39 protein-coding genes and 1 pseudogene (1 of these 40 running past the window's edge) are annotated in these 57,671 nt (G+C 65.2%); 29 read left to right on the top strand and 11 right to left on the bottom strand.

Annotation, left to right across the window (positions count from 1 at the left end; genetic code table 11):
- Nucleotides 1-197, bottom strand: a pseudogene (locus tag ACFU5V_RS04505) (hypothetical protein); the annotation flags it as partial.
- A gap of 725 nt (nt 198-922) precedes the next feature.
- On the opposite strand from ACFU5V_RS04505, the gene ACFU5V_RS04510 reads away from it, so the two are divergent.
- The 15 genes from ACFU5V_RS04510 (at nt 923) to ACFU5V_RS04580 (ending at nt 16,991) form a co-directional block, all read left to right on the top strand.
- Complete coding sequence (locus tag ACFU5V_RS04510; protein ID WP_378697199.1) at nt 923-2,443, top strand: sugar transferase; 1,521 nt, start codon at nt 923-925, stop codon at nt 2,441-2,443.
- A 251-nt stretch (nt 2,444-2,694) separates the two neighbouring features.
- Nucleotides 2,695-3,087, top strand: coding sequence for an acyltransferase (locus ACFU5V_RS04515; protein ID WP_378697586.1), 393 nt, complete (start codon nt 2,695-2,697; stop codon nt 3,085-3,087).
- A complete protein-coding gene (locus ACFU5V_RS04520) occupies nt 3,080-4,189 on the top strand; it encodes an acyltransferase family protein (RefSeq protein WP_378697201.1) in 1,110 nt (369 codons plus the stop codon). The genes ACFU5V_RS04515 and ACFU5V_RS04520 overlap by 8 nt, the downstream gene beginning before the upstream one ends.
- A gap of 57 nt (nt 4,190-4,246) precedes the next feature.
- Complete coding sequence (locus ACFU5V_RS04525) at nt 4,247-5,842, top strand: O-antigen ligase family protein (RefSeq protein ID WP_378697203.1); 1,596 nt, start codon at nt 4,247-4,249, stop codon at nt 5,840-5,842.
- A 161-nt stretch (nt 5,843-6,003) separates the two neighbouring features.
- Complete coding sequence (locus ACFU5V_RS04530) at nt 6,004-6,921, top strand: polysaccharide pyruvyl transferase family protein (protein ID WP_378697205.1); 918 nt, start codon at nt 6,004-6,006, stop codon at nt 6,919-6,921.
- A 92-nt stretch (nt 6,922-7,013) separates the two neighbouring features.
- Complete coding sequence (locus tag ACFU5V_RS04535; RefSeq protein WP_378697588.1) at nt 7,014-8,141, top strand: Coenzyme F420 hydrogenase/dehydrogenase, beta subunit C-terminal domain; 1,128 nt, start codon at nt 7,014-7,016, stop codon at nt 8,139-8,141.
- Between the two features lie 575 nt (nt 8,142-8,716).
- Complete coding sequence (locus tag ACFU5V_RS04540) at nt 8,717-9,154, top strand: glycosyltransferase (protein ID WP_378697207.1); 438 nt, start codon at nt 8,717-8,719, stop codon at nt 9,152-9,154.
- A 107-nt stretch (nt 9,155-9,261) separates the two neighbouring features.
- Nucleotides 9,262-10,170: a glycosyltransferase gene (locus ACFU5V_RS04545; protein ID WP_378697209.1), complete on the top strand. Its 909-nt coding sequence runs from the start codon at nt 9,262-9,264 to the stop codon at nt 10,168-10,170.
- 43 nt (nt 10,171-10,213) lie between these two features.
- Complete coding sequence (locus tag ACFU5V_RS04550; protein ID WP_378697211.1) at nt 10,214-11,464, top strand: lipopolysaccharide biosynthesis protein; 1,251 nt, start codon at nt 10,214-10,216, stop codon at nt 11,462-11,464.
- 97 nt (nt 11,465-11,561) lie between these two features.
- Nucleotides 11,562-12,443: a glycosyltransferase family 2 protein gene (locus ACFU5V_RS04555; RefSeq protein ID WP_378697213.1), complete on the top strand. Its 882-nt coding sequence runs from the start codon at nt 11,562-11,564 to the stop codon at nt 12,441-12,443.
- Nucleotides 12,444-12,574: 131 nt separating this feature from the next.
- On the top strand, nt 12,575-13,900 hold the full coding sequence (locus tag ACFU5V_RS04560) for a UDP-glucose dehydrogenase family protein (protein ID WP_378697215.1): 1,326 nt from the start codon (nt 12,575-12,577) through the stop codon (nt 13,898-13,900).
- The gene (gene rfbB / locus ACFU5V_RS04565) at nt 13,900-14,895 is read left to right on the top strand and encodes a dTDP-glucose 4,6-dehydratase (RefSeq protein ID WP_378697217.1); all 996 of its coding nucleotides are present in this window, start codon (nt 13,900-13,902) and stop codon (nt 14,893-14,895) included. Before ACFU5V_RS04560 ends, rfbB begins: the two co-directional genes overlap by 1 nt.
- Nucleotides 14,892-15,512: a dTDP-4-dehydrorhamnose 3,5-epimerase family protein gene (locus tag ACFU5V_RS04570; RefSeq protein WP_378697219.1), complete on the top strand. Its 621-nt coding sequence runs from the start codon at nt 14,892-14,894 to the stop codon at nt 15,510-15,512. Before rfbB ends, ACFU5V_RS04570 begins: the two co-directional genes overlap by 4 nt.
- A 24-nt stretch (nt 15,513-15,536) precedes the next feature.
- Entirely contained in the window at nt 15,537-16,415 is an 879-nt protein-coding gene (gene rfbA, locus ACFU5V_RS04575) for a glucose-1-phosphate thymidylyltransferase RfbA (protein ID WP_378697221.1), read from the top strand.
- A gap of 42 nt (nt 16,416-16,457) precedes the next feature.
- Nucleotides 16,458-16,991, top strand: coding sequence for a YdcF family protein (locus ACFU5V_RS04580; RefSeq protein ID WP_378697590.1), 534 nt, complete (start codon nt 16,458-16,460; stop codon nt 16,989-16,991).
- Nucleotides 16,992-17,029: 38 nt separating this feature from the next.
- On the opposite strand, the gene ACFU5V_RS04585 is transcribed toward ACFU5V_RS04580, so the two are convergent.
- Nucleotides 17,030-17,608 (bottom strand): cold-shock protein, encoded by a 579-nt coding sequence (locus ACFU5V_RS04585; protein WP_378697223.1) that lies wholly within the window; start codon nt 17,606-17,608, stop codon nt 17,030-17,032.
- An 87-nt stretch (nt 17,609-17,695) separates the two neighbouring features.
- Between ACFU5V_RS04585 and ACFU5V_RS04590 the strand changes: the two genes are divergently transcribed.
- Entirely contained in the window at nt 17,696-19,012 is a 1,317-nt protein-coding gene (locus ACFU5V_RS04590; RefSeq protein ID WP_378697225.1) for a DUF222 domain-containing protein, read from the top strand.
- 451 nt (nt 19,013-19,463) lie between these two features.
- On the opposite strand, the gene ACFU5V_RS04595 is transcribed toward ACFU5V_RS04590, so the two are convergent.
- On the bottom strand, nt 19,464-22,310 hold the full coding sequence (locus ACFU5V_RS04595; RefSeq protein WP_378697227.1) for a LuxR C-terminal-related transcriptional regulator: 2,847 nt from the start codon (nt 22,308-22,310) through the stop codon (nt 19,464-19,466).
- A 292-nt stretch (nt 22,311-22,602) separates the two neighbouring features.
- Between ACFU5V_RS04595 and ACFU5V_RS04600 the strand changes: the two genes are divergently transcribed.
- From ACFU5V_RS04600 to ACFU5V_RS04610, 3 genes are all read left to right on the top strand, one after another.
- Nucleotides 22,603-23,034, top strand: a complete 432-nt coding sequence (locus ACFU5V_RS04600; RefSeq protein WP_378697229.1) for a hypothetical protein — start codon at nt 22,603-22,605, stop codon at nt 23,032-23,034.
- 137 nt (nt 23,035-23,171) lie between these two features.
- Nucleotides 23,172-24,425, top strand: coding sequence for a S8 family serine peptidase (locus ACFU5V_RS04605; RefSeq protein WP_378697231.1), 1,254 nt, complete (start codon nt 23,172-23,174; stop codon nt 24,423-24,425).
- The gene (locus tag ACFU5V_RS04610) at nt 24,422-24,655 is read left to right on the top strand and encodes a hypothetical protein (RefSeq protein WP_378697232.1); all 234 of its coding nucleotides are present in this window, start codon (nt 24,422-24,424) and stop codon (nt 24,653-24,655) included. The genes ACFU5V_RS04605 and ACFU5V_RS04610 overlap by 4 nt, the downstream gene beginning before the upstream one ends.
- A gap of 17 nt (nt 24,656-24,672) precedes the next feature.
- On the opposite strand, the gene ACFU5V_RS04615 is transcribed toward ACFU5V_RS04610, so the two are convergent.
- On the bottom strand, nt 24,673-26,565 hold the full coding sequence (locus ACFU5V_RS04615; RefSeq protein WP_378697234.1) for a DUF4012 domain-containing protein: 1,893 nt from the start codon (nt 26,563-26,565) through the stop codon (nt 24,673-24,675).
- Nucleotides 26,566-26,794: 229 nt separating this feature from the next.
- Here ACFU5V_RS04615 and ACFU5V_RS04620 point away from each other — a divergent pair, with 229 nt between their 5' ends.
- Both ACFU5V_RS04620 and ACFU5V_RS04625 read left to right on the top strand, forming a co-directional pair.
- The gene (locus ACFU5V_RS04620; protein ID WP_378697236.1) at nt 26,795-39,466 is read left to right on the top strand and encodes an amino acid adenylation domain-containing protein; all 12,672 of its coding nucleotides are present in this window, start codon (nt 26,795-26,797) and stop codon (nt 39,464-39,466) included.
- Nucleotides 39,467-39,587: 121 nt separating this feature from the next.
- Nucleotides 39,588-41,315, top strand: a complete 1,728-nt coding sequence (locus ACFU5V_RS04625; protein WP_378433479.1) for a polysaccharide biosynthesis tyrosine autokinase — start codon at nt 39,588-39,590, stop codon at nt 41,313-41,315.
- On the opposite strand, the gene ACFU5V_RS04630 is transcribed toward ACFU5V_RS04625, so the two are convergent.
- Complete coding sequence (locus ACFU5V_RS04630) at nt 41,280-41,798, bottom strand: protein tyrosine phosphatase (RefSeq protein ID WP_378433480.1); 519 nt, start codon at nt 41,796-41,798, stop codon at nt 41,280-41,282. The two genes, ACFU5V_RS04625 and ACFU5V_RS04630, sit on opposite strands and share 36 nt — an antisense overlap.
- Nucleotides 41,799-41,903: 105 nt before the next feature.
- Between ACFU5V_RS04630 and ACFU5V_RS04635 the strand changes: the two genes are divergently transcribed.
- From ACFU5V_RS04635 to ACFU5V_RS04650, 4 genes are all read left to right on the top strand, one after another.
- On the top strand, nt 41,904-43,226 hold the full coding sequence (locus tag ACFU5V_RS04635) for a UDP-glucose dehydrogenase family protein (RefSeq protein ID WP_378433481.1): 1,323 nt from the start codon (nt 41,904-41,906) through the stop codon (nt 43,224-43,226).
- A 106-nt stretch (nt 43,227-43,332) separates the two neighbouring features.
- Entirely contained in the window at nt 43,333-44,292 is a 960-nt protein-coding gene (locus ACFU5V_RS04640; RefSeq protein WP_378697238.1) for an esterase/lipase family protein, read from the top strand.
- A gap of 115 nt (nt 44,293-44,407) precedes the next feature.
- Nucleotides 44,408-45,820 (top strand): Hsp70 family protein, encoded by a 1,413-nt coding sequence (locus ACFU5V_RS04645; protein ID WP_378697240.1) that lies wholly within the window; start codon nt 44,408-44,410, stop codon nt 45,818-45,820.
- Nucleotides 45,821-45,904: 84 nt separating this feature from the next.
- Nucleotides 45,905-46,138 (top strand): hypothetical protein, encoded by a 234-nt coding sequence (locus ACFU5V_RS04650; protein ID WP_378697242.1) that lies wholly within the window; start codon nt 45,905-45,907, stop codon nt 46,136-46,138.
- Between the two features lie 11 nt (nt 46,139-46,149).
- On the opposite strand, the gene ACFU5V_RS04655 is transcribed toward ACFU5V_RS04650, so the two are convergent.
- Nucleotides 46,150-47,445, bottom strand: coding sequence for a YibE/F family protein (locus tag ACFU5V_RS04655; protein WP_378697244.1), 1,296 nt, complete (start codon nt 47,443-47,445; stop codon nt 46,150-46,152).
- 560 nt (nt 47,446-48,005) lie between these two features.
- Here ACFU5V_RS04655 and ACFU5V_RS04660 point away from each other — a divergent pair.
- Together ACFU5V_RS04660 and ACFU5V_RS04665 are read left to right on the top strand one after the other, a co-directional pair.
- Entirely contained in the window at nt 48,006-48,467 is a 462-nt protein-coding gene (locus ACFU5V_RS04660; protein ID WP_378433485.1) for a hypothetical protein, read from the top strand.
- 4 nt (nt 48,468-48,471) lie between these two features.
- Entirely contained in the window at nt 48,472-49,653 is a 1,182-nt protein-coding gene (locus ACFU5V_RS04665; RefSeq protein ID WP_378697246.1) for an MAB_1171c family putative transporter, read from the top strand.
- Here the strand turns inward: ACFU5V_RS04665 and ACFU5V_RS04670 are convergent.
- The 3 genes from ACFU5V_RS04670 to ACFU5V_RS04680 are packed head-to-tail and all read right to left on the bottom strand — an operon-like array spanning nt 49,644 to nt 52,119.
- On the bottom strand, nt 49,644-50,084 hold the full coding sequence (locus tag ACFU5V_RS04670; protein ID WP_378697248.1) for a hypothetical protein: 441 nt from the start codon (nt 50,082-50,084) through the stop codon (nt 49,644-49,646). The two genes, ACFU5V_RS04665 and ACFU5V_RS04670, sit on opposite strands and share 10 nt — an antisense overlap.
- Nucleotides 50,081-50,800: an XRE family transcriptional regulator gene (locus ACFU5V_RS04675; RefSeq protein WP_378697250.1), complete on the bottom strand. Its 720-nt coding sequence runs from the start codon at nt 50,798-50,800 to the stop codon at nt 50,081-50,083. The genes ACFU5V_RS04670 and ACFU5V_RS04675 overlap by 4 nt, the downstream gene beginning before the upstream one ends.
- Nucleotides 50,801-50,856: 56 nt before the next feature.
- Nucleotides 50,857-52,119 (bottom strand): pyridoxal phosphate-dependent aminotransferase, encoded by a 1,263-nt coding sequence (locus ACFU5V_RS04680; protein ID WP_005253480.1) that lies wholly within the window; start codon nt 52,117-52,119, stop codon nt 50,857-50,859.
- Nucleotides 52,120-52,258: 139 nt separating this feature from the next.
- On the opposite strand from ACFU5V_RS04680, the gene ACFU5V_RS04685 reads away from it, so the two are divergent.
- Nucleotides 52,259-53,659: a carotenoid oxygenase family protein gene (locus ACFU5V_RS04685; protein ID WP_378697252.1), complete on the top strand. Its 1,401-nt coding sequence runs from the start codon at nt 52,259-52,261 to the stop codon at nt 53,657-53,659.
- Nucleotides 53,660-53,683: 24 nt separating this feature from the next.
- Nucleotides 53,684-55,630 (top strand): prolyl oligopeptidase family serine peptidase, encoded by a 1,947-nt coding sequence (locus tag ACFU5V_RS04690; RefSeq protein ID WP_378697254.1) that lies wholly within the window; start codon nt 53,684-53,686, stop codon nt 55,628-55,630.
- 5 nt (nt 55,631-55,635) lie between these two features.
- Here the strand turns inward: ACFU5V_RS04690 and ACFU5V_RS04695 are convergent, their stop codons facing one another.
- Nucleotides 55,636-57,084, bottom strand: coding sequence for a dynamin family protein (locus tag ACFU5V_RS04695; protein WP_378697256.1), 1,449 nt, complete (start codon nt 57,082-57,084; stop codon nt 55,636-55,638).
- Nucleotides 57,081-57,671, bottom strand: the 3' end of a protein-coding gene (locus ACFU5V_RS04700; protein ID WP_378697258.1) for an Isoniazid-inducible protein iniA. 1,155 nt of this gene lie beyond the right edge of the window; 591 of the gene's 1,746 nt are visible here — the last part of the coding sequence; the start codon falls outside the window, past its right edge — the gene reads right to left on this strand; it ends in the stop codon at nt 57,081-57,083. The genes ACFU5V_RS04695 and ACFU5V_RS04700 overlap by 4 nt, the downstream gene beginning before the upstream one ends.

Here is a 57,671-nt window from a genome sequence, read left to right on the forward strand (position 1 = left end):
CTCAACCCACCGCCCGTCGGCCCGTGCCCGCGCCTGATCCAGTGCGTCAACGCCCGCACCCCCGCGAACGTCGCCGTGAACGCCGCCCACGACACCACCGCCGACTGCTCACTCGGATCCAGCTTCCTCCGCCACGCCGCGCGCAGACGGCGCAGGCGGCTGCGGTGGAGAGCATCCTCGAGCGGGCGGTTGGTCACGGCGTCAATCGTGCCACTGGCTCGGGTCGTCTATCTGGAATTCGGTCACAGAGCGACGGATTGGCCCAATACGGCAACCGGGAGGAATACAGACCTCGTCAAACGTTTCTCGCTGTGCCCGCCCTCCACGTCGGAGGGCGGGCATTTCTCAGTTACGCATTGACGCTGCCGAAATTCAGTGCGTGCACCAGTTCCGAGCCGAACGAGAAAAGCATTCCCCAAGGGGTATTCCAAATACTGTCTCTGTCCACGTGAACACTCTCCCTTTGATCGTGATGGTTCAGCGCCGATCGTAGAGCGGCCAATCCGATCGCCTATGCGGCGGTCCCGCAGGGTCATTCACGCAAATGACAGCGGACCGCCAACGGTAGGCGTCTGAAGGCAGCGCGCAGAGCGCCATCCTGATCTGACCCTCGAGTAGGATTCGCGGGAAAATACCGGAACCTTTCTCGATACGCCAGGACTTAAGACCCTATCTGCGGCGCCCAGTGTGGTGTACGCAGTGTCATTCAATCGGTGTACAGGGCCGTGACCTGCACAGGAACCTGTTCTCGCGGTTGGGATCTCGCGACTGTGACTCTCACCACTCCAGTTGTAACGAAGAAGGTTGAAGGTGCGATCATCATCCCGGCAGCAATACAGGGGGGCGGTCGTCATTCACCGCCAACAGTCGGAAGACAGAAGCGCTTGCCGGCTTATTGGTTCTCAGGTGGAAGGCAACGAATGTGACCGCATTCGATGTTCCGCTCGGCCCCGCATCGGGTACGCCGGGCGCAACAACGGTTTCTTCGGAGACGGGACGACTCGGGAGTCGTCGAGAGTGGCAGGCGGCCTACATCCGGCGCCTCCTGATCTCCGACACCCTGGTGGTGATCGCTGCTGTCGCGTTGGCCCAGTGGATCCGCTTCGGCGACAGTGGTGTTCTGACCACCGGCCAAACCCTGCACGACCTGAGCTACACACTCGTTTCGGCCCTGCTGGTGGTCGCGTGGCTGGTGACGTTGGTGATCTTCCGGACCCGCACGATCCGGGTCATCGGTAGTGGTCCCGACGAGTACCGCCGGATCTTCGTGTCGACGGTGCGTCTTTTCGGGTTCATTGCGATCCTTGCTCTCCTTTTCCGGCTCGACCTGGCACGCCTATATCTGGCCATCGCGTTCCCGGTGGGCTTGGTTGCCCTAATGGTGAACCGCTGGGTGTGGCGCAAGGTGGTTGCACGGAAGCGGTCGAGGGGTGAGTTCCAGACATCCGTGTTGGTGGTCGGTGGGGAGCGCTCGGTGCGCAATCTCGCCGAATCCTTTGCCCGCGGCACTGCCGACGGCTACCAAGTTGTCGGAGTGTGCATACCAGGGCATACGGGCAAATATGGCGACAAGATCACCGTGAACGGGCGGGAAATTCCAGTACTCGGAGACGAGCAGGACGTGGTGGAGTCGCTGGAGTTCTGCCGGGCAGACACAGTGGCTGTAACGGCGACCGAGCATCTCGGCCACGACGGTATGCGCGACTTGGCGTGGGCTCTGGAACCGCACCACGTTGACCTCGTCGTCGCCCCCGGGATGATGGACGTCTCGGGCCCCCGGCTCTCGATGCGGCCCGTTGCCGGCCTTCCACTGATCCATGTGGAGAAGCCCCAGTACCACGGTGCGCAGCGGTTCTCGAAGCTGTCATTCGACTTCGTCTTCGCGACACTCGCATTGATCCTGATAAGCCCGGTTTTGTTGGCGGTCGCAATCGCGATCAAGCTGACCAGCAAAGGGCCCGTCTTCTACAAGTCGGAGCGGATGGGCTTGGACGGCAAGCCGTTCCCGATGCTCAAGTTCCGCAGCATGGTGGTGGACGCCGACAAGCAGGTGTCCTCGCTAATGAAGGCGAACGAAGGTGCCGGCGTTCTGTTCAAGATGCGTGAGGACCCGCGGGTTACGAAGGTGGGACGTTTCATGCGCAAGTTCAGCATCGACGAGTTGCCTCAGTTCATCAACGTCCTTCGCCGCGAGATGAGTGTTGTCGGCCCGCGTCCACCGCTGCGACGTGAGGTCGAAGCCTACGACGGCACTGTGCGGCGCCGGCTGCTCGTGAAACCCGGTGTCACCGGGCTGTGGCAGGTGAGTGGGCGGTCCGACCTGTCATGGGAAGAGACTGTGCGGTTGGACCTCTCATATGTGGAGAACTGGTCGATGATGGGGGACTTGCTCATTATCGGGAAGACACTGAGGGCGGTGGCGGCAGGCGACGGAGCATATTGATGCTCAGCGGATCCCTCATCGAACTCACGGCCGGTCACGGCATCAGTTGAACAGCGCAACTCTCGCGCCGAATCAGAAGACACCAGCGGATTCAACCGCGTCCACCGGTGTTCACGACAGGAATCACGATAGAGATGACCATTGTAGCCAAACTTTGGCCCAACCTTACACGAGATATCATCCTAAATACTGTCGTATCATCTCCTCTTTTTCCGATGCCGTTTCGCTGGAGGGCGCTCAGTGCATACGGGATGAGGCTCGAGAAATGCCGGATATCACCAGGAGTGTGGTTTGGCAGCAAGCGAGTATCAATAGGTGCTAATACATTCATAAATTATGGCTGCATGTTCAATACTTCAGCGCCCGTCTCAATCGGCAGGAATTGTGACGTTGGAATGGGTGTTCTGTTTGTCACTAGCACCCACGAACTTGGGGACCCGCAGAAACGCGCGGGAAGGGCCCTGGTGAAACCAGTGTCGATTGGCGACGGAGTTTGGATCGGTGCCAGGGCTGTCATACTACCGGGTGTCCGAATAGCGAGCGGTTCAGTAATTGCTGCCGGCGCGATCGTAACTGACGATATTGAGGCCAACGCAATGTATGCGGGCACTCCGGCCAGGAAGATCAGGGATCTCGATGGGTAACCGAAAGAAGATTAGCCTGTATGAGTCATTCGATGGTCGGCATAATGGTCTTAGTACAATCCGCCTACTCCTCGCCTCTACGGTTGTGCTCTGGCATAGTTTTCCACTTACTGGTCACGATATATCGCCCGAGGGGCTAAGGGAAGTCGTTGGCAGTTTTCGTGTGGACGCATTCTTTGCGATCAGTGGATTTCTTGTGTTGCGCACCTGGAACAGAAACCCCACTGTTCGAACATATTTGCGCGCGCGAGCGTATCGGTTACTCCCGGCCTTCTGGGTCAATCTGATCGTCACAGCCTTTGTGATCGCACCCATTGCGACTCAGGTTGCAGGAGGTGATGTCATCGCCCTTTTTCGTGGCGAGCATTCAGCGTGGCGATATGTCGTGCAGAACTCTACGACATGGGTTTTCTTCTATGACATTGACGGTACCCCGAACAATGTGCCGTTCCCGGGTGCGTGGAACGGATCAATCTGGATGCTGAAGTGGGAGGTCGCGGCATACGTTGGCCTACTTATTATAGGAATTACCGGAGTCGTGCGAAAACGGCTATTAATCCTTTCGCTGGCGGCCGCATTCTGGGTGCTAGTCCTTTTGAACTCGGTGACTGAACTGTCGCCAAGTAACAATTTTCACGAAGCGTCACGTTTCGGACTCATGTTCTCCGTTGGTGCCGCATTGTGGGCGTACTCCGACAAGATAAAAGTCGACTGGCGACTTTCAGTAATTTCATGCTTGGGGATACTTATCGGGGTGTGGCTACCTGACTATCGATTGTCTGCAGCCCCGTCGCTCGCCTATCTAGTCTTCTGGCTCGCGGTGCACATGAAGAACGCAAAATTCATCCGGCGCAACGACTACTCCTATGGGATATTTCTGTATAGCTTTCCCGTGCAACAGCTGATTCTGTGCCTTGGATTTCCCTATCGTAGCCCGGTGCTGTTTTTCATCTTCGCATTAACGCTCACTTTGCCATTTGCGGTCGCCAGTTGGCATTTAGTTGAAAAACCGATACGTGCCAGGAAGCGCGAGCTGGATAAACGAGATGCCCTCAAGAGACCGTTTGATCTGGACTCCCGAATCTCTTACCGAGTTGGTTGAGCAGGAAATGATTCAGGTAATGGTGAAAGTCGTCGACGCTTACGTTAGTAGCAAGTGGTGGGACGCACTGCTTGCAAATATCAAGTATGGAATCGCGCTGCACCCGTCACCGCAGATGAATGCGTTTTCGATAGACAAGCATTGGCGAAGGCGTTGAAACAAACCGTTGACCGATCCTCCGACGTCCAGTCGCACGCAAAGGACGTCTGTCCATCACGAATGGCGACCCGGCTAAACCTCGCCATGCTGTTCGGTCTTGTACTATTCGCGTTAGCCCCGATGCCGGAAGCCTTTCCGAAAGGTGTTAGCACACCACTCGGAACCGTCTACCTTCCCGAAATATTTGGGGTGACCGGCACGCTTCTCTGTGTTGGATACGTTACAAAAGTGTGGCGAAATGGAACTCAATGGATCCTGGTCTTCTTAGCCGCAATTGTGTTGTTCACGCTTGTGGGTGTACTTAACGGTGGAGAACTGGGCGCGGCTTTTAGAGACGTTCGCGGGCCACTCATCTTTGTCTGTGTAATCGTCATGGTGTTGTTCTCGCTCAGATTCGATCAGGCTAACCTATTAAGGCTGGGGCCCCGCGCTGTCAAGCTGATAGTGCTTTGGTCGGCCGTTGCAGCGATACTGGGCGTTGCTGGCCTCGGAGGATGGATTAGCGGTCGGTTCACGGCGGCTTCGCTGTATGGGCTAGGGAGTTCGGGCGAGAGCGATCTGTCACGTCAGCTTCTATCAAGTGGACGGATGCTCGTCGCAGTTCTGTGCTTTTACATCATCTATTTTTGCCGCAGGCCAGCGGCTAGGGTCGGATTCGGTAACTACGCAGTACTTATTAGTTGTTCCGTGGCGTTGCTCTTGACCTTCTCGCGAAACCATCTTGTAACAGTAATCGCCGCCCTGGTCGTCGCGACGATATTTGCGGCCCGATACACGAGTGCAATTCTCTGCGGAACCAAGCTGGTGGCTGTGAGTTCTGGATCGATTACGTTAGCAGGTGTTTTGGTTGCGACGCTGTCGGAGCGTTTCAATTCGCTAATCGAAAACGTCTCCGCGACCTTTCGTACTCGTGTTGTCGAAGGTCTTGATCCGTCGGTCATAAATGTTGAATCCAGTGCCGAATGGCGCGATACCGAACTACAAATGGCTATGAGCTCGATTGCGTCACGGTTCTGGCTGGGTACCGGATTTGGAAGCCCCTACCGTAGTTACGCAATAGGTGAGGTGTTCAGTGGCTCATATGGCCTTACCTATATTCATAATTCGTTCCTCTGGATTCCGGTGAAGATTGGCATGCCATTGGCGCTTCTCATATTGGTGATGTGGATCGGATTATTCGTCCGAGTGTGGTCGAAAACTCAAGTTAATCGTGAGAGCATAGGCCGTGATGCAATTCTGGTTCTGCTAGCACTGTGCCCAGCTATGTATGTTGCGCCGACCCTATTCTCCACGGAAGGCGCGCCGGTCTTGGGTGGACTCGTCGCAATTGCGGTATACGCCGCGAAGTTTCCATACTTCGGCCTATCGGGGCCTCCAGGAGAACGAGGGATATCGCACATTTTGCTCACAGACAAGACGAGCGCGCGGGATAAGCGTGGTGCCATTGGGTACCGCGATGGTACTGAAGTTATTGGGAGGGCGGGGACCGCATGAGGGCACTCGTGTTATGGGCAGACGAATACTCGCGAAATTTGGGCGTTCGGGCTCTCGCGCAAGGTGCCGAGGCGATGATTCGGCGTTGTTGGCAGGAGTCGGAAGTCGAATTTCAAAGCTTCGGGAACGGTTCGGCACCCTTCAATCTGCGGGAGCGAACCTTGCTGAAGGAGTTGCTTCCTCATAACTCAAAGATTGGCGACTGGATCAGCGAGTTTGATTTAGTCCTCGACATGCGTTGGGGTGATAGCTTCAGCGATATCTATGGCCTGCGCCGCCTTGCGATGATGAATTCTCTTGCGAGGATAGCCGTGTCCAACGGAGTGACGCTGGCAATGGGGCCACAAACAATCGGCCCGTTCGAAAGCTTTGCAGGGCGCTCCTTGGGGCGCTTCGCGGCCAGACGAGCAGATATAATTCTCGCTCGCGATTCACAAAGTTCCGAGTACTGCAACGAGTTTGGCCTTCCCGCGGTCATTCAATCTACGGACGTAGTGTTTGCTCTGCCCGTGCCGCTTATGGAAAAGAAGTACGATATCGCGATTAACGTATCAGGACTCCTTTGGAACGAGAATCCGCATATAGATCGTCGCGTATACAGAAATTCACTCGTCAGATTGTGTAGGTCACTGCTGGATTCAGGTCGAGAGATTACATTGTTCGCACACGTGCTCGATTCGGATGGGCTAGATAATGATGTTCCGGCGGTAAAGGATCTGCAGTCGGAACTCAGTCACCAGGTCGACGCGTTTATACCTCGCGAATTGAGTGAAGTGCGTGGGTTCGTGGCGAGTGCTGACTTAGTAATCGGTGCAAGAATGCACGCATGCTTGAATGCGCTGTCAGTTGGCACGCCGGCTATACCACTAGCGTATTCGCGCAAATTCGCCCCATTGCTTGAGGATCTTGGCTGGCACCATACAGTCGACTTACGCGGTGACTCCTGTTATGTCGGCCAGGTTAGGGACCGTGTCGAAAGCTCTCCTGGTCTCAAGTCTGAACTCGACTCGCTACGGAGGCGAGCAGATGGGCTACTGGACGAGGGTACCCGGGCGCTGAAGGAGCTGGTTCTCTCGTGAGATCGAACCTTGCGTCCGAGATTTCGTCCGTTGTTGCGAACGGAAACTGCTCGGGATGCGGTCTATGTGCGCAGTTGAGTTCACAAGTGACGATGGAATTGAATGGTGGCGGGTACTTACGGCCAGTCTGGAAGGGGGCGATCGACTCTTCTGACGAGCATCAAGTCGCTGAATTTGCAGGGGCGTGTCCTGGCCGGCGTGTGGTCGGCCGGGACTCAGATGCTGCAGTGAGGCACCCCTATCTGGGACCAGTTGTTGCTGCGTGGGAGGCCTGGGCGACTGATCCCGAGATTCGATATACAGCGAGCAGTGGTGGTGCCCTAACTGCCCTCATCGCGTGGTTGATCGAATCTGGAGATTTCCGGACGTCTACGGCGGCATCAGCTGCGGTGGACCCGCGAAGGACGGTGTCTGTGACAATTACCTCTAGAGAGGAGGCCCTTGCGGCATCGGGTTCCCGGTACGCACCAGTCTCAACAGCAAGTTGCTGTGATCTCGATGCAGGTGCAGACACCGGAATAGTCGGCAAGCCCTGCGAGGTGTCGGCTATTCGACAGTTGCACGAATTGCGCGGCAAGGATTCACGTCCAATTCTATTCTCATTCTTCTGCGCCGGAACTCCAAGTCAGCTCGCGACAGAAGGTCTTCTTAAGGACCTCGGGTTCGATGAAAATGCCAGATTAGTGGCGCTCCGCTATCGGGGCCACGGTTGGCCCGGAGATTTCTATGCCGAGGATAAGAATGGGAACAAGGCTGGCGCCGGGTACAACGATTCTTGGGGTCGTTGCCTCGGACCTACAACCCAGTGGCGTTGCAAGATTTGCCCGGATGGTGTCGGTGAGAGCGCCGATATTGCGGCGGGCGATTTTTGGGAGGCGGACGAGTCTGGATTTCCAGATTTTGGCGACAAGCAAGGTGTGAGTGTGTTGATCGCGCGCACCGCGCGAGGTGAAGCAATCGTTCGGCGGGCGATAGCGGCGAATATTATCGAAGTACGTCCAGCGAACTTGGACGATGTTGCTCAGATACAGCCGCTCCAGCGAAAGAGAAGGGAAACGCTGGTGGGTAGGATGATCGGGTCATCAATCGCGAGGAATCGAGTCCCTCGTTACTCTGGTTTTGGAATATTTAACGCGGCCCGGACGTCGCCTATGTCAACATTGCGAGCCATCCCGGGGACGTTCATTCGGGCGCGCAAGATGCGACGGAGCGAGCGGTGAGCCAAATTCGTGGTGACTACCCGGACAGTTACAGCCTCCCACGGCAAACCAGCAGTTCTGTGGCGTCGGAGGACGAACGAAGGAAGATTAGTCCTGGTCGTCACCTGCTGATCGCTTCCACTGGTGGACACCTAGCGCAATTAGTTAAGTGGTCGGGACGGATTGGAAGTGCTGACGATTCGTTATGGGTCACCTTTGATAGCCCTCAGAGTCGATCCCTCTTGGAGGGTAGGAGGGCGCTTTATGTCCCGTATATTCCACCGAGATCAGTGCGTAAATCCGCAGCGGCCGTGTGGGAGCTTATGCGCCGGATCCAGTGGAACTCTGAACGATTTGTTGCCGCTGTTAGCACGGGGGCGGCGCTGGCTGTACCTGGGCTATACGTGTCGCGCTGGCATAGAGTTCCAAGCTTTTACATTGAGAGTGTTTCGCGGGTTCGAGGCCCTTCGCTGAGCGGTGCAATTGTTGCAAAGAATAGGGCGATCGATGTCTCGTGTCAGTACGAATCTTGGGCCGGCGGGCGTTGGTCTTACCGCGGTACAATTCTGGATCAATTTTCACGTTTTCCAAGAACAGTGAACGTTGAACCAACGCTTTTCGTAACTCTTGGAACAATTAAGCCATACCGATTTGATTCACTTGTCGATGCGATTTTGGAATCCGGCCTGGCGAACGACAGCACAGTCTGGCAACTGGGTTGCACGGCTAGAACTAACCTTCCCGGACGAGTTTTCGCTGAAATGTCTAGCGCAGAGTTTGACGCTGCGGCGAGAGATGCGGGTGTGGTTGTGACTCACTCGGGTGTGGGCACCATTTTGCGACTGCTCGAAATGGGGATTCACCCCGTCGTTGTGCCGCGGATTCAATCGCGTGCAGAACATGTGGACGATCACCAACTGCAGATTGCTTCGGTAATTCGTCAGAGAGATATTGGTGCAGTTGCAAGTCCGAGCGAAATCACCGCTTCCCTTTTGGTTGCGAGTTCTGGGTATAAGGTCAAGGAAGTCAAATAGCGTGCCGAAATTCTAGAATCTGAGCGGCGTACGTAATATCCCCGGGAGGGTTGAAGTTGTCAAATGGCATAGTGGTTAGCTGGGTGAAATATCACGGAAGATCGGCGATGCTCGCATCGGAATTGAAATACCGCTGCGAGTTCATCTATACAGAGCGAAAGTTGCCTGCGCCATTTCGCTATCTAGTCCAAGCAATGCGCACCTGGAGTGTAATTCGAAACGGCAAATATTCCCAGGTAGTCGTTATGCTTCCTCCCCTTCCTGCCCTGCTTTGTGTTCTCGCCGCTGGGCAGTCGCGTATGTCAGTCGTTGGTGATCTGCACACCGGATTCTTCCTCAACCCTAAGTGGAAATGGATGTCCGGACTCGGTCTGTGGTTGCTCCGGGGAGGTCGCGCTATTGTTACCAACGGTGCCCTGGCGGAAATCTGCGCCCGACGAGGTGTCGACGCGATCGTTCTACATGATGTATTGAAGAAGCCGGAATATGCCGATATTGAGGACAGGCCTCGGCAAAAAGTAAATTCCCCGATAATTCTGTGCCCGCTTGCATATGCGAACGATGAACCGATTGAAAGCATAATCGAAGCCGCGGGCTTGCTGCCGGACGTTCGATTCATTTTCACCGGGAATGCGCCGAGTTGGATCAGGGATCGCGCGCCGCACAATATTGACTTCAGCGGATATGTGTCAAATACTGAGTACTGGGAACTTCTTGCGAGTTGTTCAGGGGTGCTTGCGTTAACTGTACGCGACTTTACGATGCAACGCGCAGGTTACGAGGCTATGCTCGCGGGCAAGCCGCATGTAACGTCCGACTTTGCAACACTGAGACAGTTTTACGGCGATTCCGCAGTGTATACCTTGTCCGAAGGTGTGGATATCGCTTCAGCTATCCGGGAGATGCTTCAGCACTCAAGCCGCCTGATTGATAGTGCCGCAACGGTACTCGCGCACCGTTCGACTGAGCAGCGTGAGGCGCTGACCGTACTAGCGGGTATTAATGGCAACGCATGAAACGAAGGTCGCGCCGTCGATTAGTAGAGGCAGAATCTCAACCTTGATCCGCTCGCCAGCTGGTCTGGTTATTGCGCGGCTACTGTCAGCCGCTTTGGCGCTTGTCACGTCTCCGCTGATCGCTCGTGCTATTGGGGCCGAAGGGCGGGGGTTGGTAGCGGCAGCCACGACGGCGTTGATGATCCTTCCGATCGGACTTGCATTCGGACTGCCCTGGGCTGTTCGAAGGAGATGCTCCCTTGATGCCCAATCGCATGCTGTCATTCGCAGCGCACGATTGCTCTCCTTGCTAACCATCGTGCCAGGAGTTGGCTTCGCGTTCCTGCTGTATGCGACACTTCTTTCTGACCTTCCTGAACATGCAGGGGTGTGGTTCGTGGTTGGCTTAGCGCTAACTCCGCTCGTCGTCACGCGAAACTGTCAAATTAGTCTTCTGGTCGTAGAGCAGAAGTATCTTCGAATACTGTTGGTCACGTTGAGTCAGCCGGCAGCGTACTTCGTTTTGATACTTGGACTGTTCATTTCGAGCAGACTTTCGGTCACTGCCGTTATTTCAAGCTATGTGGTGTCTGTTGGCGTGTCATATTTGATGACATCACGAATTGTGCTTATTCCGTGGTTTGGGAATCGCGTCAGTTGGCGCCCCTTAGTTGGAGAAGCTTGGCGCGCCTCTGGCGCGCAAATATCGGAGATTGCTTCCTATCGTCTAAACCAGCTCCTCCTGTTGCCTCTGATCGGAGGTGCAGCCCTCGGAAACTATGCTGTGGCGGTAAATATCGCACTAGCTCCGGCTCCGATCGGGCATGCTGTCGGCGCCGCAGGGTTTAAGGGTATGGCCACTGGATCGGAAGCAGATCGTCGCAAGAGCGTTGATAAGTCTTTGAGGTCGGCGGTTTGGCTGGCGATACTGTCGGCTCTTGGTGTTTCCGCGCTTTCCCCTTTTGTTATTCCGTGGGCGTTCGGAAGAGAGTTTAGGTCTGCCATCCCGGCCACGATCGTCTTAGCAGTGGGTGGCGTGTTTGTCATCTGCAATTACGTGATGACATCTGGTCTCGTTGCACGAAACCAGCCGGGCAGGGCGAGTATTGTGCATTTCTCAGGATTTATCGTTGGTCTCGTCGCGCTCCTACTTCTAAGCCCGCCCCTTGGGCTAATGGGTGCAGCGCTTGCTTCAGTGATTGGATTCGTTGCGACATCGGTTACGGCGTCGGTTTTCTTGAGAGTGGGCATCGGTCTATGGATTCCCAGACTTAGCCATCTAAGGTCGTCATTCTCGGTACTCTTCGGACGGTAATATGTTTAGTTTTAAAATCTTGCAGCGTGCAGGATATGGAAGGTCCGTACTCAAAGTGAGAGCGGAGGTTTTCTAAATGCAAAATAGAATATTTCTCGTGATTGTTAACTACTTCTCTCACGGCATGGTGGCACGCTTATTAGAGTCGTTGGATTGCTCAACATTTGGCGATGCCGTTGTAGTTGATAACTCTGTCGATTCCGGCGAGTTTCGGAATCTAATGCGTGTTGTGGAAGGGAATGGTATTCGTGCAGTTGCGATGCCCAGCAACGTCGGCTTTGGCGCCGCAGTTAACGCTGGTGTTGACCTGCTGAACCCCGACGCTGATGGTCGCATATGGATTCTGAATCCGGACACTATCGCGACCTCGGACGTCGCCGTGCGATTGGCCCGGGCACTCGATGAGTATGGCGCTGACATGGCGTCACCCGTGATCTGTACCGGAGTCGACGACGAGATCTGGTTTGGCGGTGGCGATATTGACATTCGAAGGGGGCGTACTAGCCACTGGAGTTATCGTCCAGAGTTGGTGGTCGAGTGCGATTTCTTGACTGCGGCGGCAGTCATGATTTCTGTATCCGCTTGGTGGAGGCTGGGCGGATTCCGTGCCGACCTTTTTATGTATTGGGAAGATGCTGATTTATGCCTACGTGCTGGCGAACTGGGTATGAGAATGGTGGTTGACCCTGCGGCCATGATTTGGCATGAAGTCGGAGCTACCACAAGCACACGCGGAAAGAGTGCTCTTTACTACTATTATATGGAACGAAATCGCATGGTGGTGTTGGCGGATTCTTCCGGTGTTTGTTGTTTATGGTCACGCAGTGCGTTGTTTGAGGCATTTCGAATTTTGGTGCGAGCGGGTCGTGAGCCTGTTGGGCGGACTGAAAAGGTGGTCTCGGCCGTGCGTGGAATTGCGAGCGGTGCGCGTTATGCAATTCGACGCCGCGGTGCTCAGGTTGTTGGCGCGCATAGTTGACGGTATTCGCACATGAGTGGTAGTGAACAGATGAATCCATTGCGGTCTTGTCGACGCTCCGGTCGTAATTTCGACCAGGTCGGCGTCATTCTGACGATAGTTCTTTGGGTATAGATCGGAGAGTCTTGCGAATGAATGTGAGAATTGCAGTGTTCGGCACTGGTTACCTCGGTGCGACACATGCGGCATGCATGGCTGAACTGGGACACGAGGTGCTCGGCGTCGATGTCGACGCGGCAAAGCTCGCCAAGCTCGAAGCCGGCGAGGTGCCCTTTTACGAGCCGGGACTCGAGGAAGTCCTGCGGCGAAACATCGCCGCCGGCCGGCTTCGCTTCACGTCCTCGTACGAGGAGGCGGCCGAGTTTGCCGACATACACTTCCTCGGAGTTGGTACCCCACAGAAGAAGGGGGAGTTCGCCGCCGATCTCAAGTTCGTCGATGCTGTTATCGAAACCCTCGCACCGCTTCTTACCGGTCCGGCGGTGATTTTCGGTAAGTCGACAGTTCCAGTTGGTACTGCCGAGCGTTTGGCCACGCGCGCTCGGGAACTGTCTCCGGCCGGAGATGCCATCGAAGTAGCTTGGAATCCCGAGTTCCTGCGTGAAGGCTTCGCTGTTCAAGACACGTTGCACCCGGATCGTCTCGTCCTCGGAGTGGATCGTGGTCGACCCGGGCGGGCTGAGTCGGTCGCCCGCGAGGTTTACGCGAAGCTTCTGGACGAGGGCATACCGTTCCTGGTCTCGGATCTCGCCACGGCTGAACTTGTGAAGGCCTCAGCGAACGCATTCCTGGCCACGAAGATTTCGTTCATCAATGCGATTGCAGAAGTGTGTGAAGCGTCTGGTGCGGACGTCACGGTTTTGGCCGACGCAATCGGCCATGACGCTCGAATCGGTCGGCGCTTCCTCAACGCAGGTCTTGGCTTCGGTGGTGGCTGCCTGCCGAAAGACATCCGGGCATTTATGGCGCGGGCCGGTGAGCTGGGTGCCGACCAAGCGCTCACGTTCCTCCGTGAAGTCGACAACATCAACATGCGTCGTCGAACCCGCATGGTGGAACTCGCGCGCGAGGCATGCGGTTCACTCTTGGGCGCCAGGGTCGCTGTATTGGGCGCGGCATTTAAGCCGGACTCTGACGATGTGCGCGATTCCCCTGCCCTGAATGTCGCCGGTCAGATTCAGCTTCAGGGCGCCGCGGTCAACGTGTACGACCCGAAGGCGATGGACAACTCGCGGGCGCTGTTCCCTACGCTCGGATACTCGGACACCGCGTTGGATGCGTGCGAAGGGGCTGACGTTGTCCTGGTGCTGACCGAATGGCCTGAGTTTGAGAAGCTTCAGCCCGCAGACCTGGAAGCGGTGGTGCGGAAGAAGGTACTCATCGACGGACGCAACTGCCTCGACCCGCAGCAGTGGCGCGATGCAGGCTGGATGTATCGCGGTCTCGGACGTCCGTGATGCAGATGCTGGTAACCGGCGGTGCGGGGTTTATCGGATCGAACTTCGTACACGCCGTCGTACGCGATCGGCCAGGGGTTCGAGTAACCGTGCTTGACTCGCTGACATACGCGGGTTCACGGCGTTCGCTCTCCACGATCAACGATTCGATCGACTTTGTCGAAGGCGATATCGCCGACGCCGATCTCGTCGACAGTCTCGTCGCTCATGCAGATGCCGTTGTGCACTTCGCAGCTGAATCCCACAACGACAACTCACTCGCGGATCCATCGCCGTTTCTCCAAACGAATATCATCGGTACTTACACACTGCTCCAGGCTGTGCGAGAACACGACGTGCGCTACCACCACGTTTCGACTGACGAGGTATACGGCGACCTCGAGTTGAACGATCCCACCAGGTTCACCGAACACACGCCGTACAATCCGTCGAGCCCCTACTCTGCTACAAAGGCTGCGTCGGACATGCTCGTGCGCGCTTGGGTGCGATCGTTTGGTGTGCGCGCGACGTTGTCGAACTGTTCGAATAACTACGGCCCTTACCAGCACATCGAAAAGTTCATCCCTCGCCAGATCACGAACATCTTGACCGGGGTGCGTCCCAAGCTCTACGGCGTGGGAAAGAACGTTCGAGACTGGATCCACGTTGAAGACCACAACGCAGCCGTCTGGAGGATCCTCGAGTCGGGCGAAATCGGTCGTACTTACCTCATTGGCGCCGACGGAGAACTCGACAACCTGTCCGTTGTTCGCATGATCCTAGAACTGATGGACAAGGACCCCGAGGATTTCGACCACGTTGCAGATAGGGCCGGACACGACCTCAGATACGCCATCGATTCATCGGCGCTGCGCAATGAGCTCGGCTGGCAGCCACGCTACAACGACTTCCGTTCAGGTCTTCGGGCCACCATCGACTGGTATCGAGAAAATCAGACTTGGTGGGAGAACATTAAGGGCGCCGTCGAATTGCGCTATCACGTCCAGGGAGCATGACAGTGGAATTCCGACAGCTCGAGGTTGCCGGCTCGTGGGAGATCACCCCGACGCAGTTCGGCGATGACAGAGGTGTATTCGTCGAGTGGTTCAAGGATCCCACCTTCGTCGGGGCCGTTGGGCAGTCGCTGAATCTTGCTCAGGCAAACTGTTCAGTGTCGGCGTCCGGCGTTCTGCGCGGCATCCATTTCGCGGATGTACCACCTGGACAGGCGAAGTACGTCACGTGCATCCGAGGATCTGTACTCGATGTGGTAGTCGACATACGCGTGGGTTCACCGACCTTCGGTTCATGGGATTCGGTACTACTCGACGATGTCGACCGACGCGCAATCTACATTTCCGAAGGTCTGGGTCATGCGTTCCTCTCACTGGAGGACGGGTCTGCGGTGGTGTACCTGTGTTCGGAGGGATATTCGCCCGGCCGCGAGCACGGCATTAACCCGCTCGACCCACAGCTGGGTATCGACTCGCCGACGACGTCGCGATCAGGGGAGCCCCTTGAACTGATCCTGTCCGAGAAGGACACCGCAGCCCCCTCTCTTGCCGAAGCTAGCGCGTCCGGTCTGCTTCCTCAGTACCTCGATGTGAGGGAGTGGATCAATGGTCTCGACTGAAGAACTAGGAGTATGGATCTCCGTATGAAGGGCATCATCCTGGCGGGCGGTTCGGGGACCCGCCTTCACCCGATCACCATCGGCATCAGCAAGCAACTCGTGCCCGTGTACGACAAGCCGATGATCTACTACCCGCTGACAACCCTGATGCTTGCTGGCATTCGCGACATACTGATTATCACGACGCCGCATGATGCTGACCAGTTCCAGCGGTTGCTTGGTGACGGTTCCCAATTCGGTGTCAACCTCACCTACACGGTGCAGCATCAACCGAGCGGGCTTGCGCAGGCTTTCGTTCTCGGTGCGGAGCACGTAGGAACCGATTCGGTAGCACTCGTACTCGGCGACAACATCTTCTACGGAGCTGGTCTCGGACATCAGCTGGGCAGGTTTGAGGATCTCGACGGCGGATCGATTTTCGCCTATTGGGTTGCCGACCCGTCCGCCTACGGGGTCGTCCAGTTCGACGACTGCGGTCGGGCGCTCTCCCTCGAAGAGAAGCCGTCGACTCCGAAGTCGAACTATGCTGTCCCGGGTCTCTATTTCTACGACAACGATGTCGTCGAGATCGCGAAAGGACTCCAGCCGTCCGACCGCGGCGAGTACGAGATCACCGATGTAAACCGGGCCTACCTTGAGGCGGGGCGTCTAAACGTTGAGGTCCTGCCGCGAGGAACCGCGTGGCTCGACACAGGTACGTTCGATTCACTCCTCGAAGCGTCGAACTACGTACGTACCATCGAACAGCGGCAAGGATTGAAGATCGGGGCGCCCGAAGAAGTTGCCTGGCGTCGAGGATTCATTACCGACGACGAGTTGAGGGACCGGGCTAATCAATTGGCGAAGTCGGGATATGGAGACTATCTGCTACAGCTGCTCGAATTCTGTCGGGAGTCTCACTGAGAGAAGCGGAGATTGGCCATGAGACGACTAGTGCTTTTCGCCATGTGTGTGCTCGGGGCTGCTGGTGTGGGCGCGGTCGGGTTGGGCGCGGGTGGACATTTCATCTACGCCACGGCGCGAGCCGATTCGATCAGGCCCGTCGATGCCATCATCGTACTCGGTGGTGAGCGCGACGGTCGCGAGGAGTACGGCATCGATCTTGCGCGGCAGAGTATCTCGACGAACGTGGTGCTCTCGAACCCGTATGGGCCGAGGGAGCGAGGAATGGCTGAATTCTGTGCTACTCGGGACCCGGCGTTTACCGTTACCTGCGTCCGGCCGCAACCGAGTACGACGCGAGGTGAGGCCCTGTTCACACGGGATCTCGCCGCCCAGCACGGGTGGACAAGCGTCATGGTGATCAGCTGGCGATACCACCTGCCGCGTGCGCGGTACATCTTCTCCCAGTGCTTCGACGGCGAGATTGTCATGCGGCCGGTCCCGCGTGACTACGACTTCAGCGTCGCCCACTGGGAGTGCATCTACCTCTATCAGACGTTCGGATTCGTCAAGGCGTTCTTCCAGGGGCGCAGCTGAATTCTCGCTCTCCGTGGTGAGGGGCGCGGACAGCTGCTCTACTCCACCTTCCGAACATCCAGTGCGCGGTAGCGGTAACCGTCCTGCGTTCCGCCGACCATCGTCTCGGGCTCGAACGTCACCTTGTGCCCCGGGGTCAGGAAACGAAAGCCCGGGCCCTCGAAGTAGCTGAAGTGTGCCCACGCGCCACCGGGAGTGGCGTCGGAATCGATCACACCCCAGCCCTCTTCGTCGCTCCAGGTGCGCACGATTCCGGTAGTGCGGTCTGCGTGAATCCGCGGGGGTGCGGGAGGTAGATCCGCTTCGGTGATCTCTCTCGCCGTGCCGTCGGGAAATGTGATCCACAATCGGGACGAGTAGGGGCCGTCCGACGGTGGCGCGACGTACGGCTCGCTGCCCGCGGGCCACGCGCGAATCGTGGCGAAGTTGCAGCCGTTCACTGGGTTGTCGAGCGCGTTCCACTCGAACTCCACCTGCTGGCCCTCGCGTAGCGCGGGGAAGCCCTCGACCGCCACACTCTGGAACAACGTCCAGCACCCGCCCGGAGTCTCGTCGGAATCGATGATGCCCTGCATCTCCTCGACGTTCCAGCTACGGACGACCCCGGTAGTTGCCATGCAGTCATTGTCGCGCGACGCGCCGTGCTCGCGGGCAAGGATTCACCGACCATTGACTCGAAAGTGTGTTCGAACTACAATTCGAACATGGGGATCGGGGAGGATATCCAGGGGGCATTGTCGGACGAGATTCTGGCAACCGCGGTGGGTGATGCGTGGCGTCTGGCCGAGGCGGAGCTACTCGACTCGGTGGTGCGGGTCTCGGAGGAGATCCAGCGGCTCGAGGCGCTGCGCGTCAAGCTGGTCGGTGCCGTCGACCACCGCTGCCACGTCGATGTGCTGGGATTTCCGAACGCCAAGATGTGGCTGGCCTCCAAGACATTGCTCGAGGTCGGTGCAGCAGGTCGAATCGTGATGCTGGGCCGGGGATTGCGGTACCAACCGGAGATCGCGGATCAATTCTTCGGCACCAACATTTCGGCAGAACATACTGCGCTGATCATGAAATTCTGCGAACGGCCACCCAAAGGCATGCCTGATGAGGCGATGGACGACTGCCGTAACGCGTTGCTGTACGCCGCCACCGGTCCGACCGCGAACACCGACGCGGTGCGTGCGGTGATCGCCCGACTGGAGCGCGTCTTCGAATCCGATGACCCGCCGCCCAGTGAAGACACCGAACGCAACGAATTCCACGCCTCCAAAACCCTCAACGGGCGCATCGCAGTCAAGGGCGACCTGGACGCCGTGACCGGCGAAATGCTGCTCTCGGCACTGTCCGGCCTGTCCAAGCCACGACCCGCACAAGACGGAACCAAAGACGAACGCACCCCCGGACAACGCCGGGCCGACGGGTTCACCGAACTGCTGCGCCGCTACCTCGATTCCGGCATCGCCGGCGAAGAAGGCGGCGAACGGCCACACGTCTCCCTCCACGTCAACATCAAAGACCTCGCCGACCACACCGACTGCAGCGCGCGAGAACAGAACGGTGCGCCGGTGCCCGAAGGGCAACTCTTCGCCGTCGACGGCGTGGCCTGGACCGAATGGATGGGGCCACTGAGCATCAAAGCAGCCCGGCTCCTCAGCTGCGATTCGATCTACACGCCCATCGTGCTCGACGAGAACGGATCGCCCCTCGACCTCGGCATCTCCACCCGAACAATCACCAAGAGACAGCGAAAAGCGTTGGTGGCGAGAGATCGAGGATGCGCATTCCCCGGATGCGGAGCGCCGCCATCATGGTGCGAAGGCCACCACATCATCCACTGGTCCGACGGGGGACCCTCCGACATGGGCAATCTGGTACTGCTCTGCCAATTTCATCACCGGCTCATGCACCACAGCGACTGGGAAATAGAAATGGGAGCCGACCGGCACCCCACATTCATCCCACCCCGGCAAGTCGACTGGGACCGGAAACCGATACCCGCGCACAACAGAGCGCGGCCCCGAGCGTCCTGACCCGACGCGCCCCACAGATCGCCGACTCCGCAACAGGACAATTCCTGTTGCCGAGCCGGCATGTCGTCATGCCCGGAGTGCGGGCCGTGCCACCGGACCGTCATCCTCATCGGTGCAGGCATCCACGGCAGCGGGCCAGTCGCCAACTCCCTCGAACTCCGCCGCTGCCACATCGCACCCATCGCCCGACAACCCTGAGTCGTCAAGCCAGGCCGCACTCTCGGCAAAATGGCCGTCGCAGATGTCAGCCACTTCGGCGAGACGAGAGGCAGCATCCGTGTCACCGAACCGGGTGGTGACTCGTAATGTGGCCGGTCCCGGGGGAGCATCACGTCATCGTCGCCACTGGGAGTGCCTCTCCGTCTCACTACCGGTCCGGTACGACCAAGCAATGGTCCACGAACACTGCCGAGCTCTCGATCCTTGGGACGAAAGCACTGGTCGAGCAGCTCTACGTCACCTTCCGCACGTTCAGAGCGCGGTAGCGGTAGCCGTCCTGCGTTCCGCCGACCACCATCTCGGGCTCGAATGTCACGTTCCGTCCTGGCGTCAGCGAACGACAGCCCGAGCCGACGATGCTGCTGAAACGCGCCCAAGCGCCACCAGGGGTTGCGTCCGAATCGATCACGCCCCAGCCCTCTTCGTTGCACCAGGTGCGCACGGTTCCGGTGGTTCGGTCGGCGTGAACCGTCGTCCCCATCGCCTGCGCGAGACCGTTTCGATCCGCGACATCGAGTTTGATGCACGCACGGTAGATATGCCCCTCCACCGTCCGCACCGACACGAACAACCGATCGGCGATCTGGCGGTTCGACAAACCGGCCGCAACCATCGACCCCACCTCACGCTCACGACTCGTGAGGGGGAGAGGATGTGCGGCCTCCACCAGAGCGGGAGACGACATGTGGTCGCAGCGGGCCGACAGGGCTTCGGCCGCGGCAGCGCACTCGATGGAACGCCGCTTGTCGCCGGCATGCGTGAACGCGATTGCCGCCCGAGCGTACGCGTCGGCGGCATCCGGCAAGGCGCCGATCCTCTCGAACTCGGCTGCCGCCGTCACCACCTCGCAGCCCTTCCCGGCAGCAACAGCCGCCGCATGCCGCGCAACGATGTCGACGAGCCGGCCGTCGCAGATATCGGCCAACTCGGCGAGGCGAGTGGCCGTGGTCGTGTCACCGAACCGGGTGGCATGGTGCAGCGCGACCGCCTCGATGCCGAATTGACCGGCTGTGCACGCCGACTCGGCCGCGGAACGAGACAGCTCGACTGCCCGGGACGTTTCACCCCGTGCCGCGGCGAGCCACGCCTGCGACATCATGAGTTGTGGCCCGAACACGGCAACGTGCCGGCCGTTCCGGGCCTGCGCGGCGGTGATGATCCCGTCCGCCTCGTGGATGCGACCGAGTTCCGCATATGCCTGACCGAGGACGATGTAGGCGGGGAAGCTCCACGAGATGGCGTCGGCGGTATCGCCCACGTTGAGAGCAGCGATTGCCTGTTCGAGTCGGCCCGCGGCGTCGGTGAACCGACCACGGGCGAGCTCCACGGTCCCGACCAGGATGTTCGCAAGCCCCCACGCAACGTATCGGCCGCTCGACGCCAACGAGAGGTACTCCTCGGCCCGGCGTTGCGCCGCGGCGAACTGTCCGGTGAGCGTCAACGCGAGGATCTCACCGTGTGCGGCCGGGAACCGCAGAAGCCCGTCGATCTGATCGGCCACCGCCGCGCTGCGCGCTGCCAGCTCGGGCACCCGGTCGCCGCGTCCCATCAAGGCCAGCGACAGTCCGCCACCGAAGAATGCCCACTCGACCGCCCACGGCAACACCCGATCGGCGGCCAGTATCGCCATCGCTGCTGCCGCCGCTTCCTCGGGCCGATTCTCGAACACCGCGCACACCGAGCCGATTCCCTCGATGATCGGCACGAGACTGGGGTGCGTCACCTTCGCGCGGAGTACCGCGAGGACTTCGTCGGCCTTCTCCGACTCGCCGCTCGCCCAGAACAGGTTCGCGATCCGCGACGTGCCCCAGCGCACCAGTTGCACCTGGTCCAGGCTCTCGGGCGAGAAGGAGCGCAGCAACGATTCCGCCTCGGTGGCGTGTCCCTGCCACAACAGAGCTCGGGCCAGGAGGTCGGCCGCCTCGAAGCTGCCGGTCTGGTCGAGTGCCGCGCGGGCGAGCCGTTCCCCCAGAGGAACATTCGCCAAGCCGATGGCATCCTCGGCGGCGTCGACCAGCAGGGCGGGTTCGACCGACCGATCGCTGTCGAGGGCCAACTCTGCCAGCCGAATCCGATTCGACGACCCGACCACGGCGCGACTGCTCAGCGCCTCCACGAGCTGTCCGCGGAGCCGTCGCCCCGCCGCGCGGCCCACCCGTCGCCGGATCACCTCACCGAACAGTGGATGCGTGTAGCGGACGTCGAGCCGGCGTCCGTCCTCGACGATCCTGACGAGGCCGCGTCGCTCGGCCTCTTCCACCGCGTCCTCGCCCGCCAGCTGACCGAGGATGTCCAGATCGAGCGGCTCGCAGAACGTGAGAAGCTGCAACGCCTGCAACACGTCGTGGGGAATCTGATCGATCCGGTGCTCCAGCAGGGATGCGAGTTCGGACGTGATGGCGGCGCGTCCCCGCAACTGCCAGACGCCACCGGAGCGGCGCAGCGTCCCGGCTTCGAGGGCACCCTCCACCAGGTGCCGGACGAACAACGCGTTTCCACCGGACGCCTCCCAGATCATGTCGGCGCTCAGCCCCTCGAGGGGACCGTCCAGCACGGACTCGATCAGTTCGATGCTCTGATCCCGGCTGAACGGCGCCAGTTCGATTCGCAGCAGGTGGCCGTCCTTCCACAACGACGTGATCGCGTCGGGGACTGTCTCACCGTTGCGGACGGTGGCGACGATGTGGACAGCCTTGTCGAGGGCGAGCTGGTGGAGGAACGTCGCCGACAGCTGATCGAGGAGATGAGCGTCGTCCACGCCGACCACCACGTCGTGACTGTGACCGTCGTCGAGGAGCGCTTGCCGCGCCGCGGACAGGAACGCGACCGGATCCCGGGAGGTGGACGTTCCGACCAGATGCGCGAACACTCCCAGCGGAATGCTCCGCGCCGACTCGGTGCCCGCCACCCATTTCACCTCTCGAGGCAATGACTCGGTCGCGAACCGCGCGAGCGTGGTCTTGCCGACGCCGGGATCGCCCGTGAGGACGACACCGCATCCCCCGGACCGAGCCGTGAGCGACGCGGTGATCGCATCGAACTCGACCTGCCGCTGAACGAGAGGCCACACCGGACCCATAGGTCTGATTCTAGATTCCCGCGAGGGGCCGGTGACAGTACCGCGGATCGACCAGTGAACGCGAGTTGTTCGGCGAACCAGCGCAATACAACCTCGGAGTCGCTTTGAGGTGCGATACCCGGAGTCGTCGACGGGTTGAGTCGCAGGCCGTGGACACGAGCCCGGTTTCAGGATCGGCGAGGAGCGCCTTCCGCGCGATCGCGTAGGACTCTACTCGCGAGATCAGCCGGCATCTCGGACACGCTGAATGCGTATCGCGGACAGTTATTGCGTCGAACTACAGGAGAACGTCATGACCGCGCGGCCGGAGCCCTTCTTCAGTTGGACGGCGAGACGGGTCGAACTCCGCGAATCCGAATCCGCCGATCTGGTGCTGGACGAACTCGTGCCACTGCGAACCGGCACGGCACGTCTGATCGCCGCCCGCGACGAAGACGACGACATCGACTACCTCGCGCTGGTCGTCGGAGACGTCGCGGACGGCCGGGACGTCGCGGTTCGCGTCGTCGACGAGGAGATGCTCCTCATCGAGGGCAGCCGATCCAGCGCATCCCCGGAAATCCTGATCGGGCTGACGGCCACGCCGAACATCTGCGGCTGCTCCAGCACACGACACGTCGAGAGCCAACTGTGTGTCGACGGCCCCATCCGCACGATGATCGCATCGGTGGGAGTGCGATCCGTCGTCGTCGACTGGTATCACCCCACCTCGACGGCGGCGTGAACCGCACTACTCTGCCCGCCGGCTCGGCCCACCCGATAGTCGGGTAGCGCGCCACCCGTGGAATTCGGGACCACTCGATGGAGCGTTGAGGTGTTCGAACTCACCTCAATGACTCAACCCCGATCAAGGACGACATCGTGATATCACACGGAAACTCATACGGCGACAACGACGGCGACAACACACTCGCCGCCCCCTCCGAGCCCGAAGTCACGGGCAGCCACGTCGTCGTGCTCACCGAAGGCGGCAACCGAACCGACGCCGCACAGACTCTCCGCACCATCGCCGGGCTGTCCGACGTGGCGCGCAGCACCGAGTTCGAATCGAGCGCGCTGGACCTGTCGGAGACGCAGGACGCCGACGCCGTCGTGTTCGACGAACTGGGGATCGCGGTGGTCACCGCCGATCCCGACCAACTGGCGGCACTACGGGCGGCCGAGGCCGGCGACGGTCCGGTGCTCTCCATCGAACCCGAACTGATGCACTACGCCCTCTCCATCGGCACCGATCCTGGTGTGCGGGCCGACGCGGCAAGCTTCACCGACACGTCGGAGTTCACATGGGGGTTGCACGCCACCAATGTCCGCGCGTCGGCGTGCGGGGGCTTCGGCGTCAAGGTCGCCGTCCTCGACACCGGCTTCGATCTGGCGCACCCGGACTTCGAGAACCGCGCCATCATCGCCCAGTCGTTCGTGCCGGGTGCCGCCGCGCAGGACGGACACGGGCACGGCACGCACTGCGTCGGAACCGCGTGCGGCCCCCAGTCCCCGAGCGGCACCCGCCGATACGGAGTGGCCCACAAGGCAGACATCTTCGTCGGCAAGGTGTTGTCCGATCAGGGACGCGGAGCCGACCGAGGCATTCTCGCCGGAATCGAATGGGCGATCACGAACGGCTGCCAGGTCATCTCGATGTCCCTCGGCGCGAACGTGGAGGCGGTGTCGGTGGCGTACGAGACGGTCGGCAGTCGGGCACTGACAGCGGGGTCGTTAATCGTTGCGGCCGCCGGCAACAACGCGAACCGCACGGCAGGGAACATGGGATTCGTGGGTCCACCCGCGAACAGTCCGTCGATCATGGCCGTCGCAGCGATCGACTCGGCGTTCGGACTGGCCAACTTCTCGGCCCGCAGCAACCCCGTCATCGGCGGTCAGATCGATGTGGCCGGTCCCGGGGTGGGTGTGTTCTCGACCGTCCCCGTGCCGACGCGGTACGGCACGAAGAGCGGGACCAGCATGGCCGCCCCCCACGTCGCGGGCATCGCCGCGCTGTGGTGTGAGGCGACCGGACGCACCGGAACCGAACTGTGGGCCGTGCTCACCCAGCAGGCGCGCAGGCTCCTGCTGCCGTCCCTCGACGTCGGAACGGGATTGATCCAGGCGCCGGCATGATCGCGATCACCGTCACCGTCGACGCCGACCACCTCGACGACATCGAGGCGGTCGGCGCGGCGCTGCGGCTGCGCGGAATGCGTGTCGATCAGGTGCTGCACACGATCGGAATCATCTCCGGCGCCGTCGGAGATGAAGATCGCGCCGTGCTCGACTCGGTTCCCGGCGTGCAGTCCGTCGACACCGAGAACGTCGTCCAGATACCGCCGCCCGACGCGAACCCGCAGTAGCGGCGGCACCGCACCGATCAGCTGCCGCAGTGCGGCACGTTCACCGTGACGTTCGGCGAATCCACCAACGGCTGCACCGGAACCCGGGCCTCACCCGGAGCGGAGGGCTCGGTGAGCTCGAATTTCACCTCGGCGGTCTTGCCCCGCTGCACCATGGCTCGCACGTTGAACACCGGGTGACCGAGTTCGGTGCCGGTGAAGACGAACTGCTGGGCGCCGTTGACCGTCACCTTGTCGAGGGTCGCGCCCTGGGTGGCGAGCAGCGACAGGTCGACGGCGTTGGTGCCCTTCGGCACATTGCCGACCGTCTCGAACAGTCCCGCAACGTAGTCGGGGAATTCCCCCGCGGGGGTGTTGTTGGTCAGACGCACGGTGACGGTCGACGAACGGGTGTCGCCGGCGCAATTGTCTGCGACGTATTCGATCTCACGGGACAGGTAGTAGTCGAGCTTGTTTCCGCCCTGGTTGTTCACCACGACACCCGCGTACGGTGCCGCGTCGTCCGGAACGACGTTGCCGACCTTCGTGCCCGAAAGCACGTGCTGAAGAGCGGGGTCCGCGCTCCACACCGCGATACGCCCCTCGCCGGCCGCCTTGCCCAGTGCGTCGAGCAGGGCCTGCGGGGACGACAGCCTGCCGGTCATCTTGTCGACCACCCGCGCGGCGACAGTCTGCAGGTACTGCTTACGGGCCTTGTTGTCGTCCGCGAAGCGCACATAAGCGGTCGACTCGGTGAGTTCCACGACGTTGTCCTCGGTGATCACCTCGCCGTCCGGCATCGTGACCGGGCCGATGGCGCCGAGCACGTAGCTGAGGGCGATTGGGTCGGTCGCGACGACTCCATCGACCTGCTCGCCGGATTCCTGCGCCCACAGCGATTTCCAGATCTGCGCGGCGTACGGGAAGTGGGAGCTGAGGTTGCTGTTCCGGAAGTCGGTGGTGGGCCGGCTGGGGCCGTACCGGGCCTCGAACTCGGGGCCGAGATCGAGGGGTTGTTTGTCCATCGACAGCTCCGAGTTCGCGCCGAGCGTGTCGACTTTCGCCGAACCGTCGGTGGCGCGCACGATGCCGAATCCACCCAGCAGCCCACCGGTTCCACGCGCTTCGGCGTTCGTCTGAAATCCGAGGAAGTAGTTCCGCGGCCCGTCCCCACCGAGCATCGCCGGCACCACCTTCGCGGCGATCGCAGTGTTGCTCAGCAACTTCGACAGCTCGGCCGTCTGATCCTGCAACGCCGTGCGCGCCTCGTTCACCGCACCGAGGTAGGTGGCCTCGTCGATGTTCCGCGCCTGATCCGACAGCGACTGCGCGGCAACGGATGTCCGGTCGAGGACCGGGACGGCATCGCGCAACGACTGCACGTTGACGCGGCCACCGCCCTCGATCAACTGATCGGGGGCCAACGTGCTTCCGGCGTCCACGGCAGGACTCAACACGTCGTGGGTGAGTCCCCGCACAACCTCGGAAATCTGCTGAGAAGTTGCTAGCGGACTACCGAGAACCGGGACGGCGGCGGTGATGCTCCACGGAATCGAGTGCGTGTTGTCGTAGGCCCGCGACGCGTACTTGTCGGCGTCGGCCGCCGACCGCTGGGCGACCTCGGTGTCGCCGTCGAGCAGAGCGTCCTTCGCGATCTGCGCGTGACCACGCGCCTCCTCGAGATTCGCCTTCGCCTCGCGGGCAGTGAAGCCCAGCCACGCGCCGAACGCGACGACAACCACCACGGCCACCGAACCGCCGACGATCACGCGCCGCCGAAGCCGATGCGCCCGCACCTGAGGTTGATGTGTCCGGCGTTTACGGACACGTCGAACCGGTGTTCCGTCCGCCGCCCGAGCCCGGCCGTCCGACCCGTGATTGTCCGGGCCTGACGTGCCGAAACCCGACGGGCCCGTGACGTTGTCGTCCATTACTGCCTGGCTCCTGTCTGAGGGTGTGCAGAGATTATCGTGACGTACCGCTCACAGTCCCCCCTCGTGTGGAGGGGCGATGATTTGCCCAGTATTGTCTAGCCCACGTAACGAACCACGAGGCGCCCACGATGTAAGTCCCGTCGAGGCACTGCCTCATAACTTTCGAGGTACGGCTGAGTGGCGGGACAAATGCGTGTCAAGGCCCTGTGAGGGCGCGGTGGGGGAAGTGACACCATTCCCCCTTTCGCGTGCCCAACAAGCGCTGTGGTTCGCTCAGCAACTCGACCCGGCCGTACCCTTCAACATCGCGCAATATGTGGAGGTACGCGGACGCGTCGACTACGACCTCCTCGTCTCGGCGACCGACCGCGGTTGTCGCGAGTTGGAATCCGCTGTCGTCCGTCTCGTCGACGTCGACGGTGAACCCCATCAGCTGGTCGATCAGAGCATCCAGGATGCGCTCGTCTACCGGGATCTCCGCGGCCATGCAGATCCGGTCGCCGAGGCGCACCGCTGGATGACGGACGAATACAGTCGGCCTCTCGACGTGATGACCGACCGGTTGATCTCCGCCACGCTTCTCCACCTCGGTCACGACCACTACTACTGGTTCTCCCGCACACACCACCTGGTGATGGACGCATACGGCGCCATGGTGCTGATGAACCGCGTGGCGGAGCTCTACACGCACCTCGTCATCGGAACCGAGGCGCCGCAGTCGAAGGCGATGACTCTGCGCGCGCTGTACGACGCGGAGACCGAGTACCGCACCACCGACCGGTACCTCCGCGACCGCGAATACTGGGCCGAACGGACCGCTGAACTGCCCGAACCTGTCCGGTTGACCGATCGGCACGCGCGACCGACGTCTCCGCCTCGGGTGTCCAGTCGCGACATGGACGCAGCCGTCGCGAACCGGATCGAGGAATTGGCGCGCGCGTGGAACTCGTCCGAAGTTCCCGTGATCGTGGCTGCGTTCGCCGCGTATCTCGGACGCATGACCGCCGCCACCGACATCGTACTGAGCCTTCCGGTTTCGGCCCGAACCACGGCGTCCGCGCGCCGTTCGACGGGAATGATGGCAAACGTCGTCCCCTTGCGGGTGCATCTCGATCCCGGCGAAAGCGTGGAGGAACTGGTCCGGAAGGTTCAACTCGAACTCACCGGGGCGTTGCGTCGTCAGCGATACCGCCACGAGGACATGTGGGAAGGTCGCGCACCGTCCCGCCGCGGTTTCGGCCCGACCGTCAACATCATGAACTTCCACCGCGAGATCGTGCTCGGCGAACTCGTGTGCGAGTTCAACGTGCTGACGACGGGGGTGGCCGACGACCTGTCGCTCAACCTGTACCCGTCGGTCACCGGTCACACCATGCGCGTGGACTTCGAAGCCAACCCGGGCCGCTATCAGGACGCGGAACTCGAACAACTGCTGTCGCGGTTCGTCGGGTTTCTCGACGCGTTCGTAGCGATCGAGGGTGACGCTCTGGTGGGCGACGTCGACGTGCTCACTGCGGACGAGTGGGCCGAAGCGACAATTGGAAACCCCGGCGTCGAACCCGACGCCGCGTCACTACACGAATTGTTCCTGGACCGCGCATTCGAACGCCCTGACGCGACAGCGGTGACGTTCGGGGACCAGTCGCTGACGTACGCACAACTCGAGGCGCGCTCTGCGGCGGTCGCCGCGTCGCTGAGCGAAGAGGGTGTCGTCGCCGGCGACATCGTGGCCGTCGTGCTGCCGCAGTCGCTGGATCTGATCGCCACGATCATCGGGGTCGTCAGGGCCGGCGGTGTCTACCTGCCCGTCGACCCGCAGTACCCCGCGGAGCGCATCCAGTACCTGCTCGACGATGCGAAGCCGATGGCGGTGATTGCCGATGCGGCTGCGCCCCCCGTGAGTACTTCTTACCCACGGGCGGTTAACAAGTACTCACGGGCGCGCAGCGCATATGTGATCTACACGTCCGGGTCGACCGGCCGGCCGAAGGGCGTGCTCGTCTCGCACGCCAATGTGCTGTCGCTGCTCGCGAATACGCGGGACCAGTTCGGGTTCGGGCCGGGCGACGTGTGGACGATGTTCCACTCACCCGCCTTCGACTTCTCCGTGTGGGAGATGTGGGGCGCCCTCACCACCGGTGGCCGGCTGGTTCTCGTCGACCACTTCCTGGCCCGGTCACCGCACGAGTTCCGGCAACTGCTGGTCCGCGAGGGCGTGACCGTCCTCAACCAGACCCCGTCCGCGTTCGGCCAGCTGGCGGACGTCGACGGAGATGCGGACCTGGCGGTGCGGCTGCTGATCTTCGGCGGCGAAGCGCTCGATCCGGCACCCGTATGGCCGTGGCTCGAACGGCATCCCGGCGTGCGCGCGATCAACATGTACGGCATCACCGAAACCACCGTGCACGTCACCGCGGCCGAACTCGACCTCGCGGCCCGCGACGCATCGGCGTCCATCGGCCGCGCACTGCCCGGACTGCAGACGTACGTGCTCGACACCGCGCTGCGGCCGGTTCCTCCCGGTGGCGTGGGGGAGCTGTACGTCGCAGGGGCCCAAGTCTCCTCCGGATACTTGCACCGTCCCGGCCTGACGGCGGAACGGTTCGTCGCGAATCCGTACATCGACGGTGCGGTGATGTACCGGTCCGGTGATCGAGTCCGCTACCGCGGCGACGGTCGCCTCGACTACGTGGGCCGGGTCGACGCCCAGATCGAGTTGCGCGGATACCGGATCGAACCCGGCGAGATCGAGGCCGCGCTCCTCCGGCATCCCGGCGTCGAACAAGCGGTGGTGGTTCTCCGCGACACGGCCGCCGGACGACAACTCGTCGGCTACGTGGTGACCGACGCCGATCAGCCCACCCTGACCCGGCACCTGCGGACGGTCCTGCCCGATCACATGGTTCCCGGTGCACTGGTGCAGGTCCCGGCAGTTCCGTTGACCGCCAACGGCAAGGTCGACCGCGCCGCGCTGCCCGATCCGGGTGTCGTGACCGCGGAGGGGCAGGGCACCCACACTCCCATCGAGGACGTGGTGGCGGATGTGTTCGCCGAGGTGCTTGGCGGTGCCGAGGTGGGGACGCGGCACAACTTCTTCGACCTCGGCGGCAATTCGCTGCTCGCCACCCGGGTGTCCGCCCGCGTCAGTGCCGTCTTCGACATCGACGTGACGGTGAAGGACGTTTTCGAGGCCCCCACCGTCGCCGAGTTGGCCACCCGGATCGAGGAGCGGTCCGGTGCCGGGCGCCGACGTGTCCCGCTGCGGCCGGCGCCGCACGACGGGCGCGTTCCGCTGTCGCCGGCGCAACAGCGCATGTGGTTCGTCAACCAATTCGACACCGGTGCTTCGGGATACAATCTCCCACTCGTGGTGCGCCTCGACGGCGAACTGGACGTGCCCGCGCTGGCGTCCGCCGCCCACGACCTGATCGAGCGGCACCGCACTCTGCGCACCGTGTACCCGTCCGATGCCGACGGCGTGCACCAGGTCGTCCTCGACGCCGCGGATGTCCCGCTGGACCTGACGCCGATCGCGCTGCCCGAGGACGCCGTCGACGCGCACCTGCGGGCGTTCGTCGACAGCGGATTCGACGTATCCGTCGACGCACCGATCCGGGCGCGGCTGTATCGCGTCGGACCCGACACGCACGTATTCGCCCTCGTGGTGCATCACATCGCCGCCGACGCGTGGTCGCTCACCCCGCTGATCCGCGACACGATGACGGCGTACCAGGCCCGCCTCGGGGGTGGTGGCCCCGAGTGGCACCCGCTGCCCGTGCAATACAGCGACTACAGCGTGTGGCAACGGGCCATCCTCGACGACGCGTCCGCCGACACCCTGCGGCGGTACTGGCTCGACACCCTCGCGGACCTGCCCGAGCAGGTCACCCTGCCCGCCGACCATCCGCGGCCGGCGGCGGCGTCCGGTCACGCCGGCACGGTCGGCGTCGAACTCGGCGAACAGCTGCACGACGCGGTGACCGCGCTGGCGCGCGGCGGCCGGGCCACCACGTTCATGGTGCTGCACGCCGCACTGGCCGCCGTCCTCGCGCGGTTCAGCGGCAGCCGTGACGTGCCCATCGGGACCGCCGTCGCCGGGCGCACCGATCCGCAACTCGACGACATGGTGGGGATGTTCGCCGGCACGCTGGTGCTGCGCACCGCGGTGGATCCGTCGGCCACGTTCGCGGAACTGCTCGCGCACGTCCACGAACGGGACATCGCCGCCTACACGCACGCCGACATGCCGTTCGAGGCTCTCGTCGAGCTACTGAACCCGGCGCGGTCGACGTCCCACCACCCGCTGTTCCAGGTCGCGCTGTCGATGCAGCGCAGCCGGCCGGGCCAGGTGACGCTGCCCGGGCTGACGGTGACACCCGTCGGCGACGTCGTCGACCGCGCCAATTTCGATCTGCAACTGACCGTCACCGAGTCCGGTCCCGGCGGGCGCCTGCACCTCGACTTCGGTTACGACGCAGACCTCTACGAGCACTCGACGATCGAGCAGTTCGCGTCGCGGCTGGTGCGGTTCCTCGAGGCCGTCAGCGCCGACCCGCTGCTGCCGGTGGGCGACGTCGACCTCTTCGATGCCGCGGAACGTGCCGCACTGGTGCCCGCGGTCGGTCCCGCGGCCCCCGCGTCGTCGACGCTGCGGGAGATTCTGACCCGCGGCGCCGCCCTCGCGCCGGACGCTGTCGCGGTATCGGGTGAGGGCGTCGAACTCACCTACCGCGAACTTGACACGAGATCCGACACTCTCGCCCGCGAACTCGCCGAGAGTGGGGTGGTCCGCGGAAGCCTCGTTCCCTGGGCCGAGCAGAGGTCGGTGGACGCGGTGGTGCGACTGTGGGCCATCGCGAAGACCGGTGCGGCCCCCGTGCTGTTCGACCCCGCGCGCACCCCGTTCACCCCACGTGAGTGGGAAAGAGTGCCGGAGCACGCTTTGCCGCTCACGTCGGAGGTGGCGTACGTCGTCTACACCTCGGGGACGACGGGCACACCCAAGGGCGCCGTCGTGACCCACGGCGGTCTGGCCGCCCTCGACGCCGACCTGCGCGAGCGGTACGCGGCCGGCCCCGGCTCCCGGATGCTGCACCGCGGTGCGCCCGGATTCGACATGACGCTGCTCGAGGTCCTCGTCGCCGGGGCGTCGGGAGCCACGCTGGTGATCGCGTCGGACGCCGAATACGCCGGCCCGCCGCTCGCCGACCTGATGGAACGCGACCGCATCACGCACGCCTGCATGACCCCGACGATCCTCGCCACCCTCGGCGACCGGGACCTTCCGGACCTGCAGGTGCTGATGGTCGGTGGTGAGCGGCTCGGCAGCGAGTTGGTGAACCGCTGGGCGGCCGGACGTCGTCTGTTCAACGCGTACGGGCCCGCCGAAACCACCATGTACGCGTTCAGCACCGGACCACTCGGTGTGGGGGAGTCCGTCTCGATCGGCGCCCCCGTGCACGGTGTGTCCGCGCTGGTGCTCGACGACCGCCTCCGCCCGGTACCTCCCGGCGTGCCCGGGGAGCTGTATCTGGCAGGCCGCGCGCTCGCCCGCGGATACGCGGACCAGCCGGGGCTGACGGCGGGGCGGTTCGTCGCGGCCGAAGGCGGCGCACGCCTGTACCGCACCGGCGACCTGGTGCGCTGGCGCACGTCCGACGCCGCCCACGAACTCGAGTACCTCGGGCGCAACGACTCCCAGATCAAGATGCGGGGAGTGCGCATCGAACCAGCCGAGATCGACACCGTCATCGGGCGGCTCGCCGACGTCGACTTCACGGCCACCGTCGTGCGCACCGCCGGCGCCGGCACCGAGGTGCTCGTGTCCTACGTGCTGCCGAACGGCCACCTCGACACCCACGATCTGCGTCGCCGTCTCGCCGAATCGCTGCCCGCCTACCTGGTTCCGACCGCGGTGGTGGTACTCGACGCCGCGCCGCCCACCGTGAACGGCAAACTCGACCTACGGTCGCTGCCGACGCCGGAACTGGCGGTCGCCGAGAACGAACCGCCGCGCACCGACACCGAGCGCGCCGTGGCTCGCGTGTTTGCGGACGTCCTCGGACACGAGAAGGTGGGCCGCGGGACGCACTTCTTCGATGCGGGCGGCAACTCGCTCCTCGCCACCCAGTTGACGGCCCGGCTCACCGACTCCGTGGGCCACCTGGTGCCGCTGCGCACCCTGTTCGCGCACCCCACCGTCGCCGAACTGGCCGAAGCCCTCGACGACGCGGTCCCCGAGACCGACCTGCGTCCCGCACTCGTCGCACGGCCCCGACCGGACCGCATTCCGTTGTCCCGCAGCCAATACCGCATGTGGGTGCTGAACCGCACCGATCCCGGGTCGCCGACGTACAACCTGCCCGCCACCGTGCGGTTGGAGGGCGCACTCGACGTCGCGGCGCTGACCGCGGCGTTCGAGGACGTGATCCGGCGGCACGAGACGTTGCGGACCCGGTACCCCGTCGACGGCCATCCCTACCAGGAGATCCTCGACGCGGCGCCGCTCGACCTGACGCCGGTCGACGTGCGCGATCCCGACGAGTTCATGGCGCGGTTCGCCGCCCGCGGATTCGACCTGACCGCGGACCGGCCCATCCGCGTCGCACTGTTGCGTCTGCACCCGCAGTGCCACGTGCTGGCCGTGAACATTCATCACATCGCCGCCGACGGATGGTCGCTGACCCCGCTCGTCGCCGACGTGCTCAACGCCTACGCCGCGCACTCCACCGGGATCGCCCCGCAGGAGAACCCACTGCCGCTGCAGTACGCCGACTACGCCGTGTGGGAGCGGGAACTGCTGGACGGCGAATACGGGCAGCGGCGCGTCGAGCACTGGCGCCGGGCGCTGGACGGCGTCGACAGCACGGCGCCGCTGACACCGGACCGGTCGACGAGTGGCTCGACCCGTGCCGGCGTCGTCGCATTCGACGTGTCGGCGGACGTGCAGCAGGCCGTACACCAGTTGGCGGCGCAGCACCACGCGACACCGTTCATGGTCCTGCACGCGGCACTGTCCGTGGTGTTGTCCCGGCTCGGCGCCCGGACCGACATCGTCGTCGCCACCGCCGTCGCGGGCCGCGGGGAACGCGCACTCGACTCCCTGGTGGGCATGTTCGTGAACACCCTCGCGCTGCGGGCACAGGTACTGCCCGACATGCCGTTCACCGGACTCCTCGCACAGGTCCGGGACTTCGACGTCGACGCCTTCGAGCACGCGGACATGCCGTTCGAGGTGGTGGCCGGACTGCTCGGCGGGCGGACCCCGCAGGTGGCCCTGGCCCTGCAGAACCTGCAGATCCCCCCGCTCGAGGCGGCGGGCATGACGGTGACGGCGAAGGAGTTCGACACCGGAACAGCGAAATTCGACCTGCACCTGACCCTCACCGAGACGTCCGACGATGGTGCCCCCTCGGGGATGCGCGGCGCCGCCGTGTACTCGGCGGACGTCTTCGATCACAGAACCGTCCAAGCGGTGGCGACCCACCTCGGGCGGGTGCTCGAGGCGATCTGTGCCGACCCCGACGTGACCGTGGGCGACGTCGCGCTGACCGCAGCGGAGCCCCTCGCCGGTGCGCAGCCTGCCGGTGAACGGACCCTTGCCGAGATCCTGACGGCCACCGCCGCCGCGTACCCCGACAACACCGCACTCGCCGACGGCGACGTCACCCTGACCTACCGCGAACTGGACGAGCGCTCCGACGTGCGGGCGCGCAAGCTCACCGCGCTGGGTGTCGCACCGGGCGAGGTGGTTCCGATCGACCTGCCGCGGTCGTCGGACTTCGTAATCGAACTCTGGGCCGTCGCCAAGACCGGTGCGGCGTTCAGCCCCGTGAGCGGTTTCGGTCGCCAGGGCTACCAGAAGTGCGCACGGGACGTGGCGTACGTGATCCACACGTCCGGCTCCACGGGTGTGCCCAAGGCCGTGGCCGTCACGCACCGGGGACTGGGGCCGCTCACCGCCGAGGTGGTGCGCCGGTACCGGGTGGGTCCCGGCGACCGTGTGCTGCACGGCTACAACCCCGCCTTCGACGCCGCGCTGCTGGAGATGCTGCTCGCGTTCGGCTCCGGCGCCTGCCTGGTGGTGGCCCCCGCCGACGTCTTCGCCGGAGCCGAACTGCATCGGCTGCTGGTCGAGCAGCGGGTCACCCACTACCTCTCCACACCGTCCGTGCTCGCGACGCTCGACCCGCGCGGGCTCGAATCGGTGCGCGTCGTGGGGGTCGGAGGCGAGGTCCTGAACCCCGAACTGGCGGGAACATGGAGTGCCGGAAGGGTTCTGATCAACGCCTACGGTCCGACCGAGTCGACAGTGGTCGCGACGCTGACCGAATTCGAGCCCGAATCCGCGCCCGGCACGGTGACGATCGGCGCACCGATCCCCGGGACCACGGCGGTCGTGCTCGACACGCGGCTGCGCGCAGTCCCGGTCGGCGGTGTCGGTGAGCTCTACCTCGCCGGACCCGGACTCGCCCAGGGCTACCTCGGCGCACCCGACCGGACGGCGGAACGGTTCGTCGCGGCGTCGGACGGCGCCCGCATGTACCGCACCGGCGATGTCGTGCACCGACGGGCGGACGGCCACCTCACCTTCCTCGGCCGGGTCGACCGGCAGATCAAGGTGCGCGGCACGCGTATCGAACCGGCCCAGATCGAGGCGGCGCTGCTGGAGCTGCAGGGCGTCGAGCAGGCAGCCGTGTCGGTGCAGCAAAACGACCTCGTCGCGTTCGTCGCCGGCACGGACCTCGACTCCCCGACACTGCGACAGCAGCTGGCGGGCCGCCTGCCCTCGTATCTGGTGCCGCCCCGCATCGTCACGATGGACACGCTGCCGCTCACCGCCAACGGCAAGCTCGACGTCGCCGCGTTGGAGGTCCGGGACGACGACGTCGCCGCGGCACCCCCGCGCACCGCGGCCGAGGAGATGGTGGCCGGCGTGTTCGCGGATGTGCTCGGCTCGGCCCGGATCGGCGCCGGGCACAACTTCTTCGACGCGGGCGGCGATTCACTGTCCGCGACGGCGGTGACGGCCCGACTGTCCGCGACATTCGGCGTCGACGTGCCGGTGCGGGTGCTGTTCGAGAACCCGACCCCCGCGTCGCTCGCCCGGTGGTTGGGCGCCCCCGCGGCGGGAGCCATGCGGCCGGTGCTCGTTCCCCGCCCGCGCGGGGCGCGAGTGCCGCTGTCGCCCGCGCAGCAACGCCTCTGGCTGCTCAGCCGGGTCAACCCCGACACCGCCCTGCACAACATGGTGTTCGTCACCCGGGTAGGCGGCGACGTCGACGTCGACGTCCTCCGGCTGGCGATGCGGGACGTGCTGGAGCGGCATTCGTTGCTGCGCACCGTCTTCCCCGTCGACGCCGAAGGCCCGTATCAGCTGGTGCTGCCCGTCGAGTCCGTGACCGAGGACGTCGGCGCGGAAGCGGACTTCGCCGTCGACACGTGGAGCGCCCGGCCGTTCGACCTCACCACCGAGACCCCGGTGCGGGTGAAACTGTGGCGCACCGAGGGCGGCGGCTTCATGCTCGGCGTCGTGGTCCATCACATCGCCCTGGACGGCGGTTCGATGGGACCGCTGCTCACCGACCTCGACACCGCCTACCGGTGCCGCGCGGACGGGTCGGCCCCGCAGTGGGCGCCGCTGGTCGTGGAATACGCCGACTACGCGATCTGGATGCGCGAACTGCTCGGGACCGCCGCCGATCCCGGCAGCGCGGCCCGCGCCCAGCTCGAGCACTGGGCGCAGGTGCTCTCCGGTGTGTCGGGGCCGCTCCCGCTGCCGGCGGACCGCCCCCGACCGGAATTCCCCAGCCACGTCGGGGCCAGTGTGGAGTGGACGCTCGACGACGACCTGCGGCAGCGGGTGGTCGCACTGGCACGCAGCCGCGGAACGACCGTGTTCATGGTGCTGCACGCCGCCCTCGCGATCCTTCTGGCCCGCGTGAGCGGACAGTCCGACGTGGTGGTGGGGACAGCGGTCGGCGGCCGTCCCGATCCGGTGCTCGACTCCGTGGTCGGCATGTTCGTCGGCACCGTGGCACTGCGCACCGCGGTTACGCCTGCGCAACCGTTCGAGGATTTCCTGTCGGGTGTCCGCACCGTCGACCTCGACGCGCTCGCGCACGCCGACGTCCCGTTCGACGACGTCGTGACACACCTCGCCCCACCCCGATCCGTGGCATACAACCCGCTGTTCCAGGTGATGCTCACGTACCAGCGGGCCGTCGACTTCCCTGAACTTTTCGTCGGGACCGACGAAGACCACCCCGAGGAGCACGCCACGGAATTCGACCTTGTCTGGGACGTGACCGACGCCGCCGAGACCACGACCGTGCGACTCGACTACGCCACCGACCTGTTCGACCGGCAGACAGCACTCACGCTCCTGCGCCGGTTCGGCGTCGTCCTCGAGTCCGCACTGACCACCCCGTCCGCGGCCCTCGGCGACCTCGACATCCTCGACGACACCGAACGCGCCCAACTCGTGCAGGGCCCCCGGCCGGTGGCCACGCCGCGGACGCTCGGCGACATCCTTGCCACCCGTGCTGGCGCCACCCCGTCCGCCGTCGCGGTGGTCGACGGCGACACCCGGTGGACCTACCGCGAACTCGACGAAGAATCGGACCGCTGGGCCCGCGCACTCGCGTCCCGCGGCGTCGGCCCGGAGGACGTCGTCGCCGTGGCGACACCCCGCGGCCGGCACTGGCTCCTGGCGGTGTGGTCCGTGACCAAGGCCGGTGCGGCGTGGATGTCGCTGGATCCCACCCATCCCGCGGAGCGGCTGGACTGGATGCTGTCGGACTCGGGCGCGGTGCTCGGATTGACCGTCGGCGGGGTCGGGGATCTGCCGCGATCCGGCGACTGGTTGCGCCTGGACGAGCGGCCTTCCGGTGACGCGGATCCGGCGGCACCCGACGTGGACAACGCGGCCTATGTGATCTACACGTCGGGTTCCACCGGCCGGCCCAAGGGCGTCGTCGTCACGCACCGCGGACTGACGACCCTCCTCACCACCCCCACCTACACGCCGGACGCGCAAGGCGGCGACGCCCGAGTGCTGCAGTCGACCTCCCCGACCTTCGACGTCGCGGTGTTCGAAATGCTCTGGGCGGTGTCGCTGGGCAGCGCCCTCGTGGCCGCACCCGCCTTCAGCTACGCCGGCGACGAACTGACACAGTTCCTGGTGTCGCAGAACATCACCCACTTCACGCTCACGCCGACCGTGCTGGCCTCCCTCGACCCGCACAGCCTCGCACCGTCGACGGTCGTCGTCGGGGGAGAGGCACTACCCAGGGACCTCGCCGACCGGTGGTCGCGGCGGCACCGGCTGTTCAACGCCTACGGTCCGACCGAGTTCACCGTCGACGCGTCCGTCGCGGGCCCCCTCGAACCCGGCAGGCCGATCACCATCGGAAGCGCCCTGGACGGCAACGCCGCGTTCGTCCTCGACCCGCGTCTGCATCCCGTGCCCGACGGCGTGACGGGCGAACTGTATCTGGCCGGCAGCGGCATCGCCCGGGGCTACCTGGGCCGAAGTGATCTCACCGCAGGACAATTCGTCGCGCATCCCTACGGCAAACCGGGGGAGCGGCTGTACCGCACCGGCGACGTGGTGCGACGTGACCCGGGCGGTGAACTGGAATACCTGGGCCGCAGCGACGATCAGGTGAAGATCCGCGGAATCCGCGTCGAACCCGCCGAGGTCGATGCCGTGCTCGCCCGGCACCCCGACATCGACGTTGCCGTGACGATCCCGGTGCCGACGCCGACGGACACCGTGCTGGCGTCGTACGTCGTGGGCGCCGCGGGTCTGACGCCGCGCTCCGTGTTCGACTTCGCGCGCGGCCGGCTGCCGCGGCACCTGGTCCCCGCGTCGGTGACGGTCGTCGACACGATGCCGCTGCTGCCGTCGGGCAAACTCGACCGCGCCGCACTGCCGGCCCCGACGATCGAGGTCGTCGAATCCGCGCTGCCGGCAGGCGAACTCGAAGAGACGATCGCCGCCGTGTTCGCGGACGTCCTGGGCGTCGCAGACGTCCCCGCGGACGAAGCCTTCTTCACGCTCGGCGGCACATCGATGGGAGCGGCCTCGGTGGCAACGGAACTGCGCCGCCGACTGGACCGCGACGTGCCCATCGAATGGGTCTTCACCGACCCCACGGTGCAGCGCCTGGCCGCCCGGATCGACGACGGGCCTCGGCCCGAGAGCTTCTTCGACACCGTGGTGGAACTCCGCCCCGCCGATGCAGGAGCGCCGCTGTTCTGCGTGCACCCGCTCAGCGGATTGGCCTGGTGCTTCGGCGGTCTCGCCGATCACGTGGGCGACCGACCGCTGTACGGCATCCAGGCGACCGGCAGGCCGGACCTGCCCGAGACGCTGTCCGCGCTGGCCGCGCGGTACGTCGACGCGATCCGCGCCGTCCAGCCGGCGGGCCCCTACCACCTGCTGGGGTGGTCGCTCGGCGGAACCATCGCCCACGAGATGGCCGTCCAGCTCCGCGACGCGGGCCACGAGGTGGCCGCGCCGGCGCTCCTCGACACGCTTCTACCGCAACAGCAGCCACCCGAACCGGAAACCCTGAGCGAGGACGAGCTGATCGCGCAGTTCGGCGCGTACGTGAGCGTCGACCGGCTACGGGAGATCCGGGCCGTGATCGAGCGGCTCGAGCTGATCGCGTCGACCCACAGCCCCCGGCGGTTCGACGGCGACCTCGACCTGTTCGTCGCCGCCCGCGACCTGAACCGGCACCCCGACGTCGTCGACGCCTGGCGTGAGCACGCCGACGGCGTCGTCACCGCACACCACATCGACACCACCCACTCCGAGATGGCAGACCCGGGCCCGCTCGCCGAGATCGGCCGACTGCTTCGGAGATCGGGGGACCACGGCGAACCGTGACGGCACGTGACGCCGACAGTGGACCTCATCACTACGATGTAGCGATTCAGTCGGGTCAGAACGATGTGAATGACAGCTCGATCGCGCCGCTGAGCGCGACGCAATTGGAAGAGACTCGATAATGGAAATTCAGGACTACCTGCGAATTCTGCAGTCACGTTGGAAAATCATCGCGATCACGACCGTGGTCGCGATTCTCGGTGCACTCGGAGCGTCGTTGCTGACCACCCCGATCTACGAGGCGTCGACCCGGTTGTTCGTCTCGACGTCCGCGGGATCGTCGGTGAACGAGGTCTACCAGGGCAACCTGTTCTCGCAGCAGCGGGTGACGTCCTACACCAAACTGCTTACCGGCGAGACCCTCGCGCAGCGGACGATCGACAAGCTCGATCTGGGCGGCACGGCAGCGGCGCTCGCCTCACAGGTGAAGGCCAGCTCCGCACCGGACACCGTGCTCATCGACGTCAAGGTGCAGGATCCGTCGCCGGAACGCGCCCGCGACATCGCCAACGCCCTGTCCGACGAGTTCGTCGTCATGGCCCGGGAGCTCGAGACCCCGGAGAAGGGTGGGGCCCCCGCCGCCCGCGTCGTCGTCGAACAGCAGGCGCAGACTCCGTCCACTCCCGTCTCGCCCAAGACGCTGCGCAACCTCGCTCTGGGCGCGGCGGTCGGGCTGCTGCTCGGTATCGCGTTCGCCGTCCTGCGCGATCGCCTCGACAACACGGTCAAGGATCGGCGCACCGTCGAGGAACTGGCCGGTTCGGCGTTGATCGGCACCATCCCGTTCGACAAGGAGCGGCAGACGCAGCAGGCCATCAACTTCGCCGAGGGCAATTCCTCGAGCGCGGAGGCCTACCGCGAACTCCGCACCAATCTGCAGTTCCTCGAGGTCGACAACCCGCCGCGTGTCATCGTGGTCACCAGTTCGCTGCCCACCGAGGGCAAGACCACCACCGCGATCAACATCGCGCTCGTGCTGGCGGAGGGCGGCCAGAACGTGTGCCTCGTCGAAGGTGACCTCCGCAAGCCGCGCGTGTCGAAGTACCTTGGCGTCGTCGGGTCCGTCGGGCTCAGCAGCGTCCTGGCGGGCAAGGCCGACCTCGACGCCGTGCTCCAGCCGACGCAATACTCGGGTCTGACCGTCCTGGCGTCCGGGCCGATCCCGCCGAACCCCAGTGAGCTGCTCGGAACCGAGACGGCCCGTCAGGCGCTGGCCGATCTCCGCGGACGATTCGACTACGTGATCGTCGACGCGTCCCCGCTGTTGCCGGTCACCGACGCCACCGTGCTCACCGCGATGTCGGACGGCGCCCTGGTCATCGCCCGCCACGCCGAAACCAAGCGGGACCAGTTGTCGCGGGCGGTGGGCAACCTGCACAGCGTCGGGGCGACCATCCTCGGGACGATCATCACGATGACGCCGAGCCGCGGTCGCGGGGTGTACGAGTACAAGTACTACTACGAGACCGACAAGTCGCTGCCGCAGATGCAACAGGCCGCCCCGCCGCAGCCCGCCGTGCAGCAGCAGGCACCCCAGCAGCAAGCACCTCTACAGCAGGCACCCCAGCAGTCGGTGCCGCAGCAGCAGGCGCAGTACGTTCGCGACGAGTACCCGCAGCAGCCGTACGGGGGAGATCCGCAGGAAGCACCCGTCTACCAGGGTGCCCCCGCCTACCAGGGTGCCTACGACGGCGGCCGGGGTCAGCAGTGGTACGGAGCGCCCGACCACTACGGCAACGAGCAGCAGTCGGGCGCACCGGTGCCTCCCACACCGAGGCGCACCCGCCGCTACCGTGACGACCAGGAACCCTGGTCAGAGACGGATGCTCCGCGAGATCACACCCAGTAGATCGGCGATCTCGGACCCGATGGTCAGGAACGTGTCCTCGTCCTTCCCCATCGGGTCCGGCACGTCTTCGGGAGTGTCGTCGGCCTTGTGTCTGGGACGCGCCGCAGCCAGATCGGCCACCGACTTCGCATCCGCCGCCTCGGCGAGACGCGCGGCCTCCTTCAGCGTGAACGTCTTCTTCAACTGCTCGGGAGCCAGCGCCAGCACCTTCTCGCGCTGACGCTCGGTCATCGTCAGCACCAGGTCGGCCTCCACCGCGAGATCCGCGGTGAGCATCCGCGCGGTGAACTCGGTGGGGTTACCACCGAGCCCTTCGAGGACTTGCGCGGCCGTCGGTTCCATCGGGCGTCCGACCGCAGCGCGTGTACCTGCACTTTCGGCGGTCAGGTCGGTGATCCCGAGCTCCTCGGCGTATGCCACTGCGAGGCGCTCGGCCGTTGGGGAGCGACAGACGTTTCCGGTGCAGACGAAGAGAACATGCATGGGCGAAGCATAGGGTCTCGCCCCGCACCGTCCGTACACGCACTGTTGGCTTCGAGCATCTGTCGGGTAAATATCGCGCTCACCTGCACTGGTTATCAAGGGTGCATGCGCTGCACCGTGTTTGGAACCGGATACCTGGGAGCCACCCACGCCGCCTGCATGGCGGAGTTGGGTCACGACGTCCTGGGCGTCGACGTCGACCCCGGAAAAGTGGCGAAGCTCTCGTCCGGGGAGGTCCCGTTCTACGAGCCCGGTCTCGCGGACGTCCTGCGCCGGAACATCGACGCCGGCCGACTGCACTTCACCACGTCGTACAGCGAGGCCGCGGAGTTCGCGGACCTCCACTTCCTCGGTGTCGGCACGCCGCAGAAGAAGGGGGAGTACGGCGCGGACCTGCGGCACGTGCACTCGGTGATCGACACCCTCGCGCCGATGCTCGACCGTCCCGCGGTCATCGTCGGCAAGTCGACCGTTCCCGTCGGGACGGCGGCGGATCTGGGGGCGCGGGCCCGGGCGCTCGCGCCGGCGGGTGACGCCGTGGAGGTGGCGTGGAACCCGGAGTTCCTGCGGGAGGGCTTCGCCGTCGAGGACACCCTGCATCCCGACCGGATGGTTCTGGGCGTGGACCGTCTGCGCCCCGGACGCGCCGAGGCCGAGTTGCGTGAGCTGTATGCCCGCCTGCTCGGCGAGGACATTCCGTTCCTGGTCACCGACCTCGCCACCGCGGAACTGGTCAAGGTGTCGGCCAACGCGTTCCTCGCCACCAAGATCTCCTTCATCAACGCCATCTCCGAAGTCTGCGAGGCCACCGGCGCCGACGTCACCCAACTCGCCGACGCCCTCGGCTACGACGCGCGGATCGGCCGCCGGTTCCTGAATGCCGGTCTCGGTTTCGGTGGCGGCTGCCTGCCCAAGGACATCCGCGCGTTCATGGCCCGGGCCGGTGAGCTCGGTGCGAACCAGGCACTGCACTTCCTGCGGGAGGTCGACAGCATCAACATGCGCCGGCGCACCCGGATGGTGGAGTTGGCGGCGCAGGCGTGCGGAGGGTCGCTGCTCGGCGCCAACGTGGCCGTCCTCGGCGCGGCGTTCAAACCGGAATCCGACGACGTCCGCGACTCGCCGGCCCTCAACGTCGCGGGAATGATGCAATTGCACGGGGCCGTCGTCAGCGTCTACGACCCGAAGGCCCTCGACAACTCCCGCAGGTTGTTCCCGACGCTGAACTACGCGACGTCGGCGGTCGAGGCGTGCGACAACGCGGACGCCGTGCTGCTGCTCACCGAGTGGGCGGAGTTCGCCGCCCTGAAACCGGAGGATCTGAACGGCGTGGTGCGTGCGCGCGTGATGGTCGACGGCCGCAACTGCCTCGACGCGGAGGACTGGCGCACCGCCGGGTGGGTCTACCGGGGGCTCGGCAGGGGATAGCGAACCGTGACCTGGCGGTCCCCGCGATAACGGGTTTGCCGATCTCCACTGCCGGCGGCTTCGGCGGACGGTAGCGTCAGCCCAAATCGCAACGGAGGGCTGGGCGATGTCGAAGGCACGTCACGGATCCCTACTCGCGCTTCTCGCTGCCGTGATCTGCCTGCTCGGCGCCGCGCCCGCTCAGGCGGCGGAAGTCCCGACGCTGCCGGGGCCTCCGCAATCCGACGCCGGCACTGCGATCGCGTACGCGAAGCAGCATCCGCATTCCGCGCCGCCCGGTGCCAACGACTTCTCGTGCCGCCCCGATCCCGCGCACCCCCGGCCCGTGATTCTCGTGCACGGCAGCGACGGCAGCGCCTATTCGAACTGGGCCGGGCTGAGCCCGAAACTGAAGGCCGCCGGCTACTGCGTGTTCGCCCTGAACTACGGACGGAAACCGGGCACCGAACACTTCGGGATGCAGACCATGACCGAGGGGGCCGCGGAACTGGAGGTGTTCGTCGACGACGTGCTGTCCGTGACCGGCGCGGACGAGGTCGACCTGATCGGGCACTCGCAAGGCGCGACGGTGGCCCGGTACTACGTCAACAGGCTCGGCGGGGCGTCGAAGGTGCACCACTGGATCGGTCTGGCGTCGCCCACCTACGGGGGAACGTTCTTCGGGATCGCGACGGCGGTGACGTCCGTTCCCGGGGGCACCGAACTGATCGAAGCGATCGGTTCGGAGGCACTCGCCGAGCAGGTGCAGGGCTCGCCGTTCCTCACTGCCCTCAATGCCGGTGGTGACACCGTCCCCGGCGCCGAATACACCACGATCGGGACGCGCTACGACGAGGTGATCCAGCCGTACACCAACGTTGCGCTGCACGACCCCGGCGCGACCAACATCCTCGTCCAGGACCTGTGCCCGATCGATCAGACCGGACACTTCAACCTGCCGTACGACCCGTTCTCCCAGCAACTGGTGCTCAACACCCTCGATCCCGCCCACGTGGTGGTGCCGCCGTGCACGTTCGTGCCGCTGGGCACGGGCATCGCGGGAGTGATCATCGCGAGCAACTTTTGAGTTGTCTGCCGCCGATCGGTTGCTCGGTTGCCGTGTCCGACCGCTTCGCTAGACTGCGGGCCATGGAGTGGGGGGATTCCGGATCGAACCCGTGCACAGTCGAGTTAGGCGGCCCATGAGTTCGGTTCTCGGTGTGTCGGTCGGTGCGAGCGCTGTGCGCTTGGCACGACCCGACTCCGTGAACCGAGACGACGCCGCGAGCCGGCATGTCCCCGATTTCCGGGCGCAGGTCGTCGCCGCAGGCCGGGATCTGCCGGAGGAACTGGCCGCCGAATCGATCGGCGTGGTCCTCGCCGGGGCACCCGACGCCGGGCAGGTGCACGCCACCGGTGTCGCCTACCGCGACGAAGCGCAGGCAGGCGCCGTCCAGGCGGCGATGGCCCGGCAGCAACTCGCCAACTACCGCCTCGTCACCGAGGCCTCGGCCGCGCTGAAGTTCCTCGACGTCTCGGGAGCCCTGGGCGATCACGCGACGCTCGTGTTCTACGACCTGGGCAGTTCCGGACTCACCGTCAGCGTCGTCGACCGGGCGACGGGTGAGGTGGTCGAGACGGTCCGCACCGACACGGTGAGCGGCGACGTCTTCGACCGGATGGTTCGTGCCAACCAGTTGGAGAACAATCGCATCGAGGCGCCCCGCGACGCGGCCGCGAGCCTGGAGCTCGACCTCCGCTGCCGTGAGGCGAAGGAGCGGCTCTCCACCGGCGGCGCCGTCGCGGTGCCCGGCGCCGGCGGCCTGCTGCTGTTGTCGCGCGACGTCTTCGACTCGCTCATCGGTGTCACCGTCGAATCGTCGGCGCGCCTCGCCCGCGACGTGATCACGCGGTCGGGACGAACGCCGGACGCCGTGGTGCTCACCGGCGGTGGTGCGCGTATTCCCCTCGTGCGCACGGTACTGGAGTCGTGGCTCGGGTTGCCCGTCATCGTTCCCGATCATCCCGAACTCGTTGCGGCACAAGGCGCTGCGCTGCTCGCCCAGCAGGTGGTGCCGCCGCCTGCCGAGGTCGCCCGAGTCCTCCCGCCGCCGCAGTACACGCCCGAGTGGAACGCGTTCCGGCACGCACCGACCGCAGTCGTCGCGCGCAGCGGTGCGCCGTCGGGTACCCCGTCGTGGCTGAGCGCCGCGGCGCCGCCGCCGAGTCAGCAGGTGGCCAAGATCCAGATCCGGGGCGCCGCGCTGGCGGGTACCGCGCTCGCCGTGGTGGCGGTGATCGGTCTCGGTCTCGGGTACGGCAAGAACCTGTTGTCGCGCACCGAGGGGTCGTCGCAGCCGGCGACCACGCAGCTCACCGCCAAGCCGCCGGTCGTCACCGAGGTGGCCACACCGTCACCGACGACGCCCTCGCCGCCGCCCACGTCCGAGATCGTCGAGGCGCCCGTGCAGACGGCGTCGCAGATCCGGATTCCCGAGGCGGAGCCCGCACCGCCGCCGCCTCCTCCTCTGCCCGCACCGATATTTCCCGGCCTGCCGCAGATCCACTTGCCGCCGTTCCAGCTGCCCGAACTTCCGAGGTTGCCCGGAACCTAGACGTCGCCGCGGCCCGACTGCCGATTCGAGGTGTCGGGTCCCGCTCCGCGGGCCTACGATGGGAGTGGTTCCGGCGTAGAGAGGATGTGTGCAGTGACTGCAAATCCCGCGGAGTTCCACAGCACTCCCAACGTTCCCCCGTCTTCGGCGGCCGCGCCGGCAGAGCCCCGGCGCCTCGTCGCGTACACGAAGCCGATCCTGAAGATGTTCCCGCCCACCAGCGAACACGCGGCCAAGGTGACGATGCTGACCGTCTATGCGCTGATGGTCATCGCCATCATCTTCATCGTCCTCCGGGAGGTCGGGCTCTTCAGCTAGCGGTGCACCCGCTATCTGGAATGACGGCCACCCCGTGACGGCCTGACTGCGGGCGCCGCGCCGCTGGGCCCTGCGCCGATCGGGCGCGCCAGCATCACCGCGATCGCGGTGGTCAGCGGAACCGACAGCGCCAACGCGATGCCGCCGACCGCCGACCGCACGATCTCGATGGCCACGGCGTCGCTGAGCAGCACGTCCTGGATCGACCGGCCCGCCACACTGAACAGCAACAGCAGCGGCAGTGCGCCGCCCGCATACGCGAGGACGAGGGTGTACACGGTGCTGGCGATGTGATCGCGGCCGACCCGCATCGCGGAACCGAAGATCTGGCGCCTCGACGCGCCCGGGTCGAGCGAGGCCAGTTCGAACGCCGACGCCGCCTGCGTGATGGTGACGTCGTTGAGCACACCCAGCGAACCGATGATGAAGCCGGCCAGCAGCAGGCCGGTGATGCTGACGTGCTGGATGTACGTCTGGACGTTGGTGTTCTGCTCCTCGGACAGCCCGGTCAGGCGCGTCATCTCGATGGTGGCGTAGGAGAGGACCGCCGCCAGGGCCATCGACGCGAGGGTGCCCAGCAACGCCGAACTGGTGCGTAGCGAAACGCCGTGCGCGAGATACAGCACGGCATACAGGATGACGGCGCCGGAGACGAGCGCCACCGGGATCGCCGGCTGACCGTCCAACAGGGCCGGCAGTGTGAACAGGACGAGCACCCCGAACGAGACGACGATGCCGACGAGCGCCCGGAACCCGCGCCACCGCGCGACGGCGATCACGACGGCGGCGAACGCGAGTGCGATGAGCGTGACGGGCAGCCCGCGGGCGTAGTCCTCGAACGAGTACTCCGTCGTGCCGTTCACATCCGTTTGGCGGGACAGCCGGATGTTCTCGCCCACGCGGAGGTCGGGCTGGCCGGGGCCGGGGATGATCTCGAGCAGCGTCTGGGTGCCGGTGTTGGGACCGGACTCGATGTCGACGATGCTGCGCTGGCACTCGTAGGCGCCGGCGGGCGGGGGCAGCGGTGCGCCGGTGAAGACCCGTCCGGCGGACGGGCTTCCGCAGTCGCCGATGTTCTGCATCGTGACCGTGCCCGACTCCGTGACGACGGCTCCGCCCTGGGCGCTCTGGAACGGCTGCTCGACGTCGACGCTCGGCTTGCCGGGCCACAACGCGATTGCGCCGATGAGGACCGTGACACCGATGGCGACGAGGAGCCCGACCACCACCTTGGCGGCAACGGGTCCCATCGGGGCCGGTCCGTCGCTGTGGCTGTGGCCGTGGCCGTGTCCGTGGAATTCGCTCATCGTCCGCTTCGGGTCGGCTGCTGGGGGGATTGTCTCCGCACGCACGACAGGGTAGCCGGAAGCAGACCGGGGACGCTGTGACGGAAGTGGCGTGCGGTGCCGGTGTTGCCGACCTGTCCGGTGTGTATTGCTCTCGTGTCGCTTATATGTCGCCGGTGTGATTAGATATCGGAACATGGCACGTGGCAGCTAATCTGCAGCGAACGCCGAGTTTCACGCAAGGGTGGTCCGGAACTCCGAACGAGGGGTGTGTTCCGCGGGTGACAAGCCGCTGCGTGGAGAGAAGTGCCGAGCTGGGTGGCGGGGTACAGGGGGGGTTGACCCCGCCACCAACCTGGCGCCCACAGGGGGGGAGGGGCGACAGGTGCTCGCGGCACTCGAGGTGCCGGTTGCCAATCTACCGACACATGAGGGGTATTCGTCAACCGGGTAGGTGAAATCGCCCACATGTCGTGACCTCGAACGCCGACGGCCTAGGATTATGGCCGTTCGGAGGTGTTCCAGTGCGAATCTCGCGGCCGTCGCGACCCAGCAACCATCTTCGCCGGATCGTGGCGGAGATGGGTATTCCCGTGCCCTGGAACAGGGACGAGCTGATCGGTGGTGTCGCGGCCCGCCGGGGCCGCCCGATCCACCTGGTTCCCGTCTCGCATGCCCTGGTGCAGGGCGGACATTCCGGACTCTGGCTGGCACGGGCCGAGGACGACGTGATCCTCTACGCGACAGGGATGTCGGACGTCCACGCCACCCACATCATCTGCCACGAACTGGCGCACATGGAACTCGGCCACGACCGCGACACGATCGGGGACACCTCCGTCGACTCGACTGTGCTGTCGGCGGCCGCGCCGTCGGTCGACACGACAGGCGTGGTCAAGATGCTCGGCCGGTCCAACTACTCGAACGACCAGGAATACGAGGCGGAACTGCTCGCCACCCTGATCATGGCGGGCCGCCGGGCGACGACCGCCGGCGACACCGCCGGTGACGCCCGGGTGTCGCGGATGCTCGGAACGTTCTGACGCCGTGTACGAACCGCCCACCTACGTGAGCTGGCCGCTGCTCGCCGTCGTCTGGGGGACCACCCTCCTGCGCGTGGCCCTGGTCCGGTCGACCGTCGCCGAACGCCGGATGAACGCCGCCCTCGTTTTCGCCTCGCTCTCCCTGGTCCTCCAGCGGTCGCTGGCGCAGCACTGGCTCGATCTCTGGTTCGGGCACGGATTCGCGAACACCCTCAGCAACGTCTGCATCATCCTCACCGCGGCGTCGCTGATCAGCCTCTTCTCCGCGTGGGCACTCGGCCCCGCGCGTCTACCCCGCATCCACGTCGTGTCGCTGTCGGTGGGCCTCGTCGCGGGGGCGATCCTCATCGCCCTCAGCGCCCCGGCGCGGTCGCGGGGCGTCGCCATCGCGGACGAAGGTGGCTGGCTCTTCGCGGCCTACTGCATCACGTACGCCGTTCCGATCCTCGCCGTCGCCGTGCTCAACCTGTGGATCTCACTGAAAGCCGTGCGCAGCGCGACACCGGGACGCGAGCGCCGGGTGTTTCTCGCCGTCATCGCGCTGTCGCTGTTCGAGGTGTTCGACATGGGTGTCGTCATGACGACCGGGGTGGTCAACGCCGTCAGCGAAGACAACGCCCTGACCGAATCGCACAGCGACTCGGGGGCCTTCATCCGCGTGCTCGTCGTGTCGGCGGGCGCGATCATCTCGGCGGGACCGGTGATCCGGGCGGTCGGTCACCGGTGGCGGTCGCGGCGGGTCATTCGCCGGCTGCAGCCGATGTGGCGGACCCTCACCGGCGCGGTCCCCGAAGTGGTCCTGGAACTGCGGCCGGCCGACCGCCGGGCGCTGTCCGTCCGCGGCCGCCTGGACCGCATGAGCGTCGAGATCCGCGACGCGATCATGGTCCTCGACCGGCACGTCGTGTTCGAACTCGGCGACCACACCGGCATCGCGCCGCCCGTGGTCACGGCGGCGCGACTGCACCTCGCGTGCCTGGCCCGCAGCGCCGGTCACCGGGCACACGGCACGGGCGGGACGACGCACCGGTTCGTGACCGACGTCGGCGGCGAACCGTGGGAACTGGCGCGGCTGGCCGACCACTGGAAGGACGGCGAGCGTGTGGCCGCCGCGCTGTGGGCGCGGCGCCTCCCGCAGTTCGGCGGACCCGAGGACCCGTCGGCGCGCGTCCCCGCTCAGGTCTGACGAGGATCCGGCGACGCGACCGGCAGGGGGCCGTGGCTCCGCCGCAGATTCTCCAGAAGCGGGATCAGCGATTCCATCTCGGCGGTGGTCGGTTCGGCGCTCGCGTCGAGCGATCGCATCGAAAGGTGCTGCACCCCGGCCTCGCGGACGGCGATCTTGAACCGGACCAGGGTGTCGTAGTCGTGGTAGCCGTCGGCCGCGAGGTACTGCTCGGGGGCGTGGAAGTGCTGCGCGACCGCCCGCAGGACGTCGGGCTCCGGAGGCTCGTGATCGCTGCTGCGCAGCGACTCGATCTCGGACGGCGCGACGGGGCGGCCGAGGATCCGCGACACCCCGGCGGCGACGGTGTCCTCGCCCGGTTCGGGACCGTCGAGATCGTGGGCGAGGGAGAACAGGCGGTTGACCCGCACCGACAACGGCACCCCGGTCATGCGGTCACCTCCGCGTCTCCGCTGCTTTCAGGATCGTCGGTGGCGACGAGTTTCACCGCGTCCTCCCATCGACGCCAGAAACGCTCCCGGGTGGCCGCGTCGAGATCCTCCCCCCGGCCGTAGAGGAAGCGGCGATACCGCGCCTCCTCGAGTTCGCGGGCATCGGTGACGGTCGACGGTTCCTCCAGCAGGTGGCCGAACGCGAACTCCACCAGCGGCTGGCGGGGTCCGGCCGGCCCTCCGTTGACTTCCAGCAATCGTGTGACGTAGGCGCCGGTGATCTTCGAGACCACACGGCTCAGTTCGCCCGCCGCCTCGGCCAGGCCCGGCACTTCGGGGTGCGCCACACTCAGCTGCGTGAGCTGGGTGTGCGGCCCCAGGATCTCGATGATCGTGTCCAGGTCCAGCGGAATCTCCGACGGTCCGAGCGTCAGCGGACGCGACGACGGCGCCCGCTCGTCCCCGTCGAGCGCCTCGAGGGGAGTCGGGTGACCGCCGTCGAGGGTGCGGGCCGCGCTGCCCGGCGCCCACCGCAGCGCGACGTCCAGTTTGCGGAGCGTCTCGATGCTCGGATCCGGGCCGGTCCCGTTCTCGGCGCGCGTCTGAGCTGCGTCGGACGGGCCACCGGCGGCCGTGACCTGGTCCTGTGTGAGGTTCAGCAAACGCCGTCGCCGGTGGACGAATTGTCCGAAACGCGCGCGGGTGCTGGTGACCATTCTTTTCCCCCAGGAGACACGCAAGCGACGCGCGTGTCGCTTGCTGTGTCTCGATCCTACTGCTTGTAGCTGGTGAGGAAATTACCGAACCGCTCGATGGCGACAGCGAGATCCCGCGCCCACGGCAGCGTCACGATCCGGAGGTGGTCGTGGTCCGGCCAGTTGAAGCCGGTGCCCTGCACCATCAGGATCTTCTCCTGCAAGAGCAGGTCCTGGACCAGCTTCTCGTCGTCGTAGATCTCGTAGACGTTCGGGTCGAGGCGGGGGAACGCGTACAGCGCGCCCTTCGGCTTCACACACGAGACGCCCGGGATCATGTTGAGGCGTTCCCAGGCCACGTCACGCTGCTCGAGCAGCCGGCCACCCGGCAGGATCAGGTCTTCGATGCTCTGGTGCCCGCCGAGCGCCACCTGGATGGCGTGCTGACCGGGCACGTTCGGGCACAGACGCGTCGACGCCAGCAGGTCGAGTCCCTCGAGGAAACCTGCGGCGTGCTCCTTGGGGCCGGTGATGGCCACCCAGCCGGACCGGTAACCCGCGACGCGGTACGCCTTCGACAGGCCGTTGAACGTCAGGCACAGCAGATCCGGGGCCAGCGTCGCGAGCGAGATGTGCTTGGCGTCGTCGTAGAGGATCTTGTCGTAGATCTCGTCCGCGAGAAGCAACAGTTGATGCTTGCGCGCCAGGTCGACGAGCTGCTGCAGGACCTCCATCGAGTACACCGCACCCGTCGGATTGTTCGGGTTGATGACGAGGAGGGCCTTGGTCTTGTCGGTGATCTTGGACTCGATGTCCGCGATGTCGGGGTTCCAGTCGTTGCCCTCGTCGCACAGGTAGTGCACCGGGGTGCCGCCGGCGAGGCTCGTCATCGCCGTCCACAGCGGGTAGTCCGGCGCCGGGATCAGTACCTCGTCGCCGTTGTCGAGGAGCGCCTGCATCGTCATCGTGATGAGCTCGGACACGCCGTTGCCCAGGTAGATGTCGTCGACGTCGAGTTCGGGGAACCCGGCGACCAGTTCGTAGCGGGTGACGATCGCGCGCCGCGCCGACAGGATGCCCTTGGACTCGGAGTACCCCTGCGCGTACGGGAGCGCGGCGATCATGTCGCGCATGATCACGTCGGGCGCATCGAAACCGAACGGCGCGGGGTTGCCGATGTTGAGCTTGAGGATCCGGTGTCCCTCCGCCTCCAGCCGGGCGGCGTGGGCATGTACCGGTCCACGAATCTCGTAGAGCACGTTCTGGAGCTTGGTGGACTGCTCCAGCTTGCGATGCGGCATGCGGTGGTGGCCGTGGTCTGGGTTGCTCACGACGGTCATTCTCCCACTCCCGGGCAACCCGATTTCTACTGGTGGGTATCGGACCGTCGTCGTGTCGTCGAAACACGCCGCCCGCGCACGCGCCCGTCGTACCCTCGAGAGGGGGTCGTGTTCACCGCGCCCGGAGGGAAAGACCCACATGGCAGCACCGGTAACCCGCCGTCCCGGCCCCGTCGACATCGCGCACCACAGCCACCTCGTCGGAGTGTTCGAGCCGCAGCGGGAGGAGGTCGACGTCCGGGATCTCGAGGTGATCGGCGAACTGCCCGCCGATCTGCACGGCGCGTATCTGCGCAACGGTCCCAATCCGCGGTTCGACCCGATCGGCACCTACGTGTATCCACTCGACGGCGACGGCATGGTCCACCGGGTCGAGTTGGCCGACAGTGCCGCCCGGTACACCAACCGATTCGTCCGCACCCCCATGGTGACGGCGGAAGAGGAGGCCGGCCACGTCATCTGGGCAGGCGTCACCGACCTGTACACGCCGACCGCGGACGAAGTGGGACCCGAACTGGCGGGCACCTCCCGGGAACTGCCCGACATCAACATCGTCCGGCACGGCGGTCGACTCCTCGCGATGGCCGAAACGACGCTGCCGTACCGCCTGGGCCCCGCCGACCTGAGCACGCTGGGGCGGGACAACTGCGACGGCGCCATGGGCGTGGGCAGCACCGCGCACCCCAAGATCGACCCGGTCACCGGACAGATGGTGCTTTTCAACTACATGCTGGACGCCCCGTACCTGACGTGGTCGGTGGTGAACCCGGACGGTTCGGTGGCGCGGACACCGACGCCGGTCGAGGGCGTGGACACACCGCTGATGGTCCACGACATGGCGCTCACCCAGCGCTACATACTGCTCATGCTGTGCCCGCTGGTGTTCGACATCGCCGCCGTGCTGACCGGCGGGTCCGTGCTGGACTGGCGACCGGAGGACGGCACCCGGATCGCGCTGATCCCGCGCGACGGCGGTCCGGTGCGGTGGACGACCCATGACGCGTACTGGGTGTGGCATTTCGCGAACGCGTTCGACCTGCCCGACGGGCGGGTGAGCGTCGACTACGTGGAGTGGACGTATCCCGGCGGATTCGCGAAGGCCCCCGCGCCGTCGCTGGGCTCGCTGATCCGCGCCGTCGTCGACCCCGGCAGCGGACGGGTGACGCGAGAGGTGGTGTGCGACCGCGACGTCGAGTTCCCACGGGTCGACGACCGGGAGCTGACCCGGGGGCACCGCACCGTGGCGACGGTCGGCAAACTCGACCGCAGTCAGGGACGGCAGGATTCGCTGTGGTTCTTCGACACCGCCCGCGGCACCGAGGCGCACTGGGACCCGGGCAGTGTGTCGGTGGGCGAGCCGATCTTCATGCCCGGCGCCGAGCACGAGTACTGGGGGATGATCGGTACCGACCGCAGCGACCTGACGTCCTGGTTCTTCGTGCTGCCCGCCGACGACCCCGGGTCGGGGCCGATCGGGAAGGTGCGACTGCCGATTCGGGTTCCGGCGGGCCTTCACGGCGCGTGGCTGCCTGCGGAGTAGCGGGCGGCGGAATATCCTCGGCGGATGACCTCTGCGCCCTACGGTTCCTGGCCCTCTCCGATCGCGGCGGCGGACCTCGCCTCCAGCGGCCACCCCGTCGAGGGTGGCCGGTACGTGGGCGACGACGTGTGGTGGTCGGAACTGCGACCCAGTGAAGGCGGGCGGGTCTCGGTGCGGCGGCTCGGCCTCGACGACGAACCGGAAGACATTCTGCCCGCACCGTGGAACGCCCGCACCCGCGTCCACGAGTACGGCGGCGGCGGCTGGACCGTCACCGACGCCGGCCACCTCGTGTTCGCCGAATTCAGCGACCAGCGCCTGTACATGCTGGAAGGCGGGACCCCGGTGCCGCTGACACCGGAGCCACCGCAGCCCTGCTCGCTGCGGTACGGCGACCTGTCGGTGGTCGACGGCGAGGTGTGGGCGGTCCGCGAAACGCACGACACCGAGGGCGGCGTCTCCCGCGACATCTGCGTCGTTCCGCTGGACGGGTCGGCGGCCGACGACCCGCATCGGGTACGGTCCGTCGTCGCCGGCTCGGACTTCCTGGCCAATCCTCGGCTGTCGCCGGACCGCAGGCACCTCGCCTGGATCGCCTGGGATCACCCCCAGATGCCGTGGGACGGCACTGAGCTCAGGGTCGTGGCCGTCGAGGGCGGCCGCGTCACCGGGAAGGTGCGGACACTGCTCGGCGGTACCGAGGAGTCGGTGCTGCAACCCGAATGGGTCGGGCCCACCGAGCTGTACACGATCAGCGACCGCAGCGGCTGGTGGAATCTCTACCGGGTGGGCATCGACGACCCGGAGCCGGTGGCGTTGTGCCCGATGGACGCCGACTTCGGCGGTGCGCTGTGGATGCTCGGCGGCCGCTGGCACACCCGCCGCGACGACGGCACACTGCTGACCGTGCGGACGTTCGGCACCGACACCCTCGCCGTGCTCGATCCGGCCACCGGTTCGTTGGTGGACATCCCGCTCGACGGGCTCACCAGCATCGGGCTCGGGGATCGCAACGGCAACCGGATCCTACTGCTCACCGGCGGCGCCCAGACCCCGGCGGGCCTCCGCGAACTCGACCTCGGCACCGGTGAACTCCGCACAGTCAGGCTGTCCGTCACCGAACTGCCCGAGGCGGCGTATCTCCCCGAAGCCCGGCAGCTGACGTTCCAGGGCGCCGAACGCGAAGTCCACGCGATCGCCTACCCGCCGCGGCACCCGCGGTACCGGGGCGAGGACGGGGAACTGCCGCCGTACGTGGCGTTCGTGCACGGCGGGCCGACGTCGCGGGTCGCGCCGTCGCTGAATCCCGTGTTCGCGTTCTTCACCAGCCGCGGCATCGGCGTCGTCGACGTGAACTACGGCGGGTCCACCGGGTACGGGCGCGAATACCGCAACCGGCTGCGGGGCCAGTGGGGGGTCGTCGACGTCGAGGACGTGGTGACCGCGGTGACCGGCTTGGCCGAGGCGGGGATGGCGGACCCTCGCCGGCTGGCGATCGAAGGCGGATCCGCCGGCGGCTGGACCGTGCTCGCCGCACTGACGACGTCGGACGTGTTCGCCTGCGGTGCGTCCTACTTCGGTGTGGCCGAACTCGACGGTTTCGTGAAGGAGACGCACGACTTCGAGTCCCGGTACATCGACGGCCTGATCGGCCCGCTGCCCGAGGCCGCCGACCTCTACGCCGAGCGGGCGCCTCTCAACAACGTCGCCGGGCTGAACTGCCCGGTCCTGCTGCTGCAGGGGCTCGACGACCCGATCGTGCCGCCGTCGCAGGCGGAACGGTTCCGGGATGCGCTCGTGGAGAAGGGCATCCCGCACGCCTACCTCGAATACGAGGGAGAGTCGCACGGATTCCGGAAGCTGGCCACCCTCATCAGCTCCCGTAACGCCGAACTCTCCTTCTACGGGCAGGTACTGGGATTCGAGCCGCCGGACATTCCGCGACTCGAACTGTGGCAGCCCGAGGGGTAGACAGTTCACCGGGCGAGCAGGGCCTCGCAGGAACGCGCCGCACACGCGCACGCCTGCACCGTCGCCGTGTCGATGGTCGGGCGTCCCGCCTGGGACCGCCAGAACCGCAGGGCCGTCAGCGCGACGCGTGAGATCTGCTCCGGGGCGGCATCAGCGGGCATGCCGAGGCGGGTGTGCGGCGACATGCCCTCCCCACCGAGCACCCGCTCGAGCAGGACGACGTCCGAGTCGGGGAGCTGCAGACCGCTCGCGCGCAGGCCCGACAGCACCCGCAGTTCCCGGAACACGTGGGTGTCCGCGAGCAGGCGATCCGCCGCCCGGCTCAGGCTGCGGCTCGCCGACGACGGGGTGCGGGCCAGCACGGCCTTGAGCGTGCGGAGCGCGGAATGCGCCTTCAATTCGGTGCTGCGCTGACCGAACTGCAGGTGCAGGGTGCGGCGGAGGTCCTCGAGGCCGCTGTGCGTCGTCAACTCGCGGGCCAGAGCCGGCGCGTCGGTCGCGCCCGCGCGAATCAGCCTGACCGCGAACCGGACACCGAACAGGCCGAAACTCTCGAGAAGATCGCGTCGCTGACCGGGCGACAGCACGAGATCGGTGTCCTCCGCCGTGAACCGGGTGATCGAACGCAGCGCGGACTCGAGCACACCGTCCGGAACGGTGGCGAGCACCGCCAGGTCGTCGAACTCGGTCTGACGCAGAGTGCGACCGCGCAGCGCGAGAAGTCCCGACACGGGCAGCAGGCTGCGTTGCACACGGCGGCCCGCTTCGTCGGCGGCGGCCCGGGCCGCGTCGAGGGTGCGTTCGCGGCCGCCCCTCACCTCGTCGGCCCGCGACAGCACACCGACGATGCCGAGCGGACCGGCGGCCGTACCGACCCGCGTCTGCAACTGGTCGAGCAACCGGACGTCCGCGCCGTCGGTGCCCCGGGTCAGGTAGACGACGGCGTCGACGTCGCACGGGCCGTCCTCGGGGAGGAGCAGCGCCCGGGTCCGCGCCGACACGTCCCGCGAATTCGACGACGTTCCCGGCGTGTCGACGAGCGTGAACTCGCCGAGCAGCGCCGACGGCCACCCCACCTGCAGCCGCTCCACCCGATCCGCGGTCACCGTGCCCAGATCCAGCGAGAGCCTGCCCCCGTCCCGGTGCACCGGCAGTCGCGTCCGGCGTCCCGAGTCGTGAGTGAGATCGATTCGCGGCGTGGCAGACTGCTCGAACCAGGTGACCACCCGGGTGCACTCGGTGGCGTCGGTGGGTGCGATCTCCTCGCCGACGAGGGCGTTGAGCAGCGTCGACTTCCCGGCCTTCAGCGTGCCGGTGAGGGCAACGCGCAGCGGTTCCTCGAGGCGGGCCCCGCAGTGCCGGAGTTCCTCGACGGAGGCGGGGTCGCCGCGCAGTTCGTGACGGGCGGCATCGATCAGCTGGCGGGTCTGGGAGCCGAGGCGAGTGACGCTCACGCCGCCACCTGCCCCGCGAATCCGGCGGCCTGCACTCGGATCTGCCGCAACGTGTCGAGTTCCGTGCGGATCTGCGCTGACCGCGTGGCACGGTGATCGTCGTGCACCTTCGACGCGTCCGTCGCCGCGCGCAGCGAATCGTCGACGGAACGCAGCATCTCGTTCGCCAGATCGGTGAAGTGGTCGCGCAGCACGCGCTGCACCTCCCGCAGCCGCTGCTTCGACTCCTTGCCCACCTGGAAGATCACGTCGTCCATCAACCGCGACACGGCCACCTTCGCCTCCGCCTGTCTGCGGGCGGTGCGCGCCTTGCGATCCTCGCGATACGTGTTGGCGCCGAGCAGCACTCCGGCGCCGATCGAGAACGGATTCACCAGCGCCAGACCCGCCAGGCTCGTGACCAGCCCGACCATCAGCACACCGCCGTACGACCCGCGCATGCTGGAGAGCACGCGTTGTGTGAAACCCTGTGCACTCTCCAGGGATTCGAGGGAGTTGACCGGTTCGAGCACGTGATCCACGTTGTCGATGCGCAGCGCCGGAACCGGGACCTTGCCGTCTTCGGCGAAACGCTGCGCGACCGAGAG

The organism is Rhodococcus sp. NPDC057529 (assembly GCF_042802055.1).
Taxonomy (GTDB): Bacteria; Actinomycetota; Actinomycetes; order Mycobacteriales; family Mycobacteriaceae; genus Rhodococcus_F.

Bases quoted from the DNA above. Each gene is read 5' to 3' on its own strand.
- ACFU5V_RS04590 (WP_378697225.1), top strand. From the start codon at position 17,696: ATGGGGATCGGGGAGGATATCCAGGGGGCATTGTCGGACGAGATTCTG.
- ACFU5V_RS04570 (WP_378697219.1), top strand. From the start codon at position 14,892: ATGACAGTGGAATTCCGACAGCTCGAGGTTGCCGGCTCGTGGGAGATC.
- ACFU5V_RS04600 (WP_378697229.1), top strand. From the start codon at position 22,603: ATGACCGCGCGGCCGGAGCCCTTCTTCAGTTGGACGGCGAGACGGGTC.
- ACFU5V_RS04630 (WP_378433480.1), bottom strand. From the start codon at position 41,798: ATGCATGTTCTCTTCGTCTGCACCGGAAACGTCTGTCGCTCCCCAACG.
- ACFU5V_RS04660 (WP_378433485.1), top strand. From the start codon at position 48,006: ATGGGTATTCCCGTGCCCTGGAACAGGGACGAGCTGATCGGTGGTGTC.
- ACFU5V_RS04635 (WP_378433481.1), top strand. From the start codon at position 41,904: ATGCGCTGCACCGTGTTTGGAACCGGATACCTGGGAGCCACCCACGCC.
- ACFU5V_RS04675 (WP_378697250.1), bottom strand. From the start codon at position 50,800: ATGGTCACCAGCACCCGCGCGCGTTTCGGACAATTCGTCCACCGGCGA.
- ACFU5V_RS04670 (WP_378697248.1), bottom strand. From the start codon at position 50,084: ATGACCGGGGTGCCGTTGTCGGTGCGGGTCAACCGCCTGTTCTCCCTC.
- ACFU5V_RS04585 (WP_378697223.1), bottom strand. From the start codon at position 17,608: ATGGCAACTACCGGGGTCGTCCGTAGCTGGAACGTCGAGGAGATGCAG.
- ACFU5V_RS04520 (WP_378697201.1), top strand. From the start codon at position 3,080: ATGGGTAACCGAAAGAAGATTAGCCTGTATGAGTCATTCGATGGTCGG.
- ACFU5V_RS04680 (WP_005253480.1), bottom strand. From the start codon at position 52,119: ATGACCGTCGTGAGCAACCCAGACCACGGCCACCACCGCATGCCGCAT.
- ACFU5V_RS04545 (WP_378697209.1), top strand. From the start codon at position 9,262: ATGCTCGCATCGGAATTGAAATACCGCTGCGAGTTCATCTATACAGAG.
- ACFU5V_RS04560 (WP_378697215.1), top strand. From the start codon at position 12,575: ATGAATGTGAGAATTGCAGTGTTCGGCACTGGTTACCTCGGTGCGACA.
- ACFU5V_RS04645 (WP_378697240.1), top strand. From the start codon at position 44,408: ATGAGTTCGGTTCTCGGTGTGTCGGTCGGTGCGAGCGCTGTGCGCTTG.
- ACFU5V_RS04580 (WP_378697590.1), top strand. From the start codon at position 16,458: ATGTGTGTGCTCGGGGCTGCTGGTGTGGGCGCGGTCGGGTTGGGCGCG.
- ACFU5V_RS04640 (WP_378697238.1), top strand. From the start codon at position 43,333: ATGTCGAAGGCACGTCACGGATCCCTACTCGCGCTTCTCGCTGCCGTG.
- ACFU5V_RS04595 (WP_378697227.1), bottom strand. From the start codon at position 22,310: ATGGGTCCGGTGTGGCCTCTCGTTCAGCGGCAGGTCGAGTTCGATGCG.
- ACFU5V_RS04615 (WP_378697234.1), bottom strand. From the start codon at position 26,565: ATGGACGACAACGTCACGGGCCCGTCGGGTTTCGGCACGTCAGGCCCG.
- ACFU5V_RS04650 (WP_378697242.1), top strand. From the start codon at position 45,905: ATGTGTGCAGTGACTGCAAATCCCGCGGAGTTCCACAGCACTCCCAAC.
- ACFU5V_RS04515 (WP_378697586.1), top strand. From the start codon at position 2,695: ATGAGGCTCGAGAAATGCCGGATATCACCAGGAGTGTGGTTTGGCAGC.
- ACFU5V_RS04535 (WP_378697588.1), top strand. From the start codon at position 7,014: ATGGAATTGAATGGTGGCGGGTACTTACGGCCAGTCTGGAAGGGGGCG.
- ACFU5V_RS04655 (WP_378697244.1), bottom strand. From the start codon at position 47,445: ATGAGCGAATTCCACGGACACGGCCACGGCCACAGCCACAGCGACGGA.
- rfbB (WP_378697217.1), top strand. From the start codon at position 13,900: ATGCAGATGCTGGTAACCGGCGGTGCGGGGTTTATCGGATCGAACTTC.
- ACFU5V_RS04690 (WP_378697254.1), top strand. From the start codon at position 53,684: ATGACCTCTGCGCCCTACGGTTCCTGGCCCTCTCCGATCGCGGCGGCG.
- ACFU5V_RS04610 (WP_378697232.1), top strand. From the start codon at position 24,422: ATGATCGCGATCACCGTCACCGTCGACGCCGACCACCTCGACGACATC.
- rfbA (WP_378697221.1), top strand. From the start codon at position 15,537: ATGAAGGGCATCATCCTGGCGGGCGGTTCGGGGACCCGCCTTCACCCG.
- ACFU5V_RS04685 (WP_378697252.1), top strand. From the start codon at position 52,259: ATGGCAGCACCGGTAACCCGCCGTCCCGGCCCCGTCGACATCGCGCAC.
- ACFU5V_RS04625 (WP_378433479.1), top strand. From the start codon at position 39,588: ATGGAAATTCAGGACTACCTGCGAATTCTGCAGTCACGTTGGAAAATC.